49 protein-coding genes, 1 tRNA gene, 1 pseudogene and 1 riboswitch (2 of these 52 only partly in view) are annotated in these 56,996 nt (G+C 67.2%); of the genes and pseudogenes, 32 read left to right on the top strand and 19 right to left on the bottom strand.

The genetic code is table 11. From position 1 onward, the window contains the following. Positions 1-286, bottom strand: the 5' end (the start) of a protein-coding gene (locus ACYU8W_RS08980; RefSeq protein ID WP_499468411.1) for an AzlC family ABC transporter permease. Its footprint begins 503 nt before the window's first position; the window shows 286 of its 789 coding nt (coding positions 1-286); its start codon is at positions 284-286; its stop codon lies beyond the left edge, outside the window. Beyond that, positions 276-842 carry a GNAT family N-acetyltransferase gene (locus tag ACYU8W_RS08975; RefSeq protein ID WP_239702089.1) on the bottom strand — a complete coding sequence of 189 codons (567 nt, stop codon included), beginning with the start codon at positions 840-842 and terminating at the stop codon, positions 276-278. The genes ACYU8W_RS08980 and ACYU8W_RS08975 overlap by 11 nt, the downstream gene beginning before the upstream one ends. Before the next feature lie 80 nt (positions 843-922). On the opposite strand from ACYU8W_RS08975, the gene fdh reads away from it, so the two are divergent. The 3 genes from fdh to nrfD are packed head-to-tail and all read left to right on the top strand — an operon-like array spanning position 923 to position 6,361. After that, complete coding sequence (gene fdh, locus ACYU8W_RS08970) at positions 923-4,294, top strand: formate dehydrogenase (protein ID WP_499468409.1); 3,372 nt, start codon at positions 923-925, stop codon at positions 4,292-4,294. 4 nt (positions 4,295-4,298) lie between these two features. Beyond that, a complete protein-coding gene (locus ACYU8W_RS08965; protein ID WP_499468407.1) occupies positions 4,299-5,264 on the top strand; it encodes a 4Fe-4S dicluster domain-containing protein in 966 nt (321 codons plus the stop codon). Then, positions 5,261-6,361 (top strand): NrfD/PsrC family molybdoenzyme membrane anchor subunit, encoded by a 1,101-nt coding sequence (gene nrfD, locus ACYU8W_RS08960; protein WP_499468405.1) that lies wholly within the window; start codon positions 5,261-5,263, stop codon positions 6,359-6,361. The genes ACYU8W_RS08965 and nrfD overlap by 4 nt, the downstream gene beginning before the upstream one ends. Before the next feature lie 139 nt (positions 6,362-6,500). Here the strand turns inward: nrfD and selD are convergent, their stop codons facing one another. Then, positions 6,501-7,496 (bottom strand): selenide, water dikinase SelD, encoded by a 996-nt coding sequence (selD, locus tag ACYU8W_RS08955; protein WP_499468403.1) that lies wholly within the window; start codon positions 7,494-7,496, stop codon positions 6,501-6,503. 83 nt (positions 7,497-7,579) lie between these two features. Here selD and ACYU8W_RS08950 point away from each other — a divergent pair. The 8 genes from ACYU8W_RS08950 to paaE all read left to right on the top strand — a co-directional run bounded on the left by ACYU8W_RS08950 (position 7,580) and on the right by paaE (position 14,554). Further along, positions 7,580-7,675 (top strand) — tRNA-Sec (locus ACYU8W_RS08950). 26 nt (positions 7,676-7,701) lie between these two features. Next, positions 7,702-8,997 (top strand): L-seryl-tRNA(Sec) selenium transferase, encoded by a 1,296-nt coding sequence (gene selA, locus ACYU8W_RS08945; RefSeq protein WP_499468401.1) that lies wholly within the window; start codon positions 7,702-7,704, stop codon positions 8,995-8,997. Further along, positions 8,997-10,769, top strand: a complete 1,773-nt coding sequence (selB, locus tag ACYU8W_RS08940; protein WP_499468399.1) for a selenocysteine-specific translation elongation factor — start codon at positions 8,997-8,999, stop codon at positions 10,767-10,769. Before selA ends, selB begins: the two co-directional genes overlap by 1 nt. 60 nt (positions 10,770-10,829) lie before the next feature. Continuing rightward, on the top strand, positions 10,830-11,870 hold the full coding sequence (gene paaA, locus ACYU8W_RS08935) for a 1,2-phenylacetyl-CoA epoxidase subunit PaaA (RefSeq protein WP_499468397.1): 1,041 nt from the start codon (positions 10,830-10,832) through the stop codon (positions 11,868-11,870). Then, complete coding sequence (paaB, locus tag ACYU8W_RS08930) at positions 11,867-12,163, top strand: 1,2-phenylacetyl-CoA epoxidase subunit PaaB (RefSeq protein WP_129624937.1); 297 nt, start codon at positions 11,867-11,869, stop codon at positions 12,161-12,163. Before paaA ends, paaB begins: the two co-directional genes overlap by 4 nt. Then, complete coding sequence (gene paaC, locus ACYU8W_RS08925; RefSeq protein WP_499468395.1) at positions 12,163-12,942, top strand: 1,2-phenylacetyl-CoA epoxidase subunit PaaC; 780 nt, start codon at positions 12,163-12,165, stop codon at positions 12,940-12,942. The genes paaB and paaC overlap by 1 nt, the downstream gene beginning before the upstream one ends. 5 nt (positions 12,943-12,947) lie before the next feature. Beyond that, positions 12,948-13,442, top strand: coding sequence for a 1,2-phenylacetyl-CoA epoxidase subunit PaaD (gene paaD / locus ACYU8W_RS08920; protein ID WP_499468393.1), 495 nt, complete (start codon positions 12,948-12,950; stop codon positions 13,440-13,442). Next, on the top strand, positions 13,439-14,554 hold the full coding sequence (gene paaE, locus ACYU8W_RS08915) for a 1,2-phenylacetyl-CoA epoxidase subunit PaaE (RefSeq protein WP_499468391.1): 1,116 nt from the start codon (positions 13,439-13,441) through the stop codon (positions 14,552-14,554). Before paaD ends, paaE begins: the two co-directional genes overlap by 4 nt. 113 nt (positions 14,555-14,667) lie before the next feature. On the opposite strand, the gene ACYU8W_RS08910 is transcribed toward paaE, so the two are convergent. From ACYU8W_RS08910 to ACYU8W_RS08900, 3 genes are read right to left on the bottom strand one after another with little or no spacing between them, the layout of a single operon-like run. After that, entirely contained in the window at positions 14,668-15,831 is a 1,164-nt protein-coding gene (locus tag ACYU8W_RS08910) for an LURP-one-related family protein (RefSeq protein ID WP_499468389.1), read from the bottom strand. Between the two features lie 39 nt (positions 15,832-15,870). Beyond that, positions 15,871-16,800, bottom strand: a complete 930-nt coding sequence (locus tag ACYU8W_RS08905; protein ID WP_499468387.1) for a dihydrofolate reductase — start codon at positions 16,798-16,800, stop codon at positions 15,871-15,873. Further along, positions 16,797-17,609: a thymidylate synthase gene (locus tag ACYU8W_RS08900; protein ID WP_499468385.1), complete on the bottom strand. Its 813-nt coding sequence runs from the start codon at positions 17,607-17,609 to the stop codon at positions 16,797-16,799. Before ACYU8W_RS08900 ends, ACYU8W_RS08905 begins: the two co-directional genes overlap by 4 nt. A gap of 187 nt (positions 17,610-17,796) precedes the next feature. On the opposite strand from ACYU8W_RS08900, the gene dapA reads away from it, so the two are divergent. Both dapA and ACYU8W_RS08890 read left to right on the top strand, forming a co-directional pair. After that, complete coding sequence (gene dapA / locus ACYU8W_RS08895; protein WP_499468383.1) at positions 17,797-18,684, top strand: 4-hydroxy-tetrahydrodipicolinate synthase; 888 nt, start codon at positions 17,797-17,799, stop codon at positions 18,682-18,684. Further along, entirely contained in the window at positions 18,681-20,363 is a 1,683-nt protein-coding gene (locus tag ACYU8W_RS08890; RefSeq protein WP_499468382.1) for a ribonuclease J, read from the top strand. Before dapA ends, ACYU8W_RS08890 begins: the two co-directional genes overlap by 4 nt. Before the next feature lie 81 nt (positions 20,364-20,444). Here the strand turns inward: ACYU8W_RS08890 and ACYU8W_RS08885 are convergent, their stop codons facing one another. After that, a complete protein-coding gene (locus ACYU8W_RS08885) occupies positions 20,445-21,830 on the bottom strand; it encodes an aminotransferase class V-fold PLP-dependent enzyme (protein WP_499468380.1) in 1,386 nt (461 codons plus the stop codon). A gap of 70 nt (positions 21,831-21,900) precedes the next feature. Further along, positions 21,901-22,015, bottom strand: a riboswitch (SAM riboswitch). A 471-nt stretch (positions 22,016-22,486) separates the two neighbouring features. On the opposite strand from ACYU8W_RS08885, the gene ACYU8W_RS08880 reads away from it, so the two are divergent. Genes ACYU8W_RS08880 through ACYU8W_RS08870 form a run of 3 tightly spaced genes read left to right on the top strand, consistent with a single transcriptional unit; the run spans position 22,487 to position 26,531 of the window. Beyond that, positions 22,487-25,018, top strand: a complete 2,532-nt coding sequence (locus ACYU8W_RS08880) for an FtsK/SpoIIIE family DNA translocase (protein ID WP_499468570.1) — start codon at positions 22,487-22,489, stop codon at positions 25,016-25,018. Continuing rightward, positions 25,015-25,701 (top strand): ion channel, encoded by a 687-nt coding sequence (locus ACYU8W_RS08875; protein WP_499468378.1) that lies wholly within the window; start codon positions 25,015-25,017, stop codon positions 25,699-25,701. The genes ACYU8W_RS08880 and ACYU8W_RS08875 overlap by 4 nt, the downstream gene beginning before the upstream one ends. Positions 25,702-25,757: 56 nt before the next feature. Beyond that, a complete protein-coding gene (locus tag ACYU8W_RS08870) occupies positions 25,758-26,531 on the top strand; it encodes a hypothetical protein (RefSeq protein ID WP_499468376.1) in 774 nt (257 codons plus the stop codon). On the opposite strand, the gene ACYU8W_RS08865 is transcribed toward ACYU8W_RS08870, so the two are convergent. Continuing rightward, positions 26,532-27,563 (bottom strand): TlpA family protein disulfide reductase, encoded by a 1,032-nt coding sequence (locus ACYU8W_RS08865; RefSeq protein ID WP_499468374.1) that lies wholly within the window; start codon positions 27,561-27,563, stop codon positions 26,532-26,534. A gap of 21 nt (positions 27,564-27,584) precedes the next feature. Next, a complete protein-coding gene (locus ACYU8W_RS08860) occupies positions 27,585-28,769 on the bottom strand; it encodes a dipeptidase (protein WP_499468373.1) in 1,185 nt (394 codons plus the stop codon). Positions 28,770-28,842: 73 nt separating this feature from the next. Between ACYU8W_RS08860 and rimO the strand changes: the two genes are divergently transcribed. The 4 genes and pseudogenes from rimO to ACYU8W_RS08840 all read left to right on the top strand — a co-directional run. Next, positions 28,843-30,300, top strand: a complete 1,458-nt coding sequence (gene rimO, locus ACYU8W_RS08855) for a 30S ribosomal protein S12 methylthiotransferase RimO (RefSeq protein ID WP_499468371.1) — start codon at positions 28,843-28,845, stop codon at positions 30,298-30,300. Continuing rightward, on the top strand, positions 30,297-30,998 hold the full coding sequence (pgsA, locus tag ACYU8W_RS08850) for a CDP-diacylglycerol--glycerol-3-phosphate 3-phosphatidyltransferase (protein WP_499468369.1): 702 nt from the start codon (positions 30,297-30,299) through the stop codon (positions 30,996-30,998). The genes rimO and pgsA overlap by 4 nt, the downstream gene beginning before the upstream one ends. After that, positions 30,998-31,480 (top strand): CinA family protein, encoded by a 483-nt coding sequence (locus ACYU8W_RS08845; protein WP_499468367.1) that lies wholly within the window; start codon positions 30,998-31,000, stop codon positions 31,478-31,480. Before pgsA ends, ACYU8W_RS08845 begins: the two co-directional genes overlap by 1 nt. A 135-nt stretch (positions 31,481-31,615) precedes the next feature. Continuing rightward, positions 31,616-31,909, top strand: a pseudogene (locus ACYU8W_RS08840) (helix-turn-helix domain-containing protein); the annotation flags it as partial. 303 nt (positions 31,910-32,212) lie between these two features. Here the strand turns inward: ACYU8W_RS08840 and ACYU8W_RS08835 are convergent. The 6 genes from ACYU8W_RS08835 to ACYU8W_RS08810 form a co-directional block, all read right to left on the bottom strand. Continuing rightward, positions 32,213-32,989, bottom strand: coding sequence for a DNA-formamidopyrimidine glycosylase family protein (locus tag ACYU8W_RS08835; RefSeq protein ID WP_499468366.1), 777 nt, complete (start codon positions 32,987-32,989; stop codon positions 32,213-32,215). 6 nt (positions 32,990-32,995) lie between these two features. Continuing rightward, positions 32,996-37,618, bottom strand: coding sequence for an ATP-dependent helicase (locus tag ACYU8W_RS08830; RefSeq protein ID WP_499468364.1), 4,623 nt, complete (start codon positions 37,616-37,618; stop codon positions 32,996-32,998). Between the two features lie 119 nt (positions 37,619-37,737). Next, positions 37,738-38,292 carry a carboxymuconolactone decarboxylase family protein gene (locus ACYU8W_RS08825; RefSeq protein ID WP_499468362.1) on the bottom strand — a complete coding sequence of 185 codons (555 nt, stop codon included), beginning with the start codon at positions 38,290-38,292 and terminating at the stop codon, positions 37,738-37,740. After that, positions 38,289-39,137: an SDR family NAD(P)-dependent oxidoreductase gene (locus tag ACYU8W_RS08820; protein ID WP_499468360.1), complete on the bottom strand. Its 849-nt coding sequence runs from the start codon at positions 39,135-39,137 to the stop codon at positions 38,289-38,291. Before ACYU8W_RS08820 ends, ACYU8W_RS08825 begins: the two co-directional genes overlap by 4 nt. A 58-nt stretch (positions 39,138-39,195) precedes the next feature. Continuing rightward, on the bottom strand, positions 39,196-40,221 hold the full coding sequence (locus ACYU8W_RS08815) for an agmatine deiminase family protein (protein ID WP_499468358.1): 1,026 nt from the start codon (positions 40,219-40,221) through the stop codon (positions 39,196-39,198). A 2-nt stretch (positions 40,222-40,223) separates the two neighbouring features. Next, positions 40,224-41,189: a nitrilase-related carbon-nitrogen hydrolase gene (locus ACYU8W_RS08810; protein WP_499468356.1), complete on the bottom strand. Its 966-nt coding sequence runs from the start codon at positions 41,187-41,189 to the stop codon at positions 40,224-40,226. A 69-nt stretch (positions 41,190-41,258) separates the two neighbouring features. Here ACYU8W_RS08810 and ACYU8W_RS08805 point away from each other — a divergent pair, with 69 nt between their 5' ends. From ACYU8W_RS08805 to trpS, 6 genes are all read left to right on the top strand, one after another. After that, the gene (locus ACYU8W_RS08805) at positions 41,259-41,489 is read left to right on the top strand and encodes a DUF3046 domain-containing protein (protein ID WP_499468354.1); all 231 of its coding nucleotides are present in this window, start codon (positions 41,259-41,261) and stop codon (positions 41,487-41,489) included. A gap of 318 nt (positions 41,490-41,807) precedes the next feature. Continuing rightward, a complete protein-coding gene (recA, locus tag ACYU8W_RS08800; protein ID WP_499468568.1) occupies positions 41,808-42,866 on the top strand; it encodes a recombinase RecA in 1,059 nt (352 codons plus the stop codon). Between the two features lie 8 nt (positions 42,867-42,874). After that, positions 42,875-43,585 (top strand): regulatory protein RecX, encoded by a 711-nt coding sequence (locus ACYU8W_RS08795; protein WP_499468352.1) that lies wholly within the window; start codon positions 42,875-42,877, stop codon positions 43,583-43,585. 178 nt (positions 43,586-43,763) lie between these two features. After that, entirely contained in the window at positions 43,764-45,296 is a 1,533-nt protein-coding gene (gene miaB, locus ACYU8W_RS08790; RefSeq protein ID WP_499468350.1) for a tRNA (N6-isopentenyl adenosine(37)-C2)-methylthiotransferase MiaB, read from the top strand. A gap of 71 nt (positions 45,297-45,367) precedes the next feature. After that, the gene (locus tag ACYU8W_RS08785; RefSeq protein ID WP_499468348.1) at positions 45,368-46,588 is read left to right on the top strand and encodes an MFS transporter; all 1,221 of its coding nucleotides are present in this window, start codon (positions 45,368-45,370) and stop codon (positions 46,586-46,588) included. A 157-nt stretch (positions 46,589-46,745) separates the two neighbouring features. Continuing rightward, positions 46,746-47,816 carry a tryptophan--tRNA ligase gene (trpS, locus tag ACYU8W_RS08780; RefSeq protein ID WP_499468346.1) on the top strand — a complete coding sequence of 357 codons (1,071 nt, stop codon included), beginning with the start codon at positions 46,746-46,748 and terminating at the stop codon, positions 47,814-47,816. A gap of 19 nt (positions 47,817-47,835) precedes the next feature. On the opposite strand, the gene ACYU8W_RS08775 is transcribed toward trpS, so the two are convergent. From ACYU8W_RS08775 to ACYU8W_RS08765, 3 genes are all read right to left on the bottom strand, one after another. Beyond that, positions 47,836-48,678: a phosphotransferase gene (locus ACYU8W_RS08775; protein ID WP_499468344.1), complete on the bottom strand. Its 843-nt coding sequence runs from the start codon at positions 48,676-48,678 to the stop codon at positions 47,836-47,838. A 118-nt stretch (positions 48,679-48,796) separates the two neighbouring features. Beyond that, positions 48,797-49,966 carry an RtcB family protein gene (locus ACYU8W_RS08770; RefSeq protein ID WP_499468342.1) on the bottom strand — a complete coding sequence of 390 codons (1,170 nt, stop codon included), beginning with the start codon at positions 49,964-49,966 and terminating at the stop codon, positions 48,797-48,799. 174 nt (positions 49,967-50,140) lie between these two features. Continuing rightward, complete coding sequence (locus ACYU8W_RS08765; protein ID WP_255407401.1) at positions 50,141-50,263, bottom strand: hypothetical protein; 123 nt, start codon at positions 50,261-50,263, stop codon at positions 50,141-50,143. Positions 50,264-50,332: 69 nt separating this feature from the next. Between ACYU8W_RS08765 and ACYU8W_RS08760 the strand changes: the two genes are divergently transcribed. From ACYU8W_RS08760 to dapF, 3 genes are read left to right on the top strand one after another with little or no spacing between them, the layout of a single operon-like run. Further along, positions 50,333-50,608 (top strand): acylphosphatase, encoded by a 276-nt coding sequence (locus ACYU8W_RS08760; protein WP_129624119.1) that lies wholly within the window; start codon positions 50,333-50,335, stop codon positions 50,606-50,608. Next, positions 50,601-51,527, top strand: a complete 927-nt coding sequence (miaA, locus tag ACYU8W_RS08755; protein WP_499468339.1) for a tRNA (adenosine(37)-N6)-dimethylallyltransferase MiaA — start codon at positions 50,601-50,603, stop codon at positions 51,525-51,527. Before ACYU8W_RS08760 ends, miaA begins: the two co-directional genes overlap by 8 nt. Next, positions 51,524-52,411 carry a diaminopimelate epimerase gene (gene dapF, locus ACYU8W_RS08750; RefSeq protein ID WP_499468337.1) on the top strand — a complete coding sequence of 296 codons (888 nt, stop codon included), beginning with the start codon at positions 51,524-51,526 and terminating at the stop codon, positions 52,409-52,411. The genes miaA and dapF overlap by 4 nt, the downstream gene beginning before the upstream one ends. Here the strand turns inward: dapF and ACYU8W_RS08745 are convergent. Next, positions 52,395-53,006: a class I SAM-dependent methyltransferase gene (locus tag ACYU8W_RS08745; RefSeq protein WP_499468335.1), complete on the bottom strand. Its 612-nt coding sequence runs from the start codon at positions 53,004-53,006 to the stop codon at positions 52,395-52,397. The two genes, dapF and ACYU8W_RS08745, sit on opposite strands and share 17 nt — an antisense overlap. A gap of 102 nt (positions 53,007-53,108) precedes the next feature. Between ACYU8W_RS08745 and hflX the strand changes: the two genes are divergently transcribed. The 3 genes from hflX to ACYU8W_RS08730 form a co-directional block, all read left to right on the top strand. Continuing rightward, complete coding sequence (gene hflX / locus ACYU8W_RS08740) at positions 53,109-54,599, top strand: GTPase HflX (protein WP_499468333.1); 1,491 nt, start codon at positions 53,109-53,111, stop codon at positions 54,597-54,599. A 34-nt stretch (positions 54,600-54,633) separates the two neighbouring features. After that, on the top strand, positions 54,634-55,050 hold the full coding sequence (panD, locus tag ACYU8W_RS08735) for an aspartate 1-decarboxylase (RefSeq protein WP_499468331.1): 417 nt from the start codon (positions 54,634-54,636) through the stop codon (positions 55,048-55,050). 128 nt (positions 55,051-55,178) lie between these two features. Continuing rightward, positions 55,179-56,996 carry the 5' portion of an ATP-dependent DNA helicase gene (locus tag ACYU8W_RS08730; protein WP_499468329.1) on the top strand. It continues 540 nt past the right edge of the window, so only the first 1,818 of its 2,358 coding nucleotides appear in the window; its start codon is at positions 55,179-55,181; its stop codon lies beyond the right edge, outside the window.

Here is a 56,996-nt window from a genome sequence, read left to right as displayed (position 1 = left end):
CCTGCAAGCCGTAGAACGCGTTGCGCAGCCCGAGCAGCGTGCTGGTGGTGACGGCGGCAACCCCGGTGCCTCCGGACGCGATCACGCCCACGAGCGCGAACTGGGACCCGCCGCTGAACAGCAACAGCGACAGCACCATCGCCTGCCACACATCGAGCCCGGCGGCGACGGCCAGTGCGCCGAAGCTCGTGCCGTACAGGCCGGTGGCAACGCCGATCCAAAGGCCTTGGCGGGCAACGGGTTCGGTATCTGCGGTGAGGTGGGGTCGAAGCGGCCTAATGCTCATGGTCGTGCGCTTGCTCCTCGAGCGGCGCCGAGGAATCGGTGTGCATTTCGATCTCCCGGACGGTGTCGCCCGCGGACGTCACGATGCGGTCGGCGTATCCACCGGACACCACGAAACCTGCGGTCGCGAGGAAACGGACAACAGGCGTGTCGCGCTCCATGATCCGGACGCGGACGTAGCTGCGGTCGTTGGCGGCGAGAGTGTCCATCGCGGCGTTGAGCAGCCGGGACCCGTGACCCTTTCCGCGGTGATCGGGGTGCACACCTCCGGCCAGGATCTCCGCTTCACCCTCGTGCGCGCCGTCCTGCATGACGGGGCCGACCGCCACGAACCCGACGATGGTGTCGAGTTCGGTGGCGACCAACAGTCGGTGGACCGGCGATGGGGGAGCAGCGAGCGAGGAGCGCCACGCCTGCTCGAACTCGGCCGCCTCGAAGGCTTGGAGGGTCTCCGGTTCGACGACGTCGGCGAATGCCCGTCGCCAGACCTGCGCCTGCACCTCTCCGACCGCGGGGAGATCGTCGGTCCGTGCCGTTCGCACACTCGCATCGCTCACCCGACCGATTCTCGCAGCCAGGATGGGATGGTCGCGCGCTGGTCCCACGACCTTGCACCGACGTGATTAGAGTGGCTCTCATGGCGTCGTGGAGTCCCCTGGACTGGCCGGTCGTCCGGCAGGCGCGTTCGGGCGACCTGTTCGGTCGTGGCCCGGCCGCCACCTCGCCCACCACCCGATCACTGCAGCCCCGCACCGCGACCGCCGACCGCGTCGTCCAGAGCATCTGCCCGTACTGCGCCGTCGGTTGTGGCCAGAAGGTCTACGTCAAGGACGAACGCGTCGTCCAGATCGAGGGCGATCCCGACTCGCCGATCTCGCGGGGACGCCTGTGTCCCAAGGGATCTGCCAGCGAGCAACTGGTCAACTCACCCGACCGACAGACCAAGGTTCTGTACCGCGCGCCGCGCGCGAAGGACTGGTCCGAACTGGACCGCGACACCGCGATCGACATGATCGCCGAACGCTTCATCAATGCCCGTCGACGCGGCTGGCAGGACCACGACGACCAAGGCCGTCCACTGCGGCGAACGATGGGCATCGCCTCGCTCGGCGGAGCCACGTTGGACAACGAGGAGAACTACCTCATCAAGAAGTTGTTCACCGCGGCCGGCGCGATCCAGATCGAGAACCAAGCTCGTATTTGACACTCCGCCACGGTTCCCGGTCTGGGAGCTTCGTTCGGGCGCGGCGGCGCCACCCAATCGCTGCAGGACATGGCCAACTCCGATTGCATCGTGCTGCAAGGCGGCAACATGGCCGAAGCACACCCGGTGGGGTTCCAGTGGGTTGCCGAGGCGAAGGCGCGAGGTGCGAGGGTCATCCATGTCGATCCGCGTTTCACGCGTACCGGTGCCGTCGCCGACAAGCACGTACCGATCCGTGCCGGCTCCGATGTCGCCCTGCTCGGTGGGCTGATCAACTATGTGCTCAGCAACGATCTGTGGTTCGAGGAGTACGTGGTCGCCTACACCAACGCCGCGACGCTGGTGAACGAGGAGTTCCGCGACACCGAGGACCTCGGCGGCCTGTTCTCCGGTTTCGACCCCGAAACCGGCAAGTACGACCCGAAGACCTGGGCCTACGAGCAGGGTGAGCCTGACTCCCAGGGAGCGGCGGGCAAGGAGCACGGCGCGCAGGCATCCGCTCGCGCGGCCGGTGATCAGCTCGGTTCCGGTGGCGCGAACACGGGCACGAGCCAGCCGCTTCGTGACGAAACACTCCAGCACCCGCGCACGATCTTCCAGATCCTCAAGCGGCACTACGCCCGCTACACCCCCGAGATGGTGCAGGACGTCTGTGGCATCACGGCCGCCGACTTCGAGTACCTCGCGAAGGCGATCACCGAGAACTCCGGTCGCGAGCGCACGACCTGCTTCGCGTACGCCACCGGCTGGACCCAGCACACGCTCGGCGCCCAGTTCATCCGTTGCGCATCGGTGCTGCAGTTGCTGCTGGGCAACATGGGTCGTCCGGGTGGCGGCATCATGGCGCTGCGCGGTCACGCGAGCATCCAGGGCTCGACCGACATCCCGACGTTGTTCAACCTGTTGCCGGGTTACCTGCCGATGCCGTTCGCGGGCAAGCAGGACACGTTGAACGACTACCTGACAAGCGTTCACAGCAAGTCGGAGAAGGGCTACTGGGCCAACGCCGACGAGTACCTCATCAGCCTCCTCAAAGCGTGGTGGGGCGATGCGGCGACGAAGGAGAACGACTTCGCCTACGACTATCTGCCCCGTCTCGACGGGCCGGCCGGCACCTACCAGACGGTGCAGAACATGCTCGCCGACCAGGTCGACGGCTACTTCATCCTCGGTCAGAACCCTGCGGTCGGCTCGGCCAACGGACGCATGCAGCGGTTCGGGATGGCCCGCCTGAAGTGGCTGGTCGTGCGTGACCTGCAGATGATCGAGTCCGCAACCTGGTGGAAGGACGGCCCCGAGATCGCCTCGGGCGAAATGCGCACCGAGGACATCGAGACCGAGGTCTTCTTCATGCCGGCCGCGACCCACGTGGAGAAGGCGGGGTCGTTCACGCAGACCCAGCGCCTGCTGCAGTGGCGTCACCAAGCGGTGCAGCCACCGGGGCAGTCGCAGAGCGAGTTGGAGTTCTTCCACGAACTCGGAGTTCGTATCCGCGCCAGGCTCGCCGACTCGACCGACGAGCGCGACCGCCCGTTGCTCGATCTCACCTGGGACTACCCGAAGGACGCGCACGGCGAGACCGACTCCGAAGCGGTGCTGGCCGAGATCAACGGTCGCTACGTGACGGGCCCGAACGCCGGCAAGCCGATCAACGCCTACACCGAGCTGAAGAACGACGGCTCGACGATCTGCGGCTGCTGGATTTATGCGGGCGTGTACGCCGACGGCATCAACCACGCCGCCGATCGGGTGCCGCACGGCGGTCCCAAGCCCGCGCAGTCCGAGTGGGGCTGGGCCTGGCCGGCGAACCGCCGCATCCTGTACAACCGCGCGTCCGCCGACCCCGACGGCAAGCCGTGGAGCGAACGCAAGAAGTACCTGTGGTGGGACGCCGAGCAGGGCAGGTGGGTCGGCGACGACATCCCGGACTTCCCGGACGACCTCGCGCCGGGTACGCGTCCGGACGCGGGTATCGGTGGGCCACAAGGCCTTTCGGGCGATGACCCGTTCGTCATGCAGGCCGACGGCAAGGGATGGCTGTACGCACCCAACGGTCTGGTCGACGGCCCGATCCCGACGCACTACGAGCCGCCGGAGTCGCCTGTGACCAACGCGCTGTACCCGCAGCAGGGCAGTCCGACGCGTGTGATCATCGCGCGGGACGACAACGTGCAGGCGCCGAGTGCCGCTGCGTCGCAGGTGTATCCGTACGTGTTCACGACCTACCGGTTGACCGAGCACCACACCGCGGGCGGCATGAGCCGTTTCCTGTCGTTCCTGTCCGAACTGCAGCCGGAGATGTTCTGCGAGGTGTCACCGCAACTTGCGCAGGAGGTCGGGCTGGAGGCCTACGGCTGGGCGACGATCATCTCCGCGCGCGCGGCGATCGAGGCGCGGGTGCTGGTCACCGACCGGATGACACCGCTGCAGGTCGGTGGTCGTACGGTCCACCAGATCGGGCTGCCCTACCACTGGGGCGTCGGCAACGAGGCGCTGGTCAGCGGTGACGCCGCCAACGACCTCATCGGTCTTGCGCTCGATCCGAACACCCAGATCCAGGGGTCCAAGGCGGGACTGTGCGACATCCGTCCCGGACGTCGGCCGACCGGAGCCGCAGTGATGGACCTGGTGCGTTCCTACCAGGCTCGCTCGGGCACCGACCTGGAGACCGACAACCTGCGCATCACCGATCGGGTGCACGAGACCGTGAACCCGGATCCGCAGGACAGCGACCAGGACGAAAGCGCTCCGGGGCAACACGATTCGCAGGGTTCGCAGAAAAGTTCGAACGAGAAGGAGGGCTGAGCTGATGGGACAGTTCTCCGGGCCGACCGATCCCACCGCCGACGCCCACTGGCACACGCACGAGGAGCGCAAGGGCTTCTTCACCGACACCTCGATCTGCATCGGCTGCAAGGCGTGCGAGGTGGCGTGCAAGGAGTGGAATCACAACCCCGCCGACGGCGACTTCAAGCTGTTGGACTCCTCCTACGACAACACCGGCGAACTGAGTGCTGACACCTGGCGCCACGTCGCGTTCATCGAGCAAGGCAAGGCCGACATCGAGCAGGCCCGCGAGTCGGGTCGACAACTCGTGTCGTTGGGCATGCCGAAGGTCGGCGCACCCGTGGCACCCGAACCCGACCCCACACCTGCGGACACCCCTGAGTTCCGCTGGCTGATGGCGTCCGACGTCTGTAAGCACTGCACCCACGCCGGGTGTCTTGACGTCTGCCCGACGGGTGCTTTGTTCCGCACCGAGTTCGGCACGGTCGTCGTCCAGGACGATGTCTGCAACGGTTGCGGCACGTGTGTCGCCGGGTGTCCGTTCGGTGTCGTCGAACGGCGTCGTGACGGCACGGCCGCTCCGCGCACGCAGCGGGGCAAGCACGTCAAGAACAGCGGCGTCGCGCAGAAGTGCACGCTCTGTTACGACCGGCTGCTCGACGACCAGACGCCGGCGTGTGCGAAGACGTGCCCGACCACGTCCATCAAGTTCGGCGATCACGACGACATGGTCGAGACCGCCCAGGAGCGCGTCGCGCAGTTGCACGCCGAGGGTCGCACCGAGGCACGTCTGTACGGCGCGAACGAGAACGACGGCGTCGGCGGCATCGGATCGGTGTTCCTGCTGCTGGACGAACCCGAGGTCTACGGGTTGCCGCCCGACCCGCGGGTGCCGACCGCAGACCTCAACTCGATGTACCGCCGTGCGACCGTGGCGGCTGTCGGCATGATCGCGGCAACGGCGGTCGCGTTCGCGAGTGGCCTATGAGCGACTTCGACAGTTACCGGCCGCCGGAGCCGCCCCGCAAGCGGCGCCGCGACAAGATCGGTGGCGCGGTCCGCAGGCGTGCCCGTGGGTGGCGCGACGGCGGCGACGGTGCGCGCGAGATGCTGATGGTGCCCGATGTCGAGTTCACCTCGTACTACGGGCGACCCGTCGTGAAGCCGCCGCCCTGGGGCCACGAGGTGCCGGCCTACCTGTTCCTCGGTGGAGTCGCCGGTGGATCCGGTCTGATCGCCTTCGCCGCTCAGTTGACCGGTCGCGAACTGCTGCGCCGCAACGCACGTCTGGGTGGCTTGGCCGCGATCAGCCTCGGCGGCGCAGCGCTGGTGAAGGACCTCGGTCGTCCCGACCGGTTCTACAACATGCTGCGCACCTTCAAGGTGACCTCGCCGATGAGCATGGGCTCGTGGATCCTCACCGGTTACAGCGTCGGTGCCGGCGTGGCAGCGGTCGCCGAGATCGACCGCCTGACCGCCGACCGATTGCCGTTCGGGCCGCTGCGCCCGGCGCTGCGCTGGGTCGAACCGTTCTCCGGTTTCGAAGCGGCGTTGTTTTCGCCGCCGCTTGCCTCGTACACCGCAGTTCTGTTGTCGGACACCGCGAATCCAACCTGGAACGACGCCCGCAAGTACCTTCCGTTCGTGTTCGTCAGTTCGGCGACTCTTGCTGCGTCGGGCTTGGCGATGATCACGACCCCGGCGTCCGAGACCGGTCCGGTGCGCATGTTGGCAGCGCTCGGCGTCGTCGGCGACGTGGTGAACATGAAGGTGTTGGAGCACTCGATGGACCCGACCGTCGTGGAGACGCTGCATCAGGGCAATCCGGGCAAGATGCTGCGGTGGGCCGAACGCCTCGCCGTCGCCGGCGGCGTCGGCGCCCTGATCGGTGGACGACTTCGTCCGATCGCGGTCGTCTCCGGAGCGGCGTTGTTGACCGCGTCGGCGCTGACCCGCTTCGGCGTGTTCGAGGCCGGCATCGAGTCTGCCAAGGACCCGAGGTACACCATCGAGCCGCAGAAGCGCCGCCTCGCCGCCCGTCGGGCCCAGGGCATCACCGACGACTCGATCACGACCGCCCGCTGACCTGACCGTTGCTTCGCTGGTACTCGCCGCTGTTGCGTGCGGGACGCGAAACTTCGCGAAGTCTCGCACCTTGACTGCAACTGTTGCGCTCCCGGGACTCGCAACAGTTGCCTCACTTCGGGCGAGGGTCAGGTGGGGGTCAAGCGATGATCTCGATGCCCGCGCCGTCCACGGTGCGCCCGATCACCGGGTGGCCGGGCAACTCCCCGACGACCAACAACCCGCCGGACGTCTGCGCGTCCGCCAGGAACAGCAGGTCGTCCTCACTCACGCCCGAACCGACCGACAGATGCGGACGGACCCAGTCCAGGTTCCGTCGCGTCCCGCCCGACACGAACCCGTCGCGCAACGCGTCCAGTGCACCATCGACCGCCGGCACTGCCGCGCGTTCGATCACGGCACCGACACCGGACCCGCGCATCATCTTGTGCAGATGTCCGAGCAACCCGAACCCCGTGACATCGGTGGCGGCTTCGAGACCGGCGTCCACCGCGGCAACCGACGCATCCCGGTTCAGCGTGGTCATCAACTCGATGGCCTGCGCGAAGACCTCGCCGGTGGCCTTGTGCCGGTTGTTCAACAGTCCGACGCCGATCGGCTTGGTCAAGGTGATCGGTAGGCCGGCGCGGGCAGCGTCGTTGCGTAGCAACCGTTTCGGGTCGGCGACGCCGGTGACCGCCATACCGTACTTCGGCTCCGGATCGTCGACGCTGTGTCCGCCGAGCACCGGGCAGCCGGCTTCGTCCGCGACTGCAAGACCGCCGCGGAGCACCTCGGTCAGCAATTCCATCGGCAGCACGTCGCGTGGCCAACCGACCAGGTTGATGGCAACGACCGGTCGCCCACCCATGGCGTACACGTCCGACAGTGCGTTGGCGGCGGCGATGCGTCCCCAGTCGTACGCGTCGTTGACGACGGGGGTGAAGAAGTCGGCGGTCGAGAGCACCGCGAGGTCGTCGCGCACGCGGACAGCAGCTGCGTCGTCGCCGGCATCGATGCCGACCAGGATGTCATCGCCTCGCCGGCCGACCAGGTCGCGGACGGCGTCCTCGAGCTCGCCGGGCGGGATCTTGCAGGCACACCCGCCGCCATGGGTGTAGTCGGTGAGCCGATAGTCGTTGCGGTCGATCGCCATTCCGTCACTGTATGGACACCAGGTGTCCGCAGAAGGAGTGACCTGACCCGCGAGTCATGCGGACTTTCGGTTAGGTTGTCCGCGGAGGCGTCAGGGTTCCTGGTGGGCCCCCCGGTCTTCAAAACCGGCGAGTCCGAGTATCTCGGGCTGGCGGGTTCGATTCCCGTCCGCCTCCGCCACACGTTTCAGGGTTCGGGGAGGGCGAGTGAGCACGGACGATCCGCGCAGCCGTATCCCGCGCACCGACGCACTCCTCACCTCTGCTGCGGCGCAGGACGCACGGACGTGCCTGGCGGAGGGACGCATCCAACAAGTCGTCCAGGACGTCCTCGCGCGGGCTCGCCGAGGTGATATCGCACCGGAATCGGTCGAGCCCGAGTTGTCGGATCGCCTTTCCGCAGAACGACCTTCGCGACTGACTCCGGTCATCAACGCGACCGGGGTCGTCGTCCACACCAATCTCGGCCGAGCCCCGTTGTCCCCGGCAGCCGCCGCTGCGGTGCAGCAGGCGAGCGGTTACGTCGATGTGGAGATGGATCTCGCTGCCGGCGTCCGGTCCAAGCGGGGCACCGCAGCCCGGGACGCACTGCTCGACGCGTGCCCGGTGGCTGAGGCCGCGCTCGTGGTGAACAACGGAGCAGCGGCGCTCGTCCTTGCCACCACGGCCCTCGCTGCCGGCAAGAAGGTCATCCTCAGTCGGGGTGAGTTCATCGAGATCGGAGCCGGGTTCCGGCTGCCCGACCTCATCGAGTCCGCCGGTGCGCGTCTTTGTGAGGTCGGCACGACCAACCGCACCTCGGTGGCCGATTACGTCGATGCGATCAGCGAAGAGACCGGGTGCATCCTCAAGGTGCACCCGAGCAACTTCCGGGTTCACGGCTTCACCCGGTCGGCGGACGTGGCCGAACTGCGCTCTGCGGTGGGCGAACTCCCAATCGTCCATGACCTGGGCAGCGGCCTACTGGCGCCGGACCCGACCTTGCCCCACGAACCTGACGCGTCGACTGCTCTGACCGACGGGGCCGACCTCGTCATCGCCAGCGGCGACAAACTGCTCGGGGGGCCGCAGGCAGGCATCCTGCTGGGCAAAGCCGAGCTCGTCGAGCGGCTGGCGAAGCACCCGCTGGCCCGGGCCGTCCGGGTCGACAAACTCACCCTGGCCGCGCTGGAAGCGACCCTCGCCGGGCCGACGCCTCCGGTCAGCCAGTACTTGCACGCGGACGCCGCCCAGCTCAGGAAGCGTGCCGAGGCAATCGCTGGGCCGCTCGGCGTGCAGGTCGTGCCGCACGACGGACGCGTGGGTGGCGGGGGAGCACCCGGAGTTGCGTTGTCAGGGTGGGCGATTCATCTACCGGAGAAGGTCGCTGCACTGCTGCGCACCGGTGACCCGGCGATCCTGACGCGGGTACACGACGGAGCCTGCCTGCTCGATCTGCGATGCGTTCCCGAGCAGGACGACACCCGTGTGCTCGACGCACTTCGAGCCGCGCTCGGTTCCTGATGTACGTCGTCGCCACCGCTGGTCATGTCGACCACGGCAAGAGCGCGCTGGTGCGTGCACTGACCGGCACCGATCCCGACCGCTGGGCGCAGGAGAAGCGCCGCGGTCTCACCATCGACCTCGGATTCGCCTTCACCACAACGGCATCCGGCGCCAAGCTTGCGTTCGTCGATGTGCCCGGTCATCAACGATTCATCGCCAACATGCTCGCCGGCCTCGGTCCGGCGCCGGTGGTGATGTTCGTGGTGGCCGCCGACTCCGGTTGGCAGGCACAGTCCAGTGATCATCGGGACGTGGTCGGGGCGCTCGGTATCGATCGCGGCCTGGTCGTCGTGACCAAATCCGACCTGGCTCCGGACTCTGTGCAGGACGTGATCGCCCAGGCCAGAACGGAGTTGGCGAGTACCGGGCTGGCGAACGCCGCCGCAGTGGCCGTCAGCGCGCGCACCGGCGACGGTCTCGACGAATTGCGATCAGCCCTCGCAACACTGATCCACGAACTTCCAGAACCGGATCCGACGTCGCGAGTCAGGTTCTGGGTCGATCGCTCGTTCACCGTGAAGGGCGCCGGCACCGTCGTCACCGGAACATTGCCCGCCGGCGCTGTCGCGCATGGCGACCACCTGGAGCTGCTCGGCAAGAAAGCAGGGTCGATGTCGGTCCGCGGCATCGAGAGTTCGGGGGAGTCGCTGGAGCGCGTCGGGCCGGTCAGCCGTGTTGCGCTGAACCTGCGAGGGGTGTCCCACGACGACGTCGGTCGCGGCGACGCGCTCGTCACTCCGGGCGCGTGGCGCGCGATCGACACCATCGACGTCCGACGGGTCAGTGGTGAAAGCCTGCGGGAAGCGCCGGAGCATCTGGTCGCGCACCTCGGGACCGCTGCGGTACCCGTCCACGTCCGGCCGCTGGGCGACGATCATGCTCGGCTCGTACTGGAGCGTCCGCTTCCGCTCACCCTCGGCGACCGGATGGTGCTACGTGATCCAGGGCGCCGCATCGTCGCGGGAGTACAGATCATCGATCCGGAACCGATGCCGTTGCGGCGCAGAGGTGCTGCCAGGCAGCTCGCCGAAGCGCTCGCCGAACGTCCGACCGATGGCGACTGCGCCACGGAGGTGAAGCGGCGCGCGACGGTGCGTCCGGAACACCTCCGACAGCTCGGCTTCTACGTGTCTGAACCACCGACGGGCGTGCTGTCCGTCGACGTCTGGTGGGTGGACGCAGCGGCATGGGATCGATGGGCCGAGCGTTTGCGGGGGGCCGTCGAGACTGACCGGCGCAGCGACCCACTCAGTGCCGGCCTCACCGTGGCGGCCGCGAAGGATCGTCTCGGTCTTCCCGACGTCGCCCTGCTCGGCCCGCTGGCGCAGAAGTCCGGTCTGACGGTGAGCGCCGGACGCATTTGCGCAGGCGACGCCGGTCTCGGAGCGCTCGAGCCGGCCGTCGCTGCCCTGGAGACTCACCTGAAGGGCACGCCGTTCGAGGCGCCGACCGCGGAACAGCTCAGCGACTGGGGGCTCGGCGTCCGACAGCTCGCCGCAGCCGAACGGGCAGGCCGGATCATCCGGATCGCAGAGGGTGTCGTGCTGCTGCCCACCGCACCGGCGCTTGCCATGGGGACCCTCGCGACGCTCGATCAACCCTTCACCGCCAGTCAGGCCCGACAGGCGCTCGGGTCCTCACGGCGCGTCGTGATTCCGCTGCTGGAACTCCTCGACGCCAAGGGTTGGACCTGCCGGGACGCCGACGGCGCACGGCACGTGGTCCGGTGACCGATGTGACACCTTCGTGCACAGTTGCAATTCGGTGTAATACGGGTCACACTGGACGGTATGTACGGCAACGACTTCGGTGACCCCGACGAGGCCCTGAACGCAGCCGAGGGCGGCGGTCTGGACGACGTGCTCGACACCGCCACCCAGCGTGGTGACGGCGGCGATTTCGACGACCTGATCGACGCGGACCTTCGCATCGAGCCGCGTGACGCGATGCCGCAGGAGTACCGCCAGACGCTCATCCGCCAGATCGCCCAGCACGCCCACTCGGAGATCATCGGCATGCAGCCGGAGGGCAACTGGATCACCCGCGCTCCGTCGTTGCGGCGCAAGGCGATTCTCATCGCGAAGGTGCAGGACGAGGCGGGTCACGGTTTGTACCTGTACTCCGCAGCCGAGACGCTCGGTGTCGATCGCAGCGAGCTGCTCGACAAGCTGCACTCGGGTCGGCAGAAGTACTCCTCGATCTTCAACTACCCGACGGTGTCCTGGGCCGACGTGGGTGCGATCGGCTGGCTGGTCGACGGCGCCGCGATCATGAACCAGGTGCCGCTGTGCCGCTGCTCCTACGGTCCGTACGCCCGCGCGATGATCCGCGTCTGCAAGGAGGAGTCCTTCCACCAGCGCCAGGGCTTCGAGTCGCTGTACACGATGTCGCAGGGCACCGAGCGTCAGAAGGCGATGGTGCAGGATGCTGCGAACCGCTGGTGGTGGCCGGCGCTGATGATGTTCGGGCCGCCTGACACCGGTGAGCATGCCAACGAGGGCCGCACCGCGCAGTCGATGGCCTGGGGCATCAAGCGCTTCGCCAACGACGAACTGCGTCAGAAGTTCGTCGACATGACCGTGCCGCAGGCGCAGAAGCTCGGCATCGAACTGCCCGACCCCGACCTGAAGTGGAACGAGGAGCGCGGCCATTACGACTTCGGTCCGATCGACTGGGACGAGTTCTGGCGCGTGCTCAAGGGCGACGGCCCATGCAACGAGCAGCGGATGAACCACCGGGTCACCGCGCACGAAGAGGGTGCGTGGGTGCGCGAAGCCGCCACCGCGTACGCGGACAAGCAGCAGGCACGAACGCAGGGAGCAGTGGCATGACCGATGTCGACAAGCGCGAATGGCCGCTGTACGAGGTGTTCGTCCGCAGCAAGCGTGGCCTTTCACATGTGCACGCCGGTTCGTTGCACGCACCGGACGAGGAGATGGCGCTGCGCAACGCCCGTGACCTCTACACCCGTCGCCAGGAGGGCGTTTCCGTCTGGGTGGTGAAGGCCTGCGACATCAGCGCGTCCAGCCCGGACGAGCGCGACAGTTTCTTCGACCCGGCGGTCGACAAGGTCTACCGGCACCCGACGTTCTACGACGTTCCCAAGGATGTCGAGTACCTGTGATGGAAAAGGTTGCCGTGCAAACGGATTCGACGATCGCTGACTACCTGCTCGGCCTGGCGGATGATGCCTTGATCTACACCCAGCGTCTGGGGGAGTGGGTCTCGCGTGCTCCGCAGATCGAGGAGGACATGGCGCTCGGCAACATCGCGCTCGACCAGCTCGGTCAGGCGCGCGCGCTGCTCACCCGCGCCGGCCAGGTCGACGGCACCGGCCGCGACGAGGACGCTCTGGCCTACCTGCGGGACGAACGCGAGTTCCGCAACGTCCACCTCGTCGAGCGCCCTCGCGGCGACTTCGGTTTCGAGATGGCACGGCTGCTCTGGTTCTCCGCCTACCAGTTCGAGTTGTACTGCGCACTCGTGAACAGCACGGACGAAGTCGTTGCCGGCGTGGCTCGCAAGGCCATCAAGGAGGTCACCTACCACCGCGACCACGCCACCCAGTGGGTGCTGCGTCTCGGCGACGGCACGCAGGAGTCGCACGAGCGGATGCGGGACGGTCTCGAAGCGGTAGCTCCGTATGTGGCCGAACTCTTCGACGACTCCGAATCCGCCTCTGCCGCAGCAGAATCCGGCGTCGGCGTCCTGCCGTCGTCGCTGCGTGAAAAGACAACCGCGTACGTTCGCTCCGTGACCGACGAAGCGACCCTGGAGTACGTCGACTCGGCCCGTTTCGCCGCACGTGGCGGGCGCACCGGTGTGCACTCCGAGGCGATGGGCTACCTGCTGGCCGAGATGCAGCACATCCACCGCTTGCACCCGGACGCCACCACATGGTGATGACGATGTCCCGGATCGAGAAGGTCGAAGCGGCGGTTCGCGCCGTACCCGACCCCGAGATCCCGGTGATCAGCCTGGACGACCTCGGAGTCATCCGCTCGTTCGAGGCCGACATCGATGCCGGCGTCGTGCACGTCATGATGACCCCGACCTACTCCGGTTGCCCGGCCATGGAGGCGATGTCGTCGTCCGTCGCGTCGGTGATCGCCCGGAGCGGCTTCGAGCCGCAGGTCAAGATCGTGCTGGACCCGCCGTGGACCACCGACTGGATATCGGAGTCCGGACGAAAGGCATTGCAACAGTTCGGTATCGCACCGCCTGGCCCGGCGGGCCGCCCGGCAGGGCCGGTCGGTCTGACGATCGCGCGGCGCACCGTCTCATGTCCCGTGTGTGGCAGCGCGCACTCGCAGGTCGTATCCGAATTCGGTTCGACCGCGTGCAAGGCGTTGCGACGTTGTCTGGACTGCAAGGAACCGTTCGAGGAGTTCAAGCCGCTGTGACCGCACTCATCTCCACACCTACCCGCCGTCGTGCCCAGTTCCACGAACTCGAGGTCGTCGACGTCCAACGCCTGACCCCCAACGCCGTCGCGGTGACCTTCGCGGTGCCCGACGAGTTGGCGGACGACTTCAGGTTCGCGCCCGGTCAGCACCTGACTCTGCGCCGCACCATCAACGGCGAGGACGCCCGTCGCTCCTACTCGATCTGCATGTCACGCCCGGAAGCGTTGCGCCGCAAGGTGATTCGTGTGGGATCGGCCGAGGTCGACGGGGGACTGATGTCCACCTGGTTGAACCGCGAGGTCAAGGTCGGCGATCGCATCGACGTCATGACCCCGCTGGGTTCGTTCACCTCTGCGCCGTCGGACACCGAGGCGCGGCACCACGTCGCGATTGCGGCCGGCTCTGGGATCACCCCGGTACTGTCACTGCTGACCTCGACGCTCGAGGAGGACGACGACTCCCGCGTGACGCTGGTCTACGGCAACCGCCGCACCGAGTCGATCATGTTCTTGGAGGAACTCGAGGACCTCAAGAACCAGTACCCCGGACGCGTCCACCTGATGCATGTGCTGTCGCGCGAGCCGCAGGATGTCGAGTGGCTCAACGGCCGCATCGATGCCGAGAAGCTCGAGTTGCTGTTCGGTACGGTGCTCCCGGTCGAGACCGTCGATGACTGGTACCTGTGCGGCCCGTTCCAGATGGTCGAGACCGCACGGAAGCTGTTGTCCGACAAGGGCGTCAGTGACGACCACGTGCATCACGAGGTCTTCCACGTCGATGACGGCACCACCCCGCAACAGCGGGTCGAGGTCGACAGGTCCGCACCGGCCGAAGCAGTCGTCACCGTCAACCTGGACGGTCGCACGACGAAGGTGGAGATGCCGTCCAAGGCCGAGACCATCCTGGACGCCACCCTTCGCGCCCGACCCGACGCGCCGTTCTCCTGCACCGGTGGAGTGTGTGGCACCTGCCGCGCGCGCGTCGTCTCGGGCGAGGTCACGATGGACCGCAACTACGCCCTCGAGCCCGACGAAGTGGCTGCCGGCATCATCCTCGCCTGCCAGTCCCACCCCGTCACCGACGAAGTGACCCTCGACTATGACGCCTGACCAAGACACGCTGGTCGAGTAGTGAGGGAGCGCTAGCGACTGAGCGCGATCGAGACCTGGTGACGGTCAGGACTCAGCCGGATGTGGTTGAGCCTCAGCGGTGTCGCGCGGCCCTAACCCCGCTCGTCCTGCTTCAACGCTGTGTCAATGGTCAGCGCCGCAGCAATGCACAGCGATTTCAACGGCTCGGGCAGGTCGTAGTGGATGTTCACGGCGTAGTTGTCGGCCGTGGTGAACATCGTGGTCAACAGCCCCTCCCAGGTCTTGGTGACCCGGGCGACCTCGGTGCCGTGAGCATCCAGCATCGCGAAGTCCCAGGCCCGCCAGTTCTCGGCGTTCAACGAACCGATCTCCTGGCCGTTCGCCTCGATGCCGAACTTGATCTTGCCGAACATGTTGCGCTGCACCAGGCGTCCGATCTCACGACCCTGCGGGTCCTGCACGATCACCGACGACTTCATGACCTTCGCCGGGCGGGTCAGCTGCAGCAGCACCTGTCCCTGGTTGTCGCGAACCTCGAGCTTGTGGGTGAGGAACTGGTCGTAGTTGGTCATCAGCCGGATCGCCTTGCGCATGCCGCTCTGGCCGACCTGCACGACGGCCCCGAGCGTCGAACCGTCGGCCGCGTAGACCGTGTACTCGTTGGTGATCTCGATGACCTTGCGCTTCTGGCTGACAACGAGAGTCTTCTCGGTGAATACGTTACGACCCGCTTCGGCCGGACGATGACCGGCAGGACCGCTCATCTGCCCGCCGAACGACTGGTCGCCGTACCCCTGGGCGATGCTGTCGTTGAACCGGTTGACCGCACCGACGACACCCTGTTGGCCGGGCTGCTGGACGTAACCCGGCTGCTGGCTTGCACCCGCGGCGTACGGGTCGTGGGGTGCGTTGCCCGGCGCTTGCGCCGGCGGCGGAGTGCCCCAATTCTGGCCAGGCGCAGCCTGATCCGGGGTCTGGGCGTACGGGTCCTGCGCGTTGGGGGCAGCCTGCGCGTACGGGTCGCGGGGTTGTGCCTGGGCGTAAGGGTCGTGAGCCTGCTGGCCGCGCCCCGATGCCGCGTAGGGGGCCGCCGCCGGCGACGCGCTCGAGTCGTTGCGGTGGCCCGGTAGACGGACCGGACCGGGTTCGGGTGACTCCCCGAAAGCGGGTTGCGACGACTGCGCCGCGGACGACGCATCCGGGTTCGGTTTGGTGAAGTCGGTCCACTCGTCGCCGTCCCAGAAACGCAGTTTGCGCGGGTCCTTGGGGTCCGGCCGCCAGCCCTTGTCAGTCATTGCGTCATCGTCGCACGAGCACCTACGTGCACGGGTGGGTCACACGAAGATCGGGGGAGCATCCGGTGAACCGAACGCCGCCTTCACCAGCCGCCGGTGCAACGGGATGAACGGCAGCCGGGACGCCTCGTCCACATCGACCCACGCGACCTCGGTCACCTCGTCGGACAGCCCCGGCGTACCCGACACCAGCCGAGCCCGGAAGCACACTCCATAGATCTGCGTATGGGCTGACCCGTCATGGGAACGGATCACGATGTCGGGATCGGTGTACACGCCGATCAGCGACTCGACCTCGACCTGGATTCCGGTTTCCTCGTAGGCCTCGCGGATCGCGGCCTCGGCGAACGTCTCGCCCGGATCGATGCCTCCACCGGGAAGACACCACAACGAGTTGTCCTCGCGGCGGGTGACCAGCAGTCGACCGTCCTGGATGACGGCGACCGAGGCGCCGATCTTCGCGCGGGCACCGCGACCGACGCGATCACCGAGCACCAGCGTGGCGCGCGGAACGGCGCGTTCGTAGGTCACCCAGGCGAACCCGTCCTGCGGATCGCGCGATGTTTCGCGCCACTGGTCGGATGTGAGCGTGGGGAAGTAGGTGTCGCCGTCGACCTCGACGTCGATCTCGGTCAGCAGGATGCGATCGGCGAACGGCAGGGCCTGCTGGTAGATCTGAGCTCCGCCGACGATGAACACGTCGTCGTCGCCGACCATCGCGAGCGCGTGGTCGAGGCTGGACGCGGTCTCCACGCCTTCGCCCGACCAGCCGGCCTGTCGGGTGACCACGATCGAACGGCGGCCGGGCAGGGCGCCCATCGCGTCGAAGGTCTTGCGCCCCATGATCATCGGGTGACCCATGGTGGTGCGTTTGAAGTACTTCAGGTCGTCGGGTAGGTGCCATGGCATGTCGCCGTCGCGGCCGATCACTCCATTGCGCGACCTCGCCGCGATCATGCTGATCGTCATACCGCGATCGGCGCCTTGATGCTCGGGTCGGCGACGTAACCCTCGAGCGAGATGTCGTCCAACTCGAACGCGTCGATCTCTCGGATCTGCGAATTCAACTGCAGGATGGGCAGTTGCTTCGGCCTCCGGGTCAGCTGCTCGCGGGCCTGATCGAGATGGTTCACATATAGGTGGGCATCGCCCAACGTGTGCACGAAGTCGCCGACCCCGAGCCCGGTCACCTGGGCGACCATGTGGGTCAGCAAGGCGTACGAGGCGATGTTGAACGGGACGCCGAGGAAGACGTCCGCCGACCGCTGATACAGCTGACACGACAGCTTGCGTTCGCCGGACTCGTCGGCGGGGGAGACGTAGAACTGGAACATCGTGTGACACGGCGGTAGGGCCATGTCGTCGACCTCGGCGACATTCCACGCGGAGACGATGTGGCGACGAGAGTCGGGGTTGGTGCGGATCGACTCGATCACCTTCGCCAATTGATCGACGTGCTGCCCGGACGGCGTCGGCCAGGACCGCCACTGGTGCCCGTAGACCGGTCCGAGGTCGCCGTTCTCGTCGGCCCACTCGTCCCAGATCGTGATGCGACGCTCCTGCAGCCACTTCACATTGGTGTCGCCGCGCAGGAACCACAACAACTCACCGAAGATCGAGCGCAGGTGCAGCTTCTTGGTGGTGAGCACCGGGAAGCCCTCGTTGAGGTCGAACCGCATCTGGTGACCGAAGACCGAAAGGGTGCCGGTGCCGGTGCGGTCGTCCTTGCGGGCGCCCTCGCGCATGATTCGGTCGAGCAGATCGAGGTATTGCTGCATGACTCGGACGCTATCAGCGGCCTCGGACAGCAACCGACCGCGAGTTGCGCGGGTGTGACCCAGATCACAATAGGCGTCTGTAACGGATTGCGGCCGGTGTCGATGTACCCGGTGATCGCGTTGCCACCCGGACCCCCGAGCGGGTGGCAACGCGATCGCCATTTCCGCCACCGATAGCCTGGGATCCATGACGAGCAATCCCTTCGGACGCATGATCACCGCGATGGTGACCCCGATGAACGACGACGGGTCCATCGACTACGACGGAGTGCAGGCGCTCGCGAAACACCTGGTCGACAACGGCCACGACGGACTGGTCGTCAACGGCACCACCGGTGAGTCGGCGACGACCACGGACGAGGAGAACGTCGCCACCGTCAAGGCCGTCGTCGAAGCGGTCGGTGACCGCGCTCGTATCACCGCCGGCGTCGGCACCAACGACACCGCACACTCCGTCGCAGCAGCAGAGGCCATCGCCGCCGTGGGCGCGCACGCCGTGCTGATCGTCACCCCGTACTACAACAAGCCGACGCAACCCGGCATCATCGAGCACTTCCGAACCGTCTGTGCCGCAACCGGATTGCCCGCCATGGCCTACGACATCCCTGGCCGCACCAGCATGGCGCTCGCGAGCGACACCATCCGTCGTCTGGCGGAGATTCCGGAAATGCGGGCTGTCAAGGACGCGAAGGGCGACCTTTTCGAGGCGTCCAAGCTGATGGCCGAGACCGATCTGCTCTGGTTCTCCGGCGACGACGTGCTCAACCTGGCCTGGTTGGCGATGGGTGCGTCCGGAGTGGTGAGCGTGGTCGGTCACGTGGCGGGCAAGCAGTTCGCCCGAATGATCGCCGCCGTCGGCACGGGCGACCTGGAGACCGCGCGCAGCATCCATACCCAGCTGATCCCGGCGATCGAGGCCCTGATGAACACCAGTCAGGGCGCGATCATGGCCAAGGGTGCGATGAAGGAACTCGGCATCATCGGCAGCGACCACGTGCGCCTGCCGTTGCTGCCCATCACCGACGAACACCGCGACGTGCTGCGTAACGGTCTGACCCAGGCAGGACTTCTGTGAGCCACCCGCACCCCGAACTCGGCGCGCCGCCGCCGCTGCCCAAGAACGGCGTCCGCGTCGTCGCCCTCGGCGGTCTCGGCGAGGTCGGCCGCAACATGACCGTCCTGGAATTCGACGGACGCCTGCTCGTCGTCGACTGCGGCGTGCTGTTCCCGGACGACCACCCGGGCGTCGACCTGATCCTTCCGGACTTCGACTACCTGCGGAACCGGCTGGACGACATCGAGGCCATCGTGCTCACCCACGGGCACGAGGACCACATCGGAGCCGTCCCGTACCTGCTGCGTCTGAAGCCGGACATCCCGCTGATCGGCTCGACGCTGACGCTTGCGCTCATCGAGGCCAAGCTCAAGGAACACCGCATCACGCCTTACACGATGGCGGTCAAGGAAGGCGGACGGGAGAAGCTCGGTCCGTTCGACTGCGAGTTCGTGGCCGTGAACCACTCGATCCCGGACGCCCTCGCTGTGTTCGTCCGGACGCCCGGCGGCACCCTGCTGATCACCGGCGACTTCAAGATGGACCAGTTGCCGCTCGACGGCCGCATCACCGACCTGCGCGCTTTCGCGCGGCTTGGTGAGGAGGGCGTCGACCTGTTCCTCACCGACTCGACCAACGCCGAGGTGCCGGGCTTCACCACGCCCGAGAAGGACATCACCCCGGCGATCGAGCGGGTCTTCGCAAAGGCCGAGCGGCGCATCATCGTCGCGTGCTTCGCCTCTCACGTGCACCGCGTGCAGCAGATTCTGAACGCCGCCGAGGCGCACGGCCGCAAGGTCGCGATGGTCGGCCGGTCGATGGTGCGCAACATGGGCATCGCCGCCGACCTGGGCTACTTGAAGATCCCGGACGGCATCCTGGTCGACGCGAAGAAGCTCGGTGACCTGCGCGACGACCAGGTGGTGCTCATCTGCACCGGGTCGCAGGGCGAGCCGATGGCGGCGTTGTCGCGGATGGCGAACCGCGACCACCAGATCGACGTCGGTCACGGCGACACCGTCCTGATGGCGAGCTCGCTGATCCCCGGCAACGAGAACGCGATCTACCGGGTGATCAACGGACTGATGCGACTCGGTGCGAACGTGGTGCACAAGGGCAACGCGCTCGTGCACGTCTCCGGTCACGCGAGTGCCGGTGAACTCCTCTACTGCTACAACATCGTCAAGCCCAAGAACGTCATGCCGATCCACGGCGAATGGCGCCACCTGGTGGCCAACGGTGACCTCGCGGTCGCGACCGGCGTGCCCGAGCGCAACGTGCTGCTGGCCGAGGACGGCGTAGTCGTCGACCTCGTCGACGGTCAGGCCTCGATCACCGGTGTCGTGCCGTGTGGATACGTGTACGTCGACGGTTCACTCGTCGGCGCCACCGACGAGACCATGCTGAAGGACCGTCGCATCCTGCGCGACGAGGGCTTCGTCACGATCATCGTCGTGCGCGACTCCTCGACCGGCCAGATCGTCGCCGGCCCCGACATCCGGACGCGTGGCTTCGCCGAGGACACCGACGTCTTCGACAAGGTGGTACCCAAGATCGAGGACGCGCTCGAAGAGGCCCGCCGCAAGGGTGTCAACGACTCCCACCAGCTGCAGCAGGTCATCCGTCGTGCGGTCGGGGGCTTCGTCGGTGGCAAACTGCGCCGCCGGCCGATGATCATCCCGATCGTCATCGACGCCTGACCTGTCCCGCTGGTTGAGCCGTCGTCAGCCTGCGAGCGACGCGCCGGAACCACCGGGACGAACGGGGCTAGCGAGTCGATGTCACCAGGGCAGCGGCTCGCTCAGATCACGCGGGTCCTGTGGCGCGCTCCATCCCACACCTTCGGTGTGCACGTAATCCATCGCAGGACCGTGCGCGAGGAGCTTGCGAACACCGTTGATCAGGCGGTCGATGTGGTGCGGCTGCGTGGCAAGACCGATGGATGCACGGACGGCGCAGCCGCCGATGACCTGGTCGCAGAGGCGATGAGCGCAGAACTTGCCGTCCCGCACGGCGATGCCGTATTCGTCCGAGAGCACTTGTGAGACCAGTGAGCAGTCGTAGCCGTCGACGGTGAACGTCACCACCCCGACGTTAGGACGATCGGAACCCAGTACCGAAATCAGGCGGACGCCATCGATGGACTCCAGGCCGTCACGCAACCGCGTATAGAGGACCTGCTCGTGAGCGGTGATGGCTTCGTGATGCTTGGCCAAGGTTGCGCACGCGGCGGCCAGCGCGATCGCGCCGACTGCGTTCGGGGTGCCGCCCTCGTGGCGGGCGGGGCCGACATTCCATTCGACGGTCCGAGCGGTGACGGTGCGGGTCGCTCCGCCGGCGGGTAGGTACGGCTGGGCGTCGTCCAACCAGTCAGAGCGACCCACCAGAGCGCCGGCGCCGTACGGCGCGTATGCCTTGTGGCCGGAGAACGCGACCCAGTCGACGCCGAGTTCATCGATGTCGACGCGGTGGTGCGGCGCGAGCTGGGCAGCATCCAGAACGGTGCGCGCACCGAATTCTGCTGCGATGGAGGCTAGTTCGGCGATCGGCCAGATCTCACCGGTAACATTGCAGGCACCGGTGATGACGACGAGCTTGTGGTCGGCCGTGCTGGTCGCGAGTGCACCGGTGAGCAGGTCGAGGGCGTCCTGGGCGCTTGCCGGGATCGGCAGCCGGTGGACGTTGCGTCCCGTCCACGCGAACTGAGCGGCATGGTGGGCCGAGTCCCAGGTGAAGACCTGTGTGCGGCGGGGGAGTGCGTGGGCCAGCAGGCGTAGTGCATCGGTGGTGTTGCGGGTGAAAACGACATGGTCGTGCTCGCGGGCACCGACGAACCTGCCCACCTCGATTCGTGCCTGTTCGAACCACTGAGTCGTCTGTCGGCTGGTGTGGCCGGCACCGCGGTGCACCGACCCGGACACGCGCTGTACGGCGGCGACGGCCGTCTCCACCGAGCGCAGGGCCGGTGCGGTCGCGCCGTGGTCGAAGTTCGCGAAGTCGACGACCGTTCGGTGCACGGTCGGAACCCCGAGTTCGTAATGAGCGGTGAGCGGGATTCCCTGTAGCTGTTCTACCGGCAGCGGCCGGACATTCGCGGGTACGAGGTGAAGCCGGCGGGACTCAACCGCCGGCGGTGCGCAGGTGAGGGTCTCGGTTGCGACGGACATCGGTGCTCCTTCGGTCGTTGGACCGACGAGCAGCGGCACCGACCCCAACGGGCGGCGCGGCGAGTGCATCGATCCGCGCTTGCCGTAACCCGGTCGGGCTAAGGCCCGGTCGTCACCTGGAGCACCCCACCGCGGTGGAGGGTTGCCGCTCAGCAAGCCAGGGCTTATCGCTGAGTCTCATGACCTGATCCGGACTATGCCACATAGGGCGGCGTCTGGGCAACCCTCGTCCGAACGTCGCACCGTGTACTGGAACATGCGTACTTCATAGGTCCACCGGCTCAACGGTTGGCATATTTCGTCCCAGTACAGGCTTAGGCAGGAAGAGCCGACTTGGGCCGCTCCTGAGGAGATCGAACTCGTTGTCTGCCGAGGCTGAGGGGTTTTTGAGGAAGGTCGGAGACAACAATATCAACGTTACGCGTGTGCTCCGTGAGATTGATGTGACGGTCGCGTAGCCTCCCGGGGTGGCCACCCGTCAGACCGCATCAAAGTCCACCGCCTCGCGCGGACGTTCGTCGTCCGCGCGTCCGGCGTCCAAGAGCGCTTCCTCCCGGCCCGCTGCCCGTAAATCCACGGGTTCGACAGTCAAAGGCAAGCCGCAGCCGCGCAGCGGCGGACCCTCGCTGCCGATACGTGCCGTCCGCGGCACCTGGATGGGTGTGGCTCACGTCGCCGGCGGCACCGCACGTCGGGTCGGTTCAAGTGCTCGCGACCTCGAACCCGAACTGCGCAGAGACGGAGTCGGATTCACGCTCATCGCCGCAGCGATCATCGTCGCTGCCGTCGAATGGTGGGGCATCGCCGGACTCTTCGGCGACATCGTCCACACCATCACCGCAGGCACGTTCGGTCTGATCTCCCTGGCGCTGCCGGTCGTCCTGCTCGGCCTCGGGGCGCACATCCTGCGCACGCCGAAGGGCCACCACGCCACCAACCGCATCAGCATCGGCCTCGCACTGCTGGCGTTCGCGGTCTGCGGACTCACGAGCATCGCGAAGGGCCTGCCGGACGCGGACCCCCGCGAAGGGCTCGAAACAGCCGGCGGGATGATCGGTTTCCTGGCATCCAGCCCGACGGTTGCCGCTGTCACCACCTGGGGCGCCGTCCCGCTGCTCCTACTGCTCGCGTTCTTCAGCCTGCTGGTTATCACGGCCACCCCGGTGCACCAGATCGGCGACCGCGCGCGGCACCTGCTCGACCGCCTGTTCTACGGGCGCATGCTGGAAGAGAACGACGAAGACGGCCCGGTCGACGCCGTCGCGCTCGATCTGCACGGCGAGAACATCGACGGCGGACGCCGCAAGCCGCGCGGTCGCAAGCCGCGTCGCGACGAGAACGGCGACCTGCTCGACGGTGACGAGCCCTACGAGCAAGCAGCGGTCGTCGTCCCGGAGAAGCCCGGCCGCGGCCGTGCGAAGAAGGCCGAACCCGAGGTCTACGACCACGACGAACACGAGTCCGCGGCAAGGCCGCAGGATCCTCCGCAGGATCCTCCGCAGGACGCGCCGACGCCCGCGGGGGAGCAGAAGAACAAGCCGGTCCAGTTGCCGGGTGCACCGCCTGCCAAGCTCGAGGCCCCGCCCACCCAGCCGCTGCCGCAGCGCACCGAACAACTGCTGCTCGCGGGCGACGTGACCTATACGCTCCCCTCCAGCGACCTGCTCGCTGCCGGCCCGCCGCACAAGACTCGTTCGGCTGCCAACGACCGTGTGGTCGACGCCCTCGCCGGGGTGTTCGACCAGTTCGACATCGACGCCCAGGTCACCGGGTTCACCCGTGGCCCGACGGTCACCCGCTACGAGATCGAACTCGGCACCGGCACAAAGGTCGAAAAGGTCACCGCCCTCTCGAAGAACATCGCGTACGCGGTTGCGTCCGCCGACGTCCGGATCCTCAGCCCGATCCCGGGCAAGTCGGCCATCGGTATCGAGATCCCGAACACCGACCGCGAGACGGTCAGCCTCGGTGACGTGCTGCGCAGCAACGCCGCGCGCAGCAACGACCACCCGATGGTCATGGGCGTCGGCAAGGACGTCGAGGGCGGGTACGTCATCGCCAACCTCGCCAAGATGCCGCACATGCTCGTCGCCGGTGCGACCGGTGCCGGTAAGTCCAGCTTCGTGAACTCGATGATCACATCGATCATGATGCGCGCGACGCCGGACGAGGTGCGCATGGTGCTGGTCGACCCCAAGCGTGTGGAATTGACTGCGTACGAAGGTATTCCGCACCTGATCACACCCATCATCACGAACCCGAAGAAGGCCGCGGAAGCACTGCAGTGGGTCGTGCGCGAGATGGACACTCGCTACGACGACCTCGCCGCGTTCGGTTACAAGCACGTGGACGACTTCAACAAGGCCGTCCGCGCGGGCAAGGTGCAGCCGCCGCCCGGTTCAGAACGCGTCGTCCAGCCGTACCCGTACCTCCTCGTCGTTGTCGACGAGCTCGCCGACCTGATGATGGTCGCCCCCCGCGATGTCGAGGAATCGATCGTCCGCATCACCCAGCTGGCCCGTGCGGCCGGTATCCACCTGGTGCTGGCGACACAGCGTCCGTCCGTCGACGTGGTCACCGGTCTGATCAAGGCCAACGTGCCCTCGCGTCTGGCCTTCGCGACCTCGTCGCTCGCCGACTCCCGCGTCGTGCTCGACCAGCCCGGTGCCGAGAAGCTCATCGGCCAGGGTGATGCGCTCTTCCTGCCGATGGGCAGCAACAAGTCGATCCGTGTGCAGGGCGCCTGGGTGCCCGAATCCGAGGTCAAGGAGATCGTCAGCCACATCAAGGGTCAGCTGCAGCCGGCCTACCGTGACGACGTCGCCGTGACGGCTCCCAAGAAGGAGATCGACGAGGACATCGGTGACGACCTCGACCTGCTGCTGCAGGCCGCCGAACTGGTCATCAACAGCCAGTTCGGTTCGACCTCGATGCTCCAGCGCAAACTGCGCGTCGGGTTCGCGAAGGCCGGCCGCCTGATGGACCTGATGGAGAGCCGCGGCATCGTCGGGCCCTCCGAGGGTTCGAAGGCGCGCGACGTGCTGGTCAAGGCCGACGACCTGCCCGCCACCATGGCACGCCTGCGCGGCGACGAGGTGCCCGGCGACTCGGCCTACGACCAGGACATGCCGGTCGAGGAGAGCTCGGACGAGGACGCCTGGGCGCTGACGGAGAACGGACGCCAGTGACCCTGGCGGCACAGAACCCGGGGACGGGCTTTTGGCGCATGCTGCGGGTGCACCCGTGTGGGGTGCTGCTCGGAGTCCAGTTGTTCGGGATCCTGCTCTACCCGTTCCTGACCGGTTCGGTACTGGGTCGCACGGTCTTCTCGGTGTTCCAGTTGCTGGTGCTCACCATCGCGGTCGGGGCCGTCCGGATGACGCCGGCCCTCACCCGGTGGGCGTTGATCGTCGGCGTACCTGCTGTGGTGTTCACCGTGCTGACGTTGTTCTGGCCGGACAACGAAGCGTTCATGGTGGGCTCGGACATCACCCACTTCATTTTCTTCTTCTACACGGCCTACGCGCTCATCCGTTACATGTTCGCCGACGACATCGTCGGGAACGACGAACTGTTCGCCACCGGAGCCTGCTTCACCGTCGTCGCGTGGGGATTCGCCCATCTGTACTCGACAGTCCAGTACATCTGGGGTGCAAGCCAATTCGCGTCGTCTCACAACGGCACGCTGTCGTGGATGGAGTTGCTGTTCCTGTCGTTCACCACGATGACCGGCACCGGGTTGTCCGACATCACGCCCATCGGGCCGTACGCTCGATCGGCAGTGATGTTGGAGCAGTTGGCGGGCGTGAACTACATCGCCCTGGTGGTCGCTCGACTGATCGGCATCACGCTCACCCGTTTCCGTCGCTGACCGACGACAGCATCCATCGACACCCATCGACACCCATCGACACCCCGGAGGACACGATGACCGACCAGCGCCCCGACCGTCCGTCCGGTGTTCCCGCTTGGGGCGACGACCGGGACTCCACCAGCGAACTGCCCACCGGGCGCGCGCCACAGGTCAACGGCGCCGACGATACCCACGAGTTCGGACGATCGGCAGGGGTGGGACACACGACCGACCCGTACGGGCATCGAGCCGCAGCAGCTGATCCGTACTCCGGGCCCGCACAGCCGCGGCCGACCTACGGCGCGGGTGGACCGGTCGGTCGCGAACCCGTCCCGGCGGCCGATGGGCACGGCACGGGGGAGAAGCGCTTCGGCGCCTTCCTACCGGCTCTGGCCGCCGCGGTCACGAGCGTCGCAGTTGCGGGTATCGCAGGGCTGATGATCCGCAACGACGTGCGTCCCGGCGGCTCCGACGTGGTCCGCGATCTGTGGTCGCACGCCACGTTCTTCGACCAGATGTCATGGGCGTACGACGGCAAGCCCGCGTCGGCTCTGATTTTCGGACTCGTGCTGGCAGTGCTCGGTCTCGTGGTGTTCATCGGGACGCTGCTCGCGCTGGCCGGGTCGCGCCGCTCGGCTTCACGCGGCGCCTTGTTCTTCGCCGTGTGGGGGCTCGTTGCCATCGCAGGTTCGATCGCCGGTGTGCTCACCACGTTCGCGGTCAACCGCGACCTCAGCGCTCGAATCACCCAACTGATCGACCTCGGTGCGGGGTTCGGAATCCGCTACGGCTGGATCCCGGCTCTCGTCGCGGTGCTGCTGCGGATCGGTCGCACCAAGAGGTACTGATCAGACGGATTGATCCTGCAGTTGCTGTTCCTGCGCGGCCTCGAACTGCGCCTGCGCTTCGGACAGTTCGGCGTCGATGTCGGCCAGGAACGACTCGATCTCGTCGTACCCGGCGACCGGGCCACCCGCCAGTTGGCCGTCCATGCCCAGCAGGACCGCGGACGGGTACACCATGCCGAGCGTCCGTGTGGTGATGCCGTTCGGGTCGGTCATCCACTCGACATGCTCGCCGAGGTCGGGCGCGTCCTCGGCCTGCGTGCCCGCAGCGATCATCACCACGCGCAGCATCGGCTGCTCGGCTGCCCATGGCGGCACGTGCTCCATCGTCCGGATGCACGAACCGCAGCCCAGGCTCACCGACACCAGCAGGACGGGCTTACTCATCGCGATCGAGTGCAGCGCGACCGTTTCGCCGTCGCGGGCGATCAGCGCCCCGTACGGGATCGGCTGACGGACGTAGTCGAACTCTTCGCCGTCCTCGAGCGACTCAGCAACCGGGGTCGTCTCTGCGCTGCCCCCGTGCACGACCAGCCCGGTGAGGGCGACGGCGGCGAGCACGCCGAGCACCCAACCCCATTCGGTTCCACCGAAATCGGTGAAGCGTTCGATCATCGAACCGCCGCGCACGGCGTCCACCAGAGCGAGCGCGGCCGCACCCACCAGCAGGACGTTGCGGACCACGGTGCGTTTGTCGATCTCGCCGAGGCCGAGCTTGCCGAAGCAGCCGCAGGTGACCGGCTCGTCGAACCCGAGGGCGCGGACGACGACCACGAGGTATGCGACGAACAACGCCAGAGCGAGCGCGGCCACGACGACGTACAACGGTGAAGGCACGAGCAGCAGTGCTGCGGCGAGCGCGAACTCGGCGTACGGCAGCAGCTGCGGCGCCTTCATGGAGCGCAGTGCGTCCGGCAGCCGCAGGCTGAGGAAGGCGTCCTCGGTCGTGCGCGGGTCACGAACCTTGAACGCGGCACTCACCACCAACGCGAGCACGAGCAGCAGTGCGGCGACGATCCAGGGGGCCGAAGGCATGAGGACGATTCTAGAGCGGGATCAGTGGTCGAGTTCCCCGATCGTCTTCAAGGACGGTGGGCGGGTCTGCTGTTCGTCCCTGGCCACAGCCTCGACGTCCCGCATCACCCGCAGGACATTCCGGCCGGCAACCTTTGCGAGGTCGTCGTCCGACCAACCCAGCTCGGCCAGCGCCACGAACAACGCGGGGTAGGTGGAGACGTCCTCCAGCCCGTCGGGCAGTCGGTCGACACCGTCATAGTCACCACCGACGCCGATGTGATCGACGCCGACCGCCTCGCGCAGGTAGGTGTAGTGGGCGACGACGTCGTCCAGCGTGGCCACCGGCTTCGGGTGCTGCTGCGCCCGCTGTTTGTTGAACTCGGTGAACTTGATGTGGTCCTTGGGGTCCACACCCTCGGCAAGTGCGGCCTCGCGGGACTCGGCCCGCCAGTCGGCGCACGCCTGGGAGACGAAGTCGGGCACGAACGTCGCCATGATCACGCCGTTCTTCTGCTTCAACGTGGTCAGGACGTCGTCCGGTGCGTTGCGTGGACTCGAGCAGACGGCGTAGGCGCAGGAGTGCGAGAAGATCACCGGCGCGGTAGACGCGGCGAGCGCATCGCGCATGGTGTCGGCCGACACGTGCGACAGGTCCACCATCATGCCGATTCGGTTCATCTCGCGAACCACCTCGACGCCGAACGCGGTGAGCCCGCCGTGCACCGGCTCGTCGGTTGCGGAGTCGGCCCACGGGTTGTTGTCGTTGTGCGTGAGCGTCATGTAGCGCACACCCAGGACGTACAACATCCGCAGCGTCGCCAGCGAACTGTCGATCGACTGACCGCCCTCGGCGCCGAGCAAGGAGGCGATGCGCCCCGAGGCGAAGACGCGCTCGACCTCGTCGGCGGTGCGGGCGAGCCCGAAATCGTCGCAATAGCGCGCGACCATCTGATGGACCGCGTCGATCTGCTCGAGGGTCGCGGTAACTGCGGTGCCGTCGGGCAGGTTCGACGGCACGAACACCGACCAGAACTGTGCTCCGACGCCGCCCTTGCGCAGCCGGGGGATGTCGGTGTGCCCGCGTCCGCTCAGATCGCCGGCGATGTCGTGCTTGTCGAAGTCGTAACCGGCTTCCGCACGCGCGTGCCACGGCAGGTCGTTGTGGCCGTCGATCAGCGGGTGTTCGCGCAGCAGTGCGGCGATACGTTCAGCGGTGTTGGACATGGGCCCATGCAATCACGGCACCACCCGCGCAGGGTCGCTGGTCGACGCGTCCGGGACAACTACAGTGAGCGTCATGACTTCCCGAAGCGTGGCCGTGGTGACCCTCGGGTGCGCCCGCAACGAGGTCGACTCCGAGGAACTGGCCGGACGCCTGTCCGCGCAGGGCTGGACGCTGGTCGACGACGCCTCCGCCGCCGACGTCGCCGTCATCAACACCTGTGGATTCGTCGAGCAGGCCAAGAAGGACTCGATCGACGCGTTGCTTGAGGCCAACGACCTCAAGCAGACCGGTCGCACCCAGGCCGTGGTGGCGGTCGGTTGCCTGGCCGAGCGGTACGGCAACCAGCTTGCCGAGCAGTTGCCGGAGGCGGATGCGGTCCTCGGGTTCGACAGCTACCAGGACATGTCCTCCCACCTGACCTCGATCCTGGCGGGGGAGCGTCCGGCGTCGCACACGCCGGGCGACCGGCGCAAGCTGCTGCCGCTGTCACCGGTGGCGCGTCAGGGTTCGGACGTCGCCACTCCCGGCCACGGTGACATGCGGCGTCCCTCCGACGTCAGCATCGAGTCGCCGGTCGCGGCACCGCGGGTGATCCGAGCCCGTCTGGACGGACGTCCGTGGGCTCCGCTGAAGATCGCCAGCGGGTGCGATCGCCGGTGCGCGTTCTGTGCGATCCCGATGTTCCGTGGCGCGTTCGTGTCGCGTCGCCCGGCGGACGTACTGGCCGAAGCGCGCTGGCTCGGGCAGCACGAGGTCCGCGAGATCTTCCTGGTCAGCGAGAACTCCACGTCCTATGGCAAGGACCTCGGCGACCTGCGTCTGCTCGACACGATGCTGCCCGAACTCGTTGCCGTGGATGGCATTTCGCGAGTTCGCGTCTCCTATCTACAACCCGCCGAGATCCGTCCCGACCTGCTCGATGTGATGACCTCGACGCCCGGCGTCGTCCCGTACTTCGACATCTCCTTCCAACACGCCAGTGGTCCGTTGCTGCGCACGATGCGCCGGTTCGGTGACGCCGAGTCGTTCCTGGGACTGCTGGAGCAGGTGCGGCACCGTTCGCCGGAGGCAGGCGTCCGATCCAATGTGATCGTCGGTTTCCCCGGTGAGACCGAGGACGACGTCAATGTGCTGGCCGACTTCCTGTCGGCGGCCCGGCTCGATGTCACCGGTGTGTTCGGCTACTCCGACGAGGACGGCACCGAGGCCGAGACGTACGACGCGAAGCTGCCGCAGGACGAGATCGACGATCGCGTGGAGCACATCCGCTCGCTGGTCGAAGAACTCAACCACCAGCGTGCCGCCGAGCGCATCGGTCAGAACCTCGAGGTGCTCGTCGAGCAGATCGAGGACGAGGACACCGGTGAGATCGAGATCCGCGGACGGGCCGGACAGCAGGGCCCGGACGTCGACGGCGAGACCGTGCTGACCTGGCCGGACGCCCGCGAACTGCCCTCGATCGGCGACATCGTGACGGTACAGGTGGTCGACACGATCGGCATCGACCTCGTCGCGGAGCCGACCGGATGACCGAACCCACCCCGCGCCGTGGCAGGGACGCCCGGCCGCGCGACTGGCGTGAGTGGCAACCGCTGCGAAGTCCGGACGGCACGCCGATCCGGCTGCACGCGCCCGAGCTTCGACCCGACCCGGCCGACATTCCCAGCCAGGACGTCAGCAACTGGAACATCGCGAACGTCCTGACGATGCTGCGGATCGCGCTCGTGCCGTTGTTCGGATGGTTGCTTCTGACGCAGGACGGCGACAACAACGCCTACCGCTGGGGCGCGTTCGCGGTCTTCATCGCCGCGTCGATCACCGACCGCATCGACGGTGATATCGCCCGTGCTCGTGGGTTGGTCACCGACTTCGGCAAGATGATGGACCCGATCGCCGACAAGGCCCTCATGGGCATGGCGCTGGTCGGACTCTCGATGATCGATCGGGTGCCGTGGTGGGTGACGATCGTGATCCTGGTGCGCGAGATCGGCGTGACCCTGTTGCGCCTGTGGGTGATCCGGCACGGAGTGCTCCCGGCCAGCCGCGGCGGCAAGCTGAAGACCTTCCTGCAAGCAGTCGCGATCGGATTCTTCGTGCTCCCGTACGGCGGCGCGTTCGTCGTCATCGCCTGGATCGTCATGGCCGCCGCTCTCGTGGTCACCGTCGTGACCGGCGTCGACTACGTCTTCCGCGCGTTGTCACTGCGGCGGACGGCGAAGGCGGCCTGATGTTTCCCAGCGAGACGCAACTGGTCGCCCGCCTGACCGGGCTGGGACAGACGATCGCGGTCGCCGAATCGCTCACTGCCGGAATGGTCGCCGCGACCATCGCGTCCGTCCCGGGCGCCAGCGTGGTGCTGCGCGGGGGCGCGGTCACCTATGCGACCGACACCAAGACGTCGCTGCTCGGCGTCGACGAAGAACTGCTCGCGTGCGGGGGAGCGGTGCAGGCGCAGGTCGCCGAACAAATGGCTTCCGGGGTGCGCACGGTGTTCGGTGCCGACTACGGGCTCGCGACCACCGGGGTCGCCGGGCCCGATCCACAGGACGGCGTCGAGGTCGGTGTCGTGTTCATCGCGATCGCGACGCCGGACGGTGTGATGAGCGACCGCCTTGACCTGGACGGCGATCGCGAACGGATCCGTCGCTCGGCCACCACCGCAGCACTTCGGCTCGCCCTTGCGCATCTGGGGCACGGGGATGTGGAATGACCGGCCCGGGATGTGAGTTGTCAGTCCCATGGGTTCACCTCGTACTCAAGCGTTCGGAATGGCCGCGCACGGTGATGGTGCCTGCGGTTATCGTGGACTCGTTCATCCGTTCGGTTCGTTGAATCAGGAGTCGTCATGATCTTGCTGCGTCAAGAACTCGGCGACGTTCTGCGTGAGTTGCGCCAGGAGCAGGGACGTACCCTGCGCGAGGTGTCCGCCGACGCCAAGGTCTCGCTCGGCTACCTCAGCGAGATCGAACGCGGCGAGAAGGAAGCCTCCTCGGAGTTGCTCGCCCACATCTGTGACGCGCTCGGTATGCCGTTGTCGCAGACTCTTTCGTTGGTCTCGCAGCGTGTTGCCGGTGTCGAGGCGCTGACCGCTCCGGTGCCGCTGCCGGTCAAGACCGACCGCGCCGTCGTCTCCGCCGCCGGAGCTTTTCGTACCGCGTCGCCTTGGTTTCGGCACGCAAGGATTCGCAAGCTCATCCTTGCGGCTCAACCAGCGGGTGTGGTTGGGGCTCAGGCTTATTCGCCGGCGCCGGAAGCCGGGAACGCGTGCTGGGAACTGGATGTGTTCGCTGATTGAGCGATGCGGATGAGGAACGAATCCGCATGCGCCGAAACCTGGTGAGATCGGCTGGGACTCGGCCGGGCCTGGATTTGTTCGCTGGTTGAGCCATGCGGATGAGGGACGAATCCGCATGCGCCGAAACCTGGTGAGGTGCGCTGGGACTCAGCCGTGGCTCGGATTCCGTTGGCACGACGGGCAATAGGTCAATTGTCTGGCCTGCCGAGCGTCGCCGATCATCCCGATCCGCAGCTTGGCTCCACAACGCGGACACGGCCAGCCCTTGCGCTCGTACGCCCGCGGCACGTGACGGCCTTCGCCGATCGCGTCGTGCAACATCCGGTGGGCGATCTGCAGAACATCGCGGATGACGCCTTCGTCCAATCGATCGACCGGCAGCCACGGGTCGACGCCTCGCTCGAACAGCGGCTCCGTCGTCCAGATGGTGCCGAGTCCGGCGAGATTGCGTTGATCGAGTAGCGCTGCGCCGATCGGCCGTCCGCCGTTAGCCCGCAACCGACGTAGTGCCTCATCCTCGTCCCAGTCGGCGCCCAGGATGTCGGGACCCAGGTGCCCGACGAGCCGGTGCTCGTCGCGCGTGCGGACCAGGTCGAGCATCCCCAGTTTGCGTCCGACACAGGCCTTCTCGGCTGTCGCGACGAGCGCTCGAATATCGTCATGTGCCGCGAACCGAGGACTGACCCGCGGCGTGGGAACCACCCGCCACGAACCGTCCATCCGCAGGTGCGAGTGAAGCGTCCACCCGGAGTCGATGCGGTGCAGGATGTGCTTGCCACGCGGCACGACCTCGATCGTTCGACGACCGCGCAGCTCGACCTCGGGCAGCCGACCCATGCGTAGATCGACGCCGACGAGTTCATCACCGCGCAGCGCCCGGTCGAGTCGGCGCGCCGTGCGCCAGACGGCGTCTCCTTCAGGCATCGGCACTCATCGGCGCAGCCGCAGGCCCTTGGGTGTGGTGTGGAATCCGTTGTCGATCAACGCCGTTGCCAACGGATGACTCGAACTCAACGCCGCAGTGCCGTCGATCGAGTGGACGCTGAGGTCGGCCAGGCGTCCGCTGCTGACGATCTCGGCCAGTGCCTTGGCGACTGCGTCGGCGTGGGTCGGTGTGTCGTCCCAGGTGAGCACTGACCGTCCGCCGCGCTCGATGTAGGCGATCAGTTGCCCGTCGACGAGAGCGACCAGCGAACCCGACTTACGCCCGGGTTTGTGGCCGGTGTCGCCCTCGCGCGGCGGCCAGGCGAGCGCGGCCCCGTAGGCGTTCGCCGGGTCGGTGGCCGCGAGCACCAACGCAGGAATGGTCTTGACCGGCGCGACGTCCCAAGGGTTACGAGGGGTGACCTCGTTCGCCGGCCGCGCACGCAGACGATCGATGGCGCCCGTGCCCGCGAACTGGGCGGCCCCAAGACCTTCGATGAAGTACCCGCGTCGCACCTTTCCGCGCTCCTCCGCGGCAGCGAGTACCCGGTAGATCTCGGCGAAACCGCCGGAGATCCCTTCTGCGACAACGCTTCCGCGCGTCACGATGCCGTAGCGGTCGAGCAGGACATCGGTGGTCGCCAACGACCGTTGGGTTGGGTTGAGCTCGAACTGCGGCAGCACCCACCACCTTCCGACCATGGTCGGCGTGGTGATGGGTCGGATGGCGGACGAGGGTCGGGCCATGCCGGTGCGCAGGCCGGCGCTTCGTCCGTACCGCGACCGGCGCGGACCTGCCGTGCGGCTGCGGTGCGTCGTCCGACCTCCACCCAGTAGGGCTCGCACCGGCGCGAGCGTGTCTCCGGTGATCCGCCCGGCCCAGGCGAGTTGCCACATCGCATCGGCGATCTGACTCTCGCCGCCCTCGACGGCAGCGCTGACCGCAGAGAAGAAGTGGGCGCCACCACCGGCCATGGCGTCCAGGACGGCGCGCTGCAGGTCGTCGAGCTCGCCCTCGTCGGGTGCCCCGAGAGTTGCGTCGAGCTGGTCGCCGAGGTGCAGACTGATCCACCCGTCGTCACCCGGCAGGGAGCCGTGCCCCTGCCAGATCACTTCGCCGGCCGTCATCAGCTCGTCCAGCATTCCGGCTGTGTAGCGCTCAACCCGTGCAGGCAGGACAAGCGATTCGAGTGCGGAGGCCGGCACCTTCGCGCCGGCCAACTGCTCGACCGCTCGGAGCACGCCGTCGAGCCCGCGTTGGCCGGTGCCGACACCCTGCCAGGGCGCAAGGAAGCGAGCGAAGTCGGTGGCCGCGACGGGCTCGACCTCGGAGCGCAGGGCTGCGAGCGAGCGGCGCTTGATGATGCGCAGCACCTCGGCGTCGCAGAAGTCGGACAGGCCGTCGCCGGTGCCGAGCGGTCGCAGTTCTCCTTCGACGATGCGTCCGCGGTGCACCAATCGCTTGAGCGTGTCGTGCACGACGGCGCGGCCCAGGCCGAACGCCTGGGCGGCGTCGGACGCCGTGAAGGGGCCGTGGGTGCGGGCATACCGGGTGATCAGGTCGGTCAGCGGGTCGTCGGCGGGTTCGAGGAAGGCAGCCGGGACACCGGTCGGCAGGGCAGCGCCGAGGGCGTCCCGCAGCAGCGCAGCGTCCTCGACCGCTGCGAAGCGTTCGGTGTCGCCCCAGCGCACGACGATCAGCCTGCGGTCGGCTACCAGAGCGTCCAGGATCTCGTCGAGGTCGGTCACGTCGGGACGGGTACGCGCGCGAATCTCGTTGCGGGTCAACGGACCCAGCGCGCGGGCGAGATCGGCGACATCGTCGGCGTGCCGCGCCTGTCGGCTCTCGGTGAGTCGTTGCAGCTCGGCCTCGGTGGTGGCGACGACGTCGCTGTCCAGCAGGTCGCGCAGCGCAGCGCCCTCACCGTGACCGAGCAGGTCGGCCAGCAGTGACGGGTCGAGCGCCAACGCGGCCGCACGCCTTTCGGCCAGCGGGGAGTCGCCCTCGTACAGGAACTGCGCGATGTATCCGAACAGCAGGCTCTTGGCGAACGGGGACGCGGTCGGCGTCTCGACCGTGACCGTGCGCACCGTGCGCGACTGGATATCGCGCATGAGTGCGGTGAGCCCGGGTACGTCGAACACGTCCTGGACGCACTCGCGCACGGCTTCGAGCACGATCGGGAACGACGGGTACTGGCTGGCCACCTCCAGCAACTGAGCCGATCGTTGGCGCTGCTGCCACAACGCCTGCCGGCGTCCCGGGCGCTGCCGGGGAAGCAGCAACGCGCGTGCGGCGCACTCACGGAACCGGGAGGCGAACAACGCCGAGCCGCCGATCTGGTCGGTGACCATGCGCGAGACGTCGTCGGGGTCGAGCACCAGCACGTCGGTCAGATCGTCGGCGGGGTTTTCTCCGTCGCCCATCTCCATGTCGAGCAGGCGAAGCACGATGCCGTCGTCGGCATGCATCGCCTGCACCTCGACGCCGTACCGCTCGCGCATGCGTGCCGCGATGCATAATGCCCAGGGGGCGTGGACGGGTGCGCCGAAGGGGGAGTGGATGACGACCCGCCAGTCGCCGAGTTCGTCCCGGAAGCGTTCCACCACAACCGTTTTGTCCGTCGGCAGGTGGCCGGTGGCCTCCTGCTGTTCGCGGACGTAGGTGATCAGGTTGTCGGTGGCCCAGGTGTCGAGTCCGGCCTGTGTGACTCGCTCGCGGGCGCGTTCGTCGGGTAGCGAACCGACCTCGCGGACGAACTTGCCGACGGCCTGGCCGAGTTCGGCAGGACGTCCGAGCGCGTCTCCGCGCCAGAACGGCAGGCGTCCCGGTTGGCCGGGTGCGGGCGTGACCAACACCTGGTCGTGGGTGATGTCCTCGATCCGCCAACTGCTGGTGCCCAGCGTGAACACATCTCCGACGCGCGACTCGTAGACCATCTCCTCGTCGAGTTCACCGACCCTGCGTCCGGGACCTTCACCGCCGGCGAGGAAGACCCCGTACAGCCCACGGTCGGGAATCGTGCCGCCGCTGATCACTGCGAGTTGCTGCGCACCGCGGCGGGCACTGAGCGTGTCGGTGGTGCGATCCCACACGATGCGTGGCCGCAGTTCGCTGAAGTCGGTGCTCGGGTAGCGTCCGGCCAGCATGTCGAGCACGGCTTCGAGTGCGGTGCGTGGCAACGCCCCGAACGACGCTGAGCGGCGGACGAGTTGCTCGAGATCGTCGACCGGCCAGTCGTCCATCGCGCACATGGCCACGATGTGTTGAGCCAGTACGTCGAGCGGGTTGGCCGGGATCTTGAGTTGCTCGATGGTGCCGGCGCGCATGCCCTCGACGACGACGGCGGTCTGAACGAGGTCGCCGCGGTACTTGGGGAACAGCACCCCGTGGGAGACCGCGCCGACCTGGTGTCCGGCGCGTCCGACACGCTGCAGTCCGCTGGCCACGCTGGGCGGTGACTCGACCTGGATGACGAGGTCGACCGCGCCCATGTCGATGCCGAGTTCGAGGGACGACGTCGCGACCACGGCTGGCAGGCGTCCGGCCTTCAGGGCGTCCTCGATATCGGCCCGTTGTTCCTTGCTCACCGAACCGTGGTGCGCGCGGGCGAGCACCGCCGCCGCGCCGTGACTGCTGCCCGCCTGACCCATTAATTGGGCCGGGGGAGAAGAGGATTCATCATCCAGCGCGATGTCGTTGCGGTCGGCCCAGATCTCGTTGAGGCGGGCGGTCAAGCGTTCTGCCAGGCGCCGCGAGTTGGCGAACACCAGCGTCGAGCGGTGGCTGCTGATCAGGTCGACCATCCGCTCCTCGACGTGCGGCCATACGGACGCCGAGCGCGTGGGGTCGTCCGGACCGGTGAGGTCGGAGGGCTGGTTGCCCAGGTCGGCGAGATCGGGCACGGGGACGACGACCTCGAGCTCCCATTCCTTGGTCGACGGTGGCTGCACGATGGTGACCGGACGCCCGCCCGTGAGGTAGCGACCCACTTCCTCGACCGGACGGACCGTCGCCGACAGTCCGATGCGCTGCGCCGGCTTCGGCAGGAGCGCGTCCAACCGGTCGAGTGAGACCGCGAGGTGCGCACCGCGTTTGGTGCCCGCCACCGCGTGCACCTCATCGACGATCACCGTCTCGATGCCACGCAGGGATTCACGTGCGGCCGAGGTCAGCAGCAGGAACAACGACTCCGGGGTCGTGATCAGGATGTCGGTCGGACGTCGAGCGAACGCACGGCGGTCGGCCGCTGCAGTGTCTCCGGATCGCACCGACACGCTCACCTCCGGTTCGGGGAGCCCGAGCCGGGTTGCGGCGTGCTTGATGCCGACCAGAGGTGCCCTCAGGTTCCGTTCGACGTCGACGGCCAACGCCTTCATCGGGGAGATGTACAGCACCCGACAGCGTTCGAGCGGGTCCTCCGGCGGTGGCGTCGCAGCCATCCGATCGATCGCCCACAGGAACGCCGAGAGCGTCTTGCCCGAGCCGGTCGGTGCGACGACGACGGTGTGCTGGCCCGAACTGATCGCATCCCACGCCCCCTCCTGGGCGGCGGTCGGCGCGCTGAACGACCCCTCGAACCATGCACGGGTGGCAGGGGAGAAGCGTTCGGTGATCGGGGAGTTCATCGCCGCTCAGTTTCCCACGCAGCACCGACAGACCGACACTTCCCACCGAGCGGCCGGGCTATGAACTGGTGGTCGGGCTATATCCCGGCCGCTGATTCATAGCCCGGCCACTCGGTGAGTCAGGCCTTCGGGTCGGGGCTGACCCGAAGCGTGTGCAGCGTGGTCGCGAGCATGTCGTAGTGCCCGACCAGCAGGAGGAACTCCACACACTCCCGTTCGGTGAGCGTGGCCTGCAGGCGTGACCACTGTGCGTCGTCGAGGTCACGGTCGGCGAGCAGGGCGTCCGCCGAGTCGATGAGCACGGCTTCGCGTTCGTTCCAGTGGGGCGATGAATCCTGTTGCAGCGCATCGATATCCGCGGCCGTGACGCCGACTCGGACGCCGAGACGCTGGTGGTGCGCCCACTCGTACGCACTCCCGCGGCGGTTCGCAACGCGCAGGATGACCAGTTCGCTCTCGCGGCGCGGGAGCGAACCGAACGGCATCAGGCGGGCCGCGAAGTGCAGCCATCCCCAGTACAGGCCCTTGGCTCGTGCGAGGGTGGTGAAGATCGCCGGCGGCTTCGTGCCGGTGACCTTGCCGGCGATCCGGCTCATCGCGAACGCCGGCGCACCGAGCTCCTTCAGGGTGCCGGGCGAGATGCGGGCGACCGCCGATTGCGCATCCGTGCTCACGAGGTCACCTTCTTTCGCTGGAGGGTCGTGAGTTCCGCGTTCTCCTCGCGGGCGATCTGCAGGGCGAGGCCGAGTTCGGGAAAGCCGCGCAGTTCCATGACTCGCTGGGCAAGCATCCGCGCGGGCAGGAGCGGAGCGATCCAGCGAGGTGCACAGATTCGTCGCGAACGGTTCTTGATGCCGCGGTCGAGGGCGTCGATCGCGCTCTTGAGCGGAGCGACACCGAGGATCGTCCCCCCGCCCGTCAGTGTGGTGGCGGCCTTGGTCCCGAACCCACGTGAGGTCATGTCGGTGTCGATCTCGGCGAAGTAGGCGACACCGACCTTCGCGCCGGTGGGCTTGAGCTCGATCCTCAGGGTGTTCCCGAGCGCTTCGACGGCGGCTTTGGACGCGCTGTACGCACCCATCATCGGTGCGTGTGCGGCAGCGGCCAGCGACGCGGTTGCCACGGCGTACCCGCCGGGGTGGCTGATGTGCGGTGCGGCAGCGCGCAGCGTCCAGTAGCAGCCCATTACGTTGACCTCGATGTGCGCGCGCATGACCTCCGGGTCACCGCCGTCGAACGGCAACTGCGAGGCAATGCCGGCGTTCGCGACGACGACGTCGAGTCCACCCCACATGCGGGCGACCTCGTCGATCGTGTCGGTGACCTGGTCCTGGTCGGTGACGTCGACCTCGCGCCAGATCGAGCCAGGACAGCGGGCTGCGGTCTGCTCGAGGATCTCCGCTTCGATGCCGAGGAGCGCGACCTTCGCCCCCTGCGCGGCGAGTCGTTCGGCCAAGGCGGCACCGATGCCTCGCGCTGCTCCGGTGATCAGGACACGTCGACCTTCGTGAGCACTCATTCGGCCACGCTAGTTTATCAAGTGACCCAGTTCACGCGGCCGCGTCCGGGGTATGAAATCAGCGCGGGACGGACGGCTGTTGCTGGGTGATGCAGTGGATCCCGCCGCCGCGGGCGAAGATCTCGCGGGCGTCGACCCCGACGACCTCGCGGCCTGGGTACACCCGACGCAGCACGTCGAGCGCGCGGTCGTCGTGCTCGTCGTCGAAGGTGCAGGCGATGACACCCCCGTTGACGACGAGGTGGTTCACGTAGCTGTAGTCGACCGGTCCGTCGTCGTCGAAAAGCGTTGCGGGAGCGGGGATTCGCTCGACCGTCAGAGTTCGCCCGGCGGCGTCGGTGCTGTTCTCCAGGAGCGCGATGATCTCGCGGCTGACCTGGTGATCGGGATGGTCGGGATTCTCCTGGTGGTGCACCAACACCACGCCGGGGGAGGTGAAGGTCGCGACGATGTCGACGTGGCCGCGGGTGCCGAACTCGTCGTCATCGCGGGTGAGCCCACGAGGCAACCAGATGCATCTCGAGGCACCGAGGCAACGAGCCATCTCGGCCTCGATGTCGGCCTTGGACGCCTGCGGGTTGCGACTCGGATCCAGTTGCACCGTCTCGGTCAACAGCACCGTGCCTTCGCCGTCGACGTGGATGCCGCCGCCCTCGTTGACGATCGGCGAATCGACGACCGTGGCGCCGGCCTGCTCGCCGACACGACGACCGACGCCGGCGTCCTTGTCCCAGCTGGCCCACGCCTGCGCGCCCCAACCGTTGAACACCCAGTCGACGGCACCTAGCTCTCCGTGTTCGCCGAGTACGAAGGAGGGGCCGATGTCACGCATCCACGCGTCGTCCAGCTCGGCTTCGTGCACGACAACGTTGTCGTGCAACAGGTCTCGTGCCATGCCGAGGTCGTCCGTGGTGACAAGCATGTGGACGGGTTCGAACCGGGCGACGGCGTTGGCGACGTTCGCCCAGGTGCGCCGGGCAGCCTCGGCCTCGGCGTCCGTCTCGCCGAGTGTGTATCCCTGGCTGGGGAACGCCATCCAGACGCGATCGTGCGGCGCCCATTCGGCGGGCATTCGCCAGGTCATCGTCACGCGTTCGGGTCGGCGCGGATGTGTTCGGGTTTGATCGGTTCGGCCAGCGACGCGTACGTGTCCGGGCGACGGGTCGACAGGAACGGGAACAGGTCGATCCAGTCCTTGCCCTGGGCCAGGTCGAGATCGGCGACCAGAACGGCCTCGGTGTCGCGCGGTGCTTGGACCAGGACGCGACCGTAGGGGTCGGCGATGAACGATGAGCCGTAGAAGGTGATCAAACCCTCGCTGCCGGTGCGGTTGGGCACGACGACGAACACTCCGTTGGCGATCGCGTGGCCGACGACGGTGTGTTGCCAGAGCGGCTGGGTGTCGAACTCGGGGTGATCCGGCTCTGATCCGATCGCGGTCGGGTACGCCAGCAACTGCGCTCCACCGAGGGCGTAGGAGCGTGCGACCTCGGGGAACCACTCGTCCCAGCAGGTCGGCATGCCGAGCTTCACCGACGGATCGTCAAGTGTGACAACGGGATAGGCATTGTCCGATGGTCCCGGACGGAAGTACTTGTCCTCGTAGTAGCCCGCGGTGACCGGGATGTGCGTCTTGCGGGTGCGGGCGACGAGTTCGCCGTCGGGGGAAACGAGGATCGCGGTGTTCAGGCCGCGGCCGTCCGCCTCGGGCGCCTTCTCGAACAGTGAGGCGTGCACATATACGCCGAAGTCCTTCGCCGCCTGCGCCGCGAAAGTGAAGGTCGGGCCGTCGCCGAGGCTTTCTGCGGTCTGGTCCGGCGCACCTTCGGGCAGGGTGTCGGCCGGGTAGCGAGAAAGAGTCAGTTCGGGAAGGAACACGACCTGGGCGCCCGCCTTCGCCGCCTGCTCGATGCCGCCCCGCAACGCCTGCTGCAGTTCGCCTGCGTCCTCGCGCCAGTGGTGCTGCACCAGAGCGACACGCACGGGTGCGGCGGCGGGTTCGTCGACACGGGCGAGGGAGACCGGCACCTCGGATGCTGTGATCAACTGCATAGTCCGAGAGTATGGCCGACGCCTGCCGGAACTTTCACATCGAAGCTTTGCGAGACTTGTCGAATGCGGATGAGCGAGTTCTGGCAACTGGTCGAGGAGGAGTTCGGCGACGGTTACGGTCGCGTCCTGGTCGACTCGCATGTGCTCGGCGAACTCGGCTACCGCACCGGCGCGGACGCGCTCGCCGACGGTGCGCACCCGAAACATGTCTGGCGGGCGCTGTGCATCGAGATGGACGTGCCGAAAGAGCGCTGGCTCGGCCGCGACAAACCGATCCGTGAGGGTGGCCGCGCCGACTGAGTGGACTGCTTCGTCCGCAGCCGGCCGCGCGACACGCGGGAACCATCTTCGTACGCGTGTTCGACCTCGTGGCGTAAGGTTGTCCACAGGTGCCGATCCAAGGTCACTTCGTCCACAGGCGTGCGGATGGGAGCGGTGGTTGTCGGTGGTGGCACCTAGCGTCTGACCTCATCCGAACACACACGCAGGTTCCGGACGGTCGCCGGTAGGCGCGTTCACCACGAGATTCAACGAGGAGCACCGCTCATGGCAGCAGCAACAGGCACCCGGCTCGACCCCACCGACAACTCGCACAAGATCAAGTCGCTCGACGCCGTCATGGCCCAGATCGAGAAGGCCCACGGCAAGGGCTCGGTCATGCGCCTCGGCGACGACATCCGTCCGCCGATCGAGGTCATCCCGACCGGTTCGATCGCACTCGATGTCGCGCTCGGCATCGGCGGTCTGCCCCGCGGTCGCGTGGTGGAGGTCTACGGCCCGGAGTCCTCCGGTAAGACGACGGTCGCGCTGCACGCGGTGGCGAACGCGCAGAAGAACGGCGGTATCGCCGCCTTCATCGACGCCGAGCACGCGCTCGACCCCGAGTACGCCAAGAAGCTCGGCGTCGACATCGACTCGCTCCTGGTCAGCCAGCCCGACACCGGTGAGCAGGCGCTTGAGATCGCCGACATGCTGATCCGCTCCGGTTCGCTCGACATCATCGTCATCGACTCCGTCGCGGCGCTGGTGCCGCGCGCCGAGATCGAGGGCGAGATGGGCGACAGCCACGTGGGTCTGCAGGCCCGCCTGATGAGCCAAGCGCTACGTAAGATCACCGGTGCCCTCAACAACACCGGCACCACCGCGATCTTCATCAACCAGTTGCGCGAGAAGATCGGCGTCATGTTCGGCTCGCCCGAGACCACCACGGGTGGAAAGGCGCTGAAGTTCTACGCGTCCGTTCGCCTCGACGTGCGTCGCATCGAGACCCTGAAGGACGGCACGGACGCAGTCGGTAACCGCACGCGCGTCAAGGTCGTCAAGAACAAGGTGTCGCCGCCGTTCAAGCAGGCCGAGTTCGACATCCTCTACGGCCAGGGCATTTCCCGAGAGGGTGGGCTGATCGACATGGGTGTCGAGCAGGGCTTCGTCCGCAAGGCCGGCGCCTGGTACACCTACGACGGTGACCAGTTGGGGCAGGGCAAGGAGAACGCTCGCAACTTCCTCAAGGACAACCCCGACATGACCGACGAGTTGGAGCGCAAGATCAAGGAGAAGCTCGGCGTCGGTCCGAGGACCGAGGAAGAAGCCGAGTCGGTTGCCGAGCCGGTCGACCTGACCGCCGGCACCGGTAAGTCCGGCAAGCCGGTGCTCAAGGACGTCTCGGTCGACTTCTGATCGGTTCGATGAATCCTTTCGACCGACAGTCGAGTCCGCCGGATTTCGTTGATCCGGCGGACTCGGCCGCATCGGTACCCGTCGATGAATCCCCTTGGGGTGAAACGTCGCCCGACGACACCGAATCGCCTGCACGCGGTCCGCGGCAACGACGAAGAGGCGGACATCGCCGGCGCGGTGCCGGCGGCGACCAGGAGCGCCGACGACAGGCGCCCGCTCCCGAACAAGACCCGGACGCCAACCCTTACGACGTCGCGAAGACGATCGTGCTGCGTCAGCTCACGATGGCCCCGCGCAGCCGGAAACAGTTGGCCGACAAGCTTGCTCAGCGCGGGTGCGACGAAGACATCGCGAATGCGGTCCTCGACCGGATGACCGAGGTAGGGCTGATCGACGACGAGGCCTATGCCCGGATGCTGGTGCGTTCGCAACAGGCCGGCCGTGGCCTCGCCAAGCGTGCGCTCGCCCAGGAACTGCGCAAGAAGGGCGTCGATGACGAGATCACCCGAGCCACGTTGGACGAGGTTGATCCCGAGGAGGAGAAGCAGCGCGCCCGCGCGCTCGTCGCCAAGAAGATGCGTTCGATGCACGGGCTGGAAGCCACCGTGCAGACCAGACGGTTGGCCGGCATGCTCGCCCGCAAGGGCTACTCCTCGTCGGTCTCCTGGGCAGTGATCCGTGAGGCGATCGCCACGGCGCCCGAGCATGAGCGCGACTGAGTTCGCCGGGACGCGCGCGTCGGGCGCGCCCGTGTGGAGAACTCGAACGCGACCGAGGGAACGCCTCTAACCTCGCGCCATGCGAGTCCGGAACCCCAGCGCCTGGATCTGTTCGGCGCCGGCCACACCGACGCTGGGATTCGGCCCCACCCCGCTGACGCCGTACCCTTGATCGGTCATGACGAACGCGGCGAAGACCTACGAAGTGCGCACCCACGGGTGCCAGATGAACGTTCACGATTCCGAACGGATCAGTGGCCTGCTGGAGTCCGCGGGCTACGTCGACGTCGCGTCGGTGTCGTCGGACACTCGTCCCGATGTCCCCGACGTCGTCGTCTTCAACACCTGCGCGGTCCGTGAGAACGCCGACAACAAGTTGTACGGATCGCTCGGCCACCTGCGTCCGTGGAAGGACATCAACCCCGACCTGCAGATCGCCGTCGGTGGTTGTCTGGCTCAGAAGGATCGTGCCTCCATCGTCGATCGCGCGCCCTGGGTGGACGTGGTCTTCGGCACCCACAACGTCGGCGCGCTGCCGGTGCTGTTGGAACGCGCCCGGCACAACGCCGAGGCCCAGGTCGAGATCCTCGAATCGCTCGAGACCTTCCCCTCCACGTTGCCGACACGCCGCGATTCCGCGTACAGCGGTTGGGTGTCGATCTCGGTCGGCTGCAACAACACCTGCACCTTCTGCATCGTCCCTGCCCTGCGCGGCAAGGAGAAGGACCGGCGTCCGGGCGAGATTCTCGCCGAGATCCAGGCGCTGGTCGATCAGGGGGTCGTCGAGATCACCCTGCTCGGGCAGAACGTCAACAGCTATGGCGTGGAATTCGGTGACCGTCAGGCGTTCAGCAAGTTGCTGCGTTCCTGCGGCGACATCGAAGGGCTCGAGCGAGTGCGGTTCACCTCACCCCACCCAGCTGCCTTCACCGACGACGTCATCGACGCCATGGCCGAGACCTCGAATGTCATGCCGTCGTTGCATATGCCGCTGCAGTCGGGTTCGGACAAGGTGCTGCGTGAGATGAAGCGCTCGTACCGATCGGCGAAGTTCCTCGGCATCCTCGACCGAGTGCGCGACCGCATCCCACACGCTGCCATCACCACCGACATCATCGTCGGGTTCCCGGGCGAGACCGAGGCCGACTTCGAGGAGACGATGCGCGTCGTCCGCGAGGCCCGCTTCTCCTCGGCGTTCACCTTCCAGTACTCCATCCGGCCCGGCACGCCGGCTGCGACGATGCCCGAACAACTTCCGAAAGCCGTTGTGCAGCAACGGTTCGACCGGTTGCTGCAGTTGCAGGAGGAGATCTCCTGGGCCGAGAACCGCAAGATCGAGGGCCGCACCATCGAGGTGCTCGTCGCGCCGACCGAGGGACGCCGCGACAGCCGGACCGGGCGCATGTCCGGTCGCGCGGAGGACAACCGCCTGGTCCACTTCGCAGTGCCGACCGGGGAGGGCGTCGAGCTGCCGCGTCCGGGTGACTTCGCCACCGTCGACGTGACCTACGGTGCCGGGCACCACCTGATCGCCGACGGTGTGCTGGGCGGCGGAACGTTCTCCGTCCGCCGCTCCCGTGGAGGTGACGCGTGGGGGGCGTTGCAGGAGGGCAAGGCCGACGGCGCGACCGTCAAGCCCAAGGTCGCACTCGGCATGCCCTCGATCGGACAACCCGCACCCGTGCAGGTTCCTGCCTGCGGTATCGACTGACCCTTCGGGCCGCCGCACGGCGACTCGACCCGTCCGCCGATGTCGCACCCGCGAGGTGGACACTGGCAGGCGTGAGTTTTCAGGGGTACCGGCGCGGCGACGTCGGCTACCGCAACATCACCCTGGCTCTGTTCGCGGCCGGCATGGCGACCTTCGTGGCGATGTACTCGGCTCAGGCCGTCCTGCCGGAACTGTCGGACGAATTCTCCGTCGGCCCGGCGACCTCCGCTCTCGCGATCTCGGCCACCACCGGGTTGTTGGCGCTCGCGATCATCCCGGCCAGTGCGCTGTCCGAACGATTCGGACGCGTCCGGGTGATGGCCTTCGCAGCGCTGGTCTCCGCGTTGCTCGGGTGCCTCATGCCGCTGGCAGCTTCGATGGAAGTCCTGTTGCTGCTGCGCGGCTTGCAAGGCCTGTGCCTCGCCGGGGTGCCCGCCACCGCGATGGCGTACCTCGCAGAGGAGGTCGACGCCGAACATCTCGGTAGCGCGATGGGGCGCTACATCGCCGGCACCACTGTCGGCGGTCTCAGCGGACGGGTGCTGGCCGCTCTCGTGCTGGACCACGCGAGTTGGCGATGGGCGCTCGAAGCAGCCGGTGTCGCGGCCCTCGCGTTCACCGGGCTGTTCCTGTGGCGGGCGCCGGCGTCCCGGTTCTTCGTGCCACAACCTGTCGGTCTACGCGCGACCACTACGAATGTTGTCGGCCACCTGCACAACGCCCGCCTGGTCGCGTTGTACGTGACGGCGTTTGTGCTGATGGGTGGATTCGTCGCGGTCTACAACATGATCGGCTTCCGTTTGAGCGCAGCGCCGTTCGGACTGCCGCAGTCCGCCGTCGGGCTGGTGTTCCTGCTCTATCTGGCGGGTACGGTCTCGTCGGGCGCCGCGGGACGATTGGCCGACCGTTTCGGGCGCAAGACCGTCCTCGTCGTCGCTGAGCTGGTGGCGGTGATCGGACTACTGATCACGCTGCCGGCGAACCTGCCCGCCGTACTCGGGGGAGTCCTGCTGTTCACAGCAGGCTTCTTCGCAGCGCACTCGGTGGCCAGCGGTTGGGTCGGCGCAACCGCCGACGCACACCGCGCCGAGGCGAGCGCGCTCTATCTGTTCGCCTACTATCTCGGGAGTTCGGTGCTCGGCGCTCTGGCCGGTCTGTGGTTCGCGGCCGACGGCTGGGCGGGCGTCGTCGTCTACGTCGGCGTGCTGTTCGCGCTGGCGCTTGCGCTGGCCGTGATCATTCCGTTGCTGCGAAGGCGACGCGCAGCCACTCGTGCGTCGGGCGTATCCTGATCCGCATGTCGAACACTCTCGCCCAGGGGTGGTGGCCGTCCTCCTAGGCGGCCGTGTCGACATACCCACTTCATTCGCGCCGCCTCGCACGAGGCGGCGTTTCGCATGCGCGAGCGTCTCGACGGGCGGGGCGGCTGTTTCGATCAGGAGCAGAACCATGTCAGACGAATCCTTCGAGGCCGCCCGGGTCCGCAGCAACACGGTGCAGGCGGTGATCGACGGTCCCGACTCACCGGCCCGTCGAAAGCTGCGGGTGCTCACCGGTGACCGACCGACGGGCCCGCTGCACGTCGGTCACTACCTCGCCAGCATCCGCAACCGGGTCGAGTTGCAGGACAAGGGAATCGACTCCTTCGTCATCATCGCCGACTACCAGGTGATCACCGACCGGGACGCCGTCGGTGAGTTGGGGACGAACGTCTTCGGCTGCGTCCTGGACTACCTCGCCGCCGGCATCGATCCGGCACGGACGACTATCTTCACCCACTCCGCGGTGCCTGCGCTCAACCAACTCATGCTGCCGTTCCTGTCGTTGGTGACCGACGGCGAACTTCGCCGGAACCCGACGGTGAAGGACGAACTCGCGGCCACCGACGGGCGTCCGATGTCCGGCCTGCTGTTGACCTATCCGGTGCACCAGGCGGCCGACATTCTCTTCTGCCATGGGAATGTGGTGCCGATCGGCAAGGACAACCTGCCGCACGTCGAGCAGACCCGGGTGATCGCACGTCGCTTCAACAACCGGTACGCCGGTGGCGAGACGGTGTTCGCGGAGCCGGACGCTCTGCTCACCGAATCGCCGCTGTTGCTCGGGCTGGACGGCACCAAGATGAGCAAGTCGAAAGGCAACACGATCACCCTCGCGATGACGGCGGACCAAACCGCTGCCGCCGTCCGGAAGGCACGCACCGATTCCGAGCGGGTGATCACCTACGAACCTGATCGCCGTCCCCAGGTTGCTTCGTTGTTGGAGATCGCCGCAGGGTTCGACGGTCGTGCGCCCGGTGAGCTCGCTGCGCAGATCGGGGACGCAGGTGCAGCCGGGCTGAAGAAGCTCGTCACCGATGCGGTCAACGAAGGACTTCGCGACCACCGTTCGCGCCGAGCCGAGTTGGCTGCCGATCCCGCGTACCTGCACACCGTGTTGCGTCAGGGGAACGAACGAGCGAACGCGGTGGCAGATGCCACGCTCGCGACGGTCCGTGCAGTGATGCGGATGAACTACTGACGGGTGCTCGGGTCCTCGCTCAGGAGTATGCGCGCAGTGCGTCCGCGATCATCCGATGACCCTGGGCTTCGAAGCCCTCGTCACGTACCTGGAAGGCCCAGGCGGCCGTGCCGATCGCCTCACGGATCAGCATGCGGTGCCACGCGTCCGGCTCGCGTGGATCGCCGCCGTACCCGTCGAGAAACGCGGTTTCGAGATCGCGACGCCCGACGAACTGCTGGGTCGCCAAGCGTGCGAAATCGCTTGCGGCAGGACGGTGCTCGGCGCGTCCGAAGTCGATGATCCGGATCGTGCTCTCGTCGTCCAGCCAGTTGCGCGGCTGCCAGTCACCGTGCGTCGGGACGAGGGTCACCGGGGGAGTCGGCCACGACGCAATGACTTCCCGCAGCCTTGTCTCGGTGATGGGCTCGATGCGGTGCGGCTTGTCGAGCCAGGCGAGGGCCTTCTTCCGCAGTGCTTCTTCGTATCCGATGTCGACCTGTGAAGTGCTGGAATGGATGCGGGCAAGGAGCGCGCCGGCCTGCCGGTAGGTCTCGGCCTCCGATTCGCTCGCCGTGTTCTCGACGAGTTGTCCGGAGAGGTATTGGGTCACGAGCAGGCGTGCGTCGGCGTCCTCGTGGAGCAGCACGGGCGCGTGACCTGTCGACGCGAGCACGGGCACCCACTCGCGATGCGCTGCGATCTCTCGCACCAGGTGATGGTTGTCCTGGCCGGACGCCTTGATGATCACCCGTCGCCCGTCTGCTGTGACGCCCTCCTGGACGACGGTGTCGACCAGCCCCCAGCTGTGGTCCCGGACGATCTCGATGCCGGGGCACCATGATTCGAGGAGCAGGTGCTGTTCGGCGCTGAGGGTCGGCATGTCGGCCAGCCTACGAAGCGGCCGGAAGATTGGAGAATCCGCGCACCCTCGGTGGATCCGCGCACTTTGCAAGGTGCGCGGATCACCGCAGGGTGCGCGGATTCTCGTCCCGGGGAGGTCAGTCGCCCTTCACATTGACGATCTGCCGCAGCGTGTGCCGCACCTCCACCAGGTCGGCGGCGTCCGCCATCACCTGGTCGATGTCCTTGTACGCCTGCGGGATCTCGTCGATGAACGCGTCGGTGTCCCGGTACTCGATGTCGACCATCGCCTCCTGGAGCTGCTCCCGGGTGAAGGTCTTGCGGGCCTTGCTCCGCGAGTACTCCCTGCCGGCACCGTGCGGGGAGCTGTTGAGTGACAACGGGTTTCCCTTGCCGACCACGACGTAGGACGCGGTGCCCATGGAGCCCGGGATCAGGCCCGGACGACCCGCCTCGGCGTTGATCGCACCCTTCCGGGACAACCAGACCTGCTTGCCGAAGTGGGTCTCCTGCTCGGTGTAGTTGTGGTGGCAGTTGATCCGTTCCTGCTGCTGCACCGGCACACCCATCCAGTACTCCAGCTGGGTGATCACCCGGTCCATCATCTCCTCCCGGTTCAGCAACGCGTAGTGCTGTGCCCACCGCAACTCCCGGATGTAGGCCCGGAACTCGTCCGTGCCCTCGACCAGGTATGCAAGGTCGTTGTCCGGCAACGAGATCCACCACTTCCGCGCCAACTCCTGGGCGACCTTGATGTGGTGTGACGCGATCTTGTTGCCGACGCCCCGCGAACCCGAGTGCAGGAACAGCCAGACCCGATCCTGCTCGTCCAGGCTCACCTCGATGAAGTGGTTGCCAGAACCCAGCGAGCCCAGCTGCAGGTCCCACTTGCCGGCGTACTTCGCCGGGTCGAAACCTGTGTCCGTCGCCATGGCCGCGAGCTCGTCGACCCGTGCCTGGGTGTGCTCGCGCGAGATCTTCCGGTTGACGCCGCCCGCCGACAGTGGGATCGACCGCTCGATCTGCTTCCGCAGCTTCGACAGGTCACCCGCCATGTCGGCCTTGGTGAACTGGGTCCGCACCGCGATCATGCCGCAGCCGATGTCCACACCGACCGCCGCCGGGATGATCGCTGCCTGCGTCGGGATGACCGAACCGACGGTTGCTCCCCGGCCCAGGTGTGCGTCCGGCATCAGCGCGAGGTGCGGAAAGATGAAGGGCATCGACGCCGTCAGTTCTGCCTGCTCGCGCGTGTTGTCCTCCAGGATGCTTGCCCAGTTCCAGAGCCGCTCGTTGATCTTCTGCATGGTCGTACTCCCTTCGTTCTCATCCCACACTCATCAGGTGTGCGTGGGTGGGTTCTTCGTAACCGAGGATTGACGTCCGGATGCCGTCGAATGATCCATCGAATGCGAATGTTGTTGTCGGACAACGAAAAATGCCCGGTGGCGGACCACCGGGCATTGCTCGTCGTATCGACGTCAGTCGATCCTGGACGAATCATCGTCGGTGGCGCCGAACTGCTTCAGGCAGCCCGAATTGCCCTCACGCTCTTGGCGGCGAGGGCTGAGGCTCCCATCCAGGGTCAGCGCCGTGATCGACATGTGGGGAAGTCTGGGCCCGCCGTCGTGTCCTGTGCAACCGATTAATCGGCGAGTTCTAGGCTGATCGCCATGTTGCGAGCGGTACAGGTGCGCATCACCGGACGCGTCCAAGGGGTCTTCTTCCGTGCCTCCTGCGCCGAGTACGCCCGACAACTGGGGGTGCGCGGATGGGTGCGCAATGAGCCGGACGGCACCGTGCTGGCTCACTTCGAGGGCGGCTGGAACTCGATCGAGGAGATCGTGCAGTGGTGCCGCAAAGGTCCGCGACGAGCCGACGTCACAGACGTCGAGGTGACCAAGGTGGCGCCCATCGGAGCCGACGGATTCGACGTCGACCGTGAGTGATTCAGCAAACCTGATCGCCGTCATCGGTCCGACCGCGAGCGGCAAATCGGACCTCGGCGTCGCGCTCGCCGAAAGACTTGAGGGAGAAGTTGTCAACGCCGACGCGTCACAGCTCTACCGCGGCATGGACATCGGCACGGCGAAGATGCCGCTCGAGCAGCGGCGCGGAGTGCCGCACCACCAGCTGGACGTCCTCGAGGTGACCGAGGAGGCGAGTGTCGCTGCCTATCAACGTGATTCCCGGCGTGACATCGACAGCATCCTCGATCGCGGACATGTCCCCGTGCTGGTAGGCGGCACCGGGCTCTACGTCCGCGCGGCGCTCGACGTCCTCGACATCCCACCCACCGACCCCGGGGTACGGGAACACTTCGAGCGGCGGGCCGCTACCGAGGGGATTCTGGCGCTGTACTCCCTACTGAGACAACGGGATCCGAACGCAGCGGCCAACATCCTGCCGAGCAACGAGCGCCGTGTGATCCGTGCACTGGAGGTCATCGAGCTCACCGGTCGCCCGTTCAGCGCGACCATGCCGAGGCGCGAATTTCTCCGTCCCACAGTGATGCTCGGACTCGATGCCGATCGCGGCGTGCTCGACCAGCGCATCGACTGGCGCACGAGGGCGATGTGGGACGACGGTCTGGTCGACGAGGTGCGAGCACTCGACGCAACAGGGCTCCGGGACGGACGGACCGCGAGCCGGGCGATCGGATACGCGCAGGTGTTGCGGCAACTCGACGCCGAACTCACCGAGGCTGAAGCGATCGAGGACACCGCACGTGCCACCAAGCGACTGGCTCGGCGGCAGTTCTCCTGGTTCCGGCCCGACCCGAGGATCACCTGGTTGCCGCACGACGCGTCCAACCTGGTGGACCGTGCCCTCGAGGTGATCGCGTCCTCGCGCACAATGGACGCGTGACCACCATCGACTTCGTCAAGGGCCACGGCACGCAGAACGACTTCGTTCTCGTGCCCGATCACGAGGGACGCCTCGACCTCACCCCGCAGGACGTGACCTTCCTGGCCGATCGCCGGGCCGGCATCGGTGGCGACGGAGTGATCCGGGTTGCTCCGATCGGGGCGGCACCCGACGACGTCCGCGAGCAGTGCCCGGACGCGCGATGGTTCATGGACTACCGCAACAGCGACGGCTCGGTCGCGGAGATGTGCGGCAACGGCACCCGTGTTTTTGCGCGGTACCTGGTCGACGCCGGCCTCGAACGCGCGGATGTCTTCGAGATCGCGACGCGGGCCGGTCAGAAGCGGATCACCCGGTTCGGTGACGGTTTCGCCACCGACCTCGGGCCGTGGCGCTTGTCGCGGGAGGTCGAGGCCCAGGAGCGTGGAATGGATTCCGTGGTCCAGGTGCACGGGGCACCCGACCCGCTGCCCGCGCTCAGCCTCGACCTCGGCAACCCGCACACCGTGGTCGCGCTCCCGCCGTCCATCGACCTCGGCGCCCTTGACCTGACCCGTGCTCCGCAGGTCGACCCGCACCCCGAGCACGGCACGAACGTCGAGTTCGTCCGCGCGATCGAACACGCCCACATCTCCATGCGGGTGCACGAACGCGGTGTGGGCGAGACGCTGAGCTGTGGCACCGGCGCAGCTGCTGCGGCGCTCGCGATCTGGTGGTGGGGCGGTCGTCCGTCCGATCAACTCGACTGGCTCGTGGATGTACCGGGAGGACGTCTCGGCGTCCAGATCGCGGGTGATCGGGTGGCGCTGTCCGGACCGGCCGTCCTTGTCGCCCGCGGCACCGTCCAGCTGCCGGACCCGGTCGGGGTCAGTTACGGTGCGTGACGCGCAGGATCCGGAAGCCCCGGACGCTGGTGAACCGATCGGCGACCAAGCCGTCGAGGTTCTCGTTCAGCCATTTCTGCAATGAGTCCGAACCGAGGTTGCGCTGCACCACCAGATAGGCCTCGCCGTCGTCCGACAGTCGCGGCAACCAGGCGCGCAGCAGGTCGTGCAACACCGCCTTGCCGACCCGGATCGGCGGGTTCGACCAGATCAGATCGAACCGGACGTCCGCCGGCACCTCGTCCGCAGTGGACACCCGAATGTTCTTTAGCCCCAACGATTCTGCGTTGAGTCGAGCCAGATCCATCGCACGCTCGTTCACGTCCACCGCATGCACGATCGCGTCCGGCGAATACAACCCCAGGCTCAGAGCCATCGGTCCCCAACCGCACCCGAGGTCGAGAAAAGTGCCGGACGCCGGGGGCTGCGGAGCGTGCTGCAGCAGCACCGAGGTGCCCTGGTCGATCCGGTCGGGTGAGAAGATTCCCGGCGCAACCTGGACGGCGTGTGTCGAACCCGCCAACGGGACGTTGATCGTCCTGCGCTCGTCAGCGCTGGCGGGTTCGGCGCTGAAGTAGTGATCGGTGCCTGACATCGGTCCCAACCTATCGGCGGGGCAGCGATGTGCATCCGGACGCCTGACATTTGGCATAAAGAACTCGCTCGAACGGTTGAAGCTTGCGACACTGAGGGGAACATGACTTCGCAACACGATTTCTTCAACCGCCGCGCCGATGCGCTCGCCGACTCCGAGTTCGACGTCCAGTACGACCAGGACGGCTTCTTGCTTGAGGACGGCACCGAGCACCGCGACGGCGACCAACTCGACCGCGCCGAACGTGCGGCCCTTCGCCGTGTGGAGGGCCTGTCGACCGAACTGCAGGACGTCACCGAGGTCGAGTACCGCCAGCTGCGTCTGGAGCGCGTGGTGCTCGCCGGCGTCTGGACCGAGGGAACCGTCGAGGACGCCGACAACTCGATGCGTGAACTCGCCGCCCTCGCCGAGACCGCGGGTTCGACCGTGCTCGCCGGTGTGATGCAGCGTCGCAGCAAGCCCGACCCGAGCACCTGGATGGGATCGGGCAAGGCCGCCGACCTGCGCGCGATCGTCATCGCCGAGGGCGCCGACACCGTCATCGCCGACGGTGAGCTCAGCCCCGGCCAGCGGCGTGCCCTGGAGGACGTCGTCAAGGTGAAGGTCATCGACCGCACGGCGCTGATTCTCGACATCTTCGCCCAGCACGCGAAGTCCAAGGAAGGTAAGGCGCAGGTCGAGCTCGCCCAGCTGCAGTACCTCCTGCCGCGACTTCGTGGTTGGGGTGAGTCGATGTCCCGGCAGGCCGGTGGTCAGGCCGCCGGCGGCCAGGGCATGGGCTCGCGAGGCCCGGGTGAGACGAAGATCGAGCTCGACCGCCGCCGCATCAACACCCGCATCGCCAAGCTCAAGCGCGAGATCGCTTCGATGAAGACGATCCGTGACACCAAGCGCCACGGCCGCAAGGCGAACGAGGTGCCATCGGTCGCGATCGCCGGTTACACCAACGCCGGCAAGTCCTCGATCCTCAACCGGATCACCGGTGCCGGCGTCCTGGTGCAGAACCAGCTGTTCGCCACCCTCGACCCGACCGTGCGTCGCAGCGAGACCGCCGACGGACGTCCGTACACCCTCGCCGACACCGTCGGATTCGTGCGCAACCTGCCGCACCAACTCGTGGAGGCGTTCCGTTCGACGCTGGAGGAGGTCGGCGAGTCCGACCTGCTGTTGCACGTCGTCGACGGGTCACACCCCGACCCGAAGGCGCAGATCTCCGCGGTGCGTGAGGTGCTTGCCGAGGTGGGCGCGACCGACGTCAAGGAGGTCGTGGTCGTCAACAAGTCGGACGTCGCCGACCCCGAGGTGGTCGACCGGCTGTTGCGCTCGGAGAAGTACGCGATCGCGGTGTCCGCTCACACCGGCGCCGGGTTCGCCGAGTTGCTCGAACTCATCGATCGTGAGTTGCCGCGCCCGCAGATCCGGGTCGAGGTGCTGCTGCCCTACGACCGCGGCGACCTGCTGAGCCGGTTGCACGACGAGGCCGACGTGATCAGCAGCGAGCACACCGGCGAGGGCACCCACGTGCACGCGAAGGTGAACCCTTCGCTGGAGTCGGCACTCGAGGAGTACCTCGTCCGGGTGGCTGCCGAGTAGGAGGCCTGCCACCGGTAGGCCACAATGGCGCACCATGCAGCGATTCATGCTCCACAGCAAGATCCACCGTGCGACGGTCACCCAGGCCGACCTGCACTACGTGGGTTCATTGACGATCGACCGTGACCTGATGGACGCGGCCGACCTCCTTCCGGGTCAGCAGGTCGATGTCGTCGACGTCGACAACGGCAACCGCCTCACCACGTACGCGATCGAGGGTGAGCGGGGCACCGGCATCCTGTGCATCAACGGTGCCGCGGCCCGCTTGATCAGTCCGGGCGACACCGTGATCGTCATCGCGTACGCCGCGATGGACGACGTCGAGGCCCGTTCGTTCGAGCCGAATGTCGTGTTCGTCGACAAGCAGAACCGCATCGTGCAGGTCGATCATGACCCGGGCGACGTGCCGGACGGCTTCGGACTGTCGACCTCTGCGGTCACCCACCGCTGACCTTCCTCCACGCCCCCATGCACGCCCCCATGCACGCCCCCATGCACACCCCCAGAGACGCGCCCGGTGTATCCACAACCGGCGCGTCCGATGTCGTCCGCACCGGACACCAGACCTAGGCTTGCAGGATGCCGGCCTCCAACTCGACGTCCTCCTCGAGCTCGATCGATTCGTTGATGGAGGCCGCAGTCGCGGCTGTGGGTGGAGCGCCCCGTCCGGGGCAGCAGCAGATGACCGAAGCGGTCGCCAAGGCGTTCGACGACGAGCATCACCTGCTCGTCCAGGCCGGCACGGGCACAGGTAAGTCGCTGGCCTATCTCGTGCCGTCCATCGTGCACGCCAACGCGACCGGCAAGCCCGTCATCGTCGCCACCGCGACGCTCGCGTTGCAGGCGCAGATCGTCGGGCGCGACCTGCCGGTGCTCGCCGAAGCCCTGCGTCCGGTGCTCGGCCGGCGCCCCACCTACGGACTGGTCAAGGGGCGCCGAAACTACCTGTGCCAACACAAGCTCGTCGGTGGTTACCCCGACGACGAAGAAGACAGCCTGTTCAGCACCGGTGCGGTCGACCAGCAACTCGGACGCCTGGAGAAGGAGATCGTCCGACTGCGCGAATGGGCCGGCGAGACCGACACCGGTGACCGCGACGATCTCGTGCCCGGCGTCAGCGAACGCGCTTGGCGTCAGGTGTCGGTCACGGCCCACGAATGCCTCGGATCGACCTGCCCGGTGGTGCAGGAGTGCTTCGTGGAGAAGGCCCGCGCCGAGGCCAGGGACGTCGATGTCGTCGTCACCAACCACAGCTTCATGGCGATCGACTCCTTCGAGGGCCGCCAGATGCTGCCCGAACACGACGCGCTGGTCGTCGACGAGGCGCACGAACTCGTCGACCGGGTCACCTCCACCATCACCGACGAACTGACCGCGGGCATGGTGGCGAGCGCGGCGAAGAAGGCTGCCCGGTACGCCGACACCCAGGAGCTCGCCGACACCGGCGTCTTCCTCGGGGGAGTCCTCGATCAGCTGGCCGAGGGACGTCTGCTCGGACTGCCCGACAACCTCGCGCTCGCCGTCCAGCGCGTGCACGACAGCGCACGCAGCCTGTCCTCCGACCTCAAGCCCGACAAGCCGGCCGACAACGACGGCCCCCGACAGATGGCACGGGCCGCGGTCGACGAAGTACTGGAGAACGCCGCACGCCTGCTCGAAGGACGTGAACTCGACGTCGCCTGGATCGGCCGCAGCGAGTACCGCGGCTCGGCACTCAATGTCGCACCGATGAGTGTGGCGATGCTGGTGCGCGACAAGATCTTCGGCGATCGCACGGTCGTGATGACCTCGGCCACGCTCGAACTCGGTGGATCCTTCGACTCAGTGGCCGGCACGCTCGGCCTGCGTGGTGAGGGTTCACCGGCGTGGGAGGGTTTGGACGTCGGCTCGCCGTTCGACTACCCGCAGCAGGCCATCGCCTACGTCGCCAAACACCTGCCGCCGCCCGGCCGCGACGGCACCTCCGACCAGGCGATCGACGAGATCGAGACCCTCATAAGGGCCGCCGGTGGACGCACGCTCGGGCTGTTCTCCTCCATGCGCGCCGCGAAGGCGGCGACCGAGGCGATGCGCGAACGGTTCGGCGACGAGTTTCCGGTCCTGTGCCAGGGCGACGATCAGATGGGCACGCTCGTCAAACAGTTCGCCGCTGATCCGAAGACCTGCCTGTTCGGCACTCTCACCCTCTGGCAGGGTGTCGATGTGCCCGGTTCGGCCTGCCAACTGGTGATCATCGACCGAATCCCGTTCCCGCGTCCGGACGATCCGATCACCTCGGCGCGCTCGCAGGCGATCGCCGAACGCGGCGGTAACGGCTTCATGGCGGTGTCGGCCACCCACGCTGCCTTGCGTCTGTCACAGGGGGCCGGACGCCTGATCCGGCGCTCGAACGACCGC

This window comes from Yimella radicis (assembly GCF_054778255.1).
This window is presented reverse-complemented; position numbering and strand designations above follow the sequence as displayed.

What these genes read in the sequence shown, in the direction of transcription:
- ACYU8W_RS08965 (WP_499468407.1), top strand. Translation starts at nt 4,299, where the DNA reads ATGGGACAGTTCTCCGGGCCGACCGATCCCACCGCCGACGCCCACTGG.
- nrfD (WP_499468405.1), top strand. Translation starts at nt 5,261, where the DNA reads ATGAGCGACTTCGACAGTTACCGGCCGCCGGAGCCGCCCCGCAAGCGG.
- selD (WP_499468403.1), bottom strand. Translation starts at nt 7,496, where the DNA reads ATGGCGATCGACCGCAACGACTATCGGCTCACCGACTACACCCATGGC.
- selB (WP_499468399.1), top strand. Translation starts at nt 8,997, where the DNA reads ATGTACGTCGTCGCCACCGCTGGTCATGTCGACCACGGCAAGAGCGCG.
- paaA (WP_499468397.1), top strand. Translation starts at nt 10,830, where the DNA reads ATGTACGGCAACGACTTCGGTGACCCCGACGAGGCCCTGAACGCAGCC.
- paaB (WP_129624937.1), top strand. Translation starts at nt 11,867, where the DNA reads ATGACCGATGTCGACAAGCGCGAATGGCCGCTGTACGAGGTGTTCGTC.
- paaC (WP_499468395.1), top strand. Translation starts at nt 12,163, where the DNA reads ATGGAAAAGGTTGCCGTGCAAACGGATTCGACGATCGCTGACTACCTG.
- paaD (WP_499468393.1), top strand. Translation starts at nt 12,948, where the DNA reads ATGTCCCGGATCGAGAAGGTCGAAGCGGCGGTTCGCGCCGTACCCGAC.
- ACYU8W_RS08910 (WP_499468389.1), bottom strand. Translation starts at nt 15,831, where the DNA reads ATGACTGACAAGGGCTGGCGGCCGGACCCCAAGGACCCGCGCAAACTG.
- ACYU8W_RS08905 (WP_499468387.1), bottom strand. Translation starts at nt 16,800, where the DNA reads ATGACGATCAGCATGATCGCGGCGAGGTCGCGCAATGGAGTGATCGGC.
- ACYU8W_RS08900 (WP_499468385.1), bottom strand. Translation starts at nt 17,609, where the DNA reads ATGCAGCAATACCTCGATCTGCTCGACCGAATCATGCGCGAGGGCGCC.
- dapA (WP_499468383.1), top strand. Translation starts at nt 17,797, where the DNA reads ATGACGAGCAATCCCTTCGGACGCATGATCACCGCGATGGTGACCCCG.
- ACYU8W_RS08885 (WP_499468380.1), bottom strand. Translation starts at nt 21,830, where the DNA reads ATGTCCGTCGCAACCGAGACCCTCACCTGCGCACCGCCGGCGGTTGAG.
- ACYU8W_RS08880 (WP_499468570.1), top strand. Translation starts at nt 22,487, where the DNA reads ATGGGTGTGGCTCACGTCGCCGGCGGCACCGCACGTCGGGTCGGTTCA.
- ACYU8W_RS08870 (WP_499468376.1), top strand. Translation starts at nt 25,758, where the DNA reads ATGACCGACCAGCGCCCCGACCGTCCGTCCGGTGTTCCCGCTTGGGGC.
- ACYU8W_RS08865 (WP_499468374.1), bottom strand. Translation starts at nt 27,563, where the DNA reads ATGCCTTCGGCCCCCTGGATCGTCGCCGCACTGCTGCTCGTGCTCGCG.
- ACYU8W_RS08860 (WP_499468373.1), bottom strand. Translation starts at nt 28,769, where the DNA reads ATGTCCAACACCGCTGAACGTATCGCCGCACTGCTGCGCGAACACCCG.
- rimO (WP_499468371.1), top strand. Translation starts at nt 28,843, where the DNA reads ATGACTTCCCGAAGCGTGGCCGTGGTGACCCTCGGGTGCGCCCGCAAC.
- pgsA (WP_499468369.1), top strand. Translation starts at nt 30,297, where the DNA reads ATGACCGAACCCACCCCGCGCCGTGGCAGGGACGCCCGGCCGCGCGAC.
- ACYU8W_RS08845 (WP_499468367.1), top strand. Translation starts at nt 30,998, where the DNA reads ATGTTTCCCAGCGAGACGCAACTGGTCGCCCGCCTGACCGGGCTGGGA.
- ACYU8W_RS08835 (WP_499468366.1), bottom strand. Translation starts at nt 32,989, where the DNA reads ATGCCTGAAGGAGACGCCGTCTGGCGCACGGCGCGCCGACTCGACCGG.
- ACYU8W_RS08830 (WP_499468364.1), bottom strand. Translation starts at nt 37,618, where the DNA reads ATGAACTCCCCGATCACCGAACGCTTCTCCCCTGCCACCCGTGCATGG.
- ACYU8W_RS08820 (WP_499468360.1), bottom strand. Translation starts at nt 39,137, where the DNA reads ATGAGTGCTCACGAAGGTCGACGTGTCCTGATCACCGGAGCAGCGCGA.
- ACYU8W_RS08815 (WP_499468358.1), bottom strand. Translation starts at nt 40,221, where the DNA reads ATGACCTGGCGAATGCCCGCCGAATGGGCGCCGCACGATCGCGTCTGG.
- ACYU8W_RS08810 (WP_499468356.1), bottom strand. Translation starts at nt 41,189, where the DNA reads ATGCAGTTGATCACAGCATCCGAGGTGCCGGTCTCCCTCGCCCGTGTC.
- ACYU8W_RS08805 (WP_499468354.1), top strand. Translation starts at nt 41,259, where the DNA reads ATGAGCGAGTTCTGGCAACTGGTCGAGGAGGAGTTCGGCGACGGTTAC.
- recA (WP_499468568.1), top strand. Translation starts at nt 41,808, where the DNA reads ATGGCCCAGATCGAGAAGGCCCACGGCAAGGGCTCGGTCATGCGCCTC.
- ACYU8W_RS08795 (WP_499468352.1), top strand. Translation starts at nt 42,875, where the DNA reads ATGAATCCTTTCGACCGACAGTCGAGTCCGCCGGATTTCGTTGATCCG.
- miaB (WP_499468350.1), top strand. Translation starts at nt 43,764, where the DNA reads ATGACGAACGCGGCGAAGACCTACGAAGTGCGCACCCACGGGTGCCAG.
- trpS (WP_499468346.1), top strand. Translation starts at nt 46,746, where the DNA reads ATGTCAGACGAATCCTTCGAGGCCGCCCGGGTCCGCAGCAACACGGTG.
- ACYU8W_RS08775 (WP_499468344.1), bottom strand. Translation starts at nt 48,678, where the DNA reads ATGCCGACCCTCAGCGCCGAACAGCACCTGCTCCTCGAATCATGGTGC.
- ACYU8W_RS08770 (WP_499468342.1), bottom strand. Translation starts at nt 49,966, where the DNA reads ATGCAGAAGATCAACGAGCGGCTCTGGAACTGGGCAAGCATCCTGGAG.
- ACYU8W_RS08765 (WP_255407401.1), bottom strand. Translation starts at nt 50,263, where the DNA reads ATGTCGATCACGGCGCTGACCCTGGATGGGAGCCTCAGCCCTCGCCGC.
- ACYU8W_RS08760 (WP_129624119.1), top strand. Translation starts at nt 50,333, where the DNA reads ATGTTGCGAGCGGTACAGGTGCGCATCACCGGACGCGTCCAAGGGGTC.
- ACYU8W_RS08745 (WP_499468335.1), bottom strand. Translation starts at nt 53,006, where the DNA reads ATGTCAGGCACCGATCACTACTTCAGCGCCGAACCCGCCAGCGCTGAC.
- hflX (WP_499468333.1), top strand. Translation starts at nt 53,109, where the DNA reads ATGACTTCGCAACACGATTTCTTCAACCGCCGCGCCGATGCGCTCGCC.
- panD (WP_499468331.1), top strand. Translation starts at nt 54,634, where the DNA reads ATGCAGCGATTCATGCTCCACAGCAAGATCCACCGTGCGACGGTCACC.